This is a genomic window from Sphingobacterium sp. JUb20 (assembly GCF_004342035.1).
Taxonomy (GTDB): domain Bacteria; phylum Bacteroidota; class Bacteroidia; order Sphingobacteriales; family Sphingobacteriaceae; genus Sphingobacterium; species Sphingobacterium anhuiense.
This window is the reverse complement of the sequence record NZ_SLYV01000003.1, coordinates 403,701-447,094: the sequence shown is the minus strand read 5'-3', so window position 1 is coordinate 447,094 and position 43,394 is coordinate 403,701. Positions and strand designations below refer to the sequence as shown.

General features: G+C 32.5%; 46 protein-coding genes and 1 pseudogene (1 of these 47 only partly in view). 28 read left to right on the top strand and 19 right to left on the bottom strand.

From position 1 onward, the window contains the following. Window positions 1–320, bottom strand: a pseudogene (locus EDF66_RS26245) (IS21 family transposase); the annotation flags it as partial. Between the two features lie 224 nt (window positions 321–544). Here EDF66_RS26245 and EDF66_RS07905 point away from each other — a divergent pair. Continuing rightward, on the top strand, window positions 545–1,195 hold the full coding sequence (locus EDF66_RS07905) for a hypothetical protein (protein ID WP_132841791.1): 651 nt from the start codon (window positions 545–547) through the stop codon (window positions 1,193–1,195). A gap of 27 nt (window positions 1,196–1,222) precedes the next feature. Beyond that, a complete protein-coding gene (locus EDF66_RS07900; protein ID WP_243656008.1) occupies window positions 1,223–1,555 on the top strand; it encodes a hypothetical protein in 333 nt (110 codons plus the stop codon). Window positions 1,556–1,853: 298 nt separating this feature from the next. Here EDF66_RS07900 and EDF66_RS07895 read toward each other — a convergent pair whose 3' ends face one another. Next, window positions 1,854–2,366, bottom strand: coding sequence for a GNAT family N-acetyltransferase (locus EDF66_RS07895; protein ID WP_132841790.1), 513 nt, complete (start codon window positions 2,364–2,366; stop codon window positions 1,854–1,856). 50 nt (window positions 2,367–2,416) lie between these two features. Further along, complete coding sequence (locus EDF66_RS07890) at window positions 2,417–2,752, bottom strand: hypothetical protein (RefSeq protein WP_132841788.1); 336 nt, start codon at window positions 2,750–2,752, stop codon at window positions 2,417–2,419. A gap of 69 nt (window positions 2,753–2,821) precedes the next feature. Here EDF66_RS07890 and EDF66_RS07885 point away from each other — a divergent pair, with 69 nt between their 5' ends. The 5 genes from EDF66_RS07885 (at window position 2,822) to EDF66_RS07865 (ending at window position 5,996) form a co-directional block, all read left to right on the top strand. Next, on the top strand, window positions 2,822–3,181 hold the full coding sequence (locus tag EDF66_RS07885) for a hypothetical protein (protein WP_132841786.1): 360 nt from the start codon (window positions 2,822–2,824) through the stop codon (window positions 3,179–3,181). A 67-nt stretch (window positions 3,182–3,248) separates the two neighbouring features. Then, window positions 3,249–4,061 carry a hypothetical protein gene (locus EDF66_RS07880; protein WP_132841785.1) on the top strand — a complete coding sequence of 271 codons (813 nt, stop codon included), beginning with the start codon at window positions 3,249–3,251 and terminating at the stop codon, window positions 4,059–4,061. A gap of 255 nt (window positions 4,062–4,316) precedes the next feature. Continuing rightward, window positions 4,317–4,853: a hypothetical protein gene (locus EDF66_RS07875; RefSeq protein ID WP_132841783.1), complete on the top strand. Its 537-nt coding sequence runs from the start codon at window positions 4,317–4,319 to the stop codon at window positions 4,851–4,853. Window positions 4,854–4,972: 119 nt separating this feature from the next. Then, window positions 4,973–5,500, top strand: coding sequence for a hypothetical protein (locus tag EDF66_RS07870; protein WP_132841781.1), 528 nt, complete (start codon window positions 4,973–4,975; stop codon window positions 5,498–5,500). 10 nt (window positions 5,501–5,510) lie between these two features. After that, the gene (locus EDF66_RS07865) at window positions 5,511–5,996 is read left to right on the top strand and encodes a hypothetical protein (RefSeq protein WP_132841779.1); all 486 of its coding nucleotides are present in this window, start codon (window positions 5,511–5,513) and stop codon (window positions 5,994–5,996) included. 533 nt (window positions 5,997–6,529) lie between these two features. Here EDF66_RS07865 and EDF66_RS07860 read toward each other — a convergent pair. Then, a complete protein-coding gene (locus EDF66_RS07860) occupies window positions 6,530–6,850 on the bottom strand; it encodes a hypothetical protein (RefSeq protein WP_165902401.1) in 321 nt (106 codons plus the stop codon). A 165-nt stretch (window positions 6,851–7,015) separates the two neighbouring features. On the opposite strand from EDF66_RS07860, the gene EDF66_RS07855 reads away from it, so the two are divergent. Beyond that, window positions 7,016–7,576 carry a suppressor of fused domain protein gene (locus tag EDF66_RS07855; protein ID WP_132841777.1) on the top strand — a complete coding sequence of 187 codons (561 nt, stop codon included), beginning with the start codon at window positions 7,016–7,018 and terminating at the stop codon, window positions 7,574–7,576. A 45-nt stretch (window positions 7,577–7,621) separates the two neighbouring features. On the opposite strand, the gene EDF66_RS07850 is transcribed toward EDF66_RS07855, so the two are convergent. Both EDF66_RS07850 and EDF66_RS07845 read right to left on the bottom strand, forming a co-directional pair. Then, window positions 7,622–8,374 (bottom strand): hypothetical protein, encoded by a 753-nt coding sequence (locus EDF66_RS07850; protein WP_132841775.1) that lies wholly within the window; start codon window positions 8,372–8,374, stop codon window positions 7,622–7,624. 308 nt (window positions 8,375–8,682) lie between these two features. Then, complete coding sequence (locus tag EDF66_RS07845; RefSeq protein ID WP_132841774.1) at window positions 8,683–9,048, bottom strand: hypothetical protein; 366 nt, start codon at window positions 9,046–9,048, stop codon at window positions 8,683–8,685. A gap of 601 nt (window positions 9,049–9,649) precedes the next feature. Here EDF66_RS07845 and EDF66_RS07840 point away from each other — a divergent pair. Both EDF66_RS07840 and EDF66_RS07835 read left to right on the top strand, forming a co-directional pair. Next, on the top strand, window positions 9,650–10,087 hold the full coding sequence (locus tag EDF66_RS07840; protein ID WP_132841773.1) for a hypothetical protein: 438 nt from the start codon (window positions 9,650–9,652) through the stop codon (window positions 10,085–10,087). Between the two features lie 406 nt (window positions 10,088–10,493). Then, complete coding sequence (locus tag EDF66_RS07835; RefSeq protein ID WP_132841771.1) at window positions 10,494–10,952, top strand: hypothetical protein; 459 nt, start codon at window positions 10,494–10,496, stop codon at window positions 10,950–10,952. 93 nt (window positions 10,953–11,045) lie between these two features. Here the strand turns inward: EDF66_RS07835 and EDF66_RS07830 are convergent, their stop codons facing one another. Then, window positions 11,046–11,405, bottom strand: coding sequence for a hypothetical protein (locus tag EDF66_RS07830; protein WP_132841770.1), 360 nt, complete (start codon window positions 11,403–11,405; stop codon window positions 11,046–11,048). Window positions 11,406–12,397: 992 nt separating this feature from the next. Here EDF66_RS07830 and EDF66_RS07825 point away from each other — a divergent pair. From EDF66_RS07825 to EDF66_RS07780, 10 genes are all read left to right on the top strand, one after another. Further along, window positions 12,398–15,118, top strand: coding sequence for a DEAD/DEAH box helicase family protein (locus EDF66_RS07825; protein WP_132841769.1), 2,721 nt, complete (start codon window positions 12,398–12,400; stop codon window positions 15,116–15,118). A 424-nt stretch (window positions 15,119–15,542) separates the two neighbouring features. Beyond that, the gene (locus EDF66_RS07820) at window positions 15,543–16,397 is read left to right on the top strand and encodes a hypothetical protein (protein ID WP_132841767.1); all 855 of its coding nucleotides are present in this window, start codon (window positions 15,543–15,545) and stop codon (window positions 16,395–16,397) included. A gap of 1,626 nt (window positions 16,398–18,023) precedes the next feature. After that, window positions 18,024–18,449, top strand: coding sequence for a hypothetical protein (locus EDF66_RS07815; protein WP_132841766.1), 426 nt, complete (start codon window positions 18,024–18,026; stop codon window positions 18,447–18,449). A gap of 159 nt (window positions 18,450–18,608) precedes the next feature. Further along, window positions 18,609–18,878, top strand: a complete 270-nt coding sequence (locus tag EDF66_RS07810) for a hypothetical protein (RefSeq protein ID WP_132841765.1) — start codon at window positions 18,609–18,611, stop codon at window positions 18,876–18,878. A 308-nt stretch (window positions 18,879–19,186) separates the two neighbouring features. Further along, entirely contained in the window at window positions 19,187–20,098 is a 912-nt protein-coding gene (locus EDF66_RS07805; protein WP_132841763.1) for a hypothetical protein, read from the top strand. Between the two features lie 286 nt (window positions 20,099–20,384). After that, the gene (locus EDF66_RS07800; protein WP_132841762.1) at window positions 20,385–21,218 is read left to right on the top strand and encodes a hypothetical protein; all 834 of its coding nucleotides are present in this window, start codon (window positions 20,385–20,387) and stop codon (window positions 21,216–21,218) included. Window positions 21,219–21,619: 401 nt separating this feature from the next. Next, a complete protein-coding gene (locus tag EDF66_RS07795) occupies window positions 21,620–22,351 on the top strand; it encodes a hypothetical protein (RefSeq protein WP_132841761.1) in 732 nt (243 codons plus the stop codon). 277 nt (window positions 22,352–22,628) lie between these two features. Further along, window positions 22,629–23,396, top strand: coding sequence for a DUF4262 domain-containing protein (locus EDF66_RS07790; protein WP_132841759.1), 768 nt, complete (start codon window positions 22,629–22,631; stop codon window positions 23,394–23,396). 130 nt (window positions 23,397–23,526) lie between these two features. Beyond that, window positions 23,527–24,207: a YiiX family permuted papain-like enzyme gene (locus tag EDF66_RS07785; RefSeq protein ID WP_132841758.1), complete on the top strand. Its 681-nt coding sequence runs from the start codon at window positions 23,527–23,529 to the stop codon at window positions 24,205–24,207. Window positions 24,208–24,648: 441 nt separating this feature from the next. Further along, entirely contained in the window at window positions 24,649–25,425 is a 777-nt protein-coding gene (locus EDF66_RS07780) for an esterase/lipase family protein (protein WP_132841756.1), read from the top strand. Window positions 25,426–25,650: 225 nt separating this feature from the next. Here EDF66_RS07780 and EDF66_RS07775 read toward each other — a convergent pair whose 3' ends face one another. From EDF66_RS07775 to EDF66_RS07765, 3 genes are all read right to left on the bottom strand, one after another. Further along, window positions 25,651–26,175, bottom strand: a complete 525-nt coding sequence (locus EDF66_RS07775; RefSeq protein ID WP_132841755.1) for an NADPH-dependent FMN reductase — start codon at window positions 26,173–26,175, stop codon at window positions 25,651–25,653. Window positions 26,176–26,204: 29 nt separating this feature from the next. Next, complete coding sequence (locus tag EDF66_RS07770; RefSeq protein ID WP_132841753.1) at window positions 26,205–26,693, bottom strand: GNAT family N-acetyltransferase; 489 nt, start codon at window positions 26,691–26,693, stop codon at window positions 26,205–26,207. Between the two features lie 524 nt (window positions 26,694–27,217). After that, complete coding sequence (locus tag EDF66_RS07765) at window positions 27,218–27,655, bottom strand: nuclear transport factor 2 family protein (protein WP_132841752.1); 438 nt, start codon at window positions 27,653–27,655, stop codon at window positions 27,218–27,220. 249 nt (window positions 27,656–27,904) lie between these two features. On the opposite strand from EDF66_RS07765, the gene EDF66_RS26585 reads away from it, so the two are divergent. The 4 genes from EDF66_RS26585 (at window position 27,905) to EDF66_RS07745 (ending at window position 30,214) form a co-directional block, all read left to right on the top strand. Further along, the gene (locus tag EDF66_RS26585) at window positions 27,905–27,982 is read left to right on the top strand and encodes a DUF1963 domain-containing protein (protein ID WP_132841812.1); all 78 of its coding nucleotides are present in this window, start codon (window positions 27,905–27,907) and stop codon (window positions 27,980–27,982) included. Between the two features lie 12 nt (window positions 27,983–27,994). Next, window positions 27,995–28,573 carry a hypothetical protein gene (locus tag EDF66_RS07755; protein ID WP_132841751.1) on the top strand — a complete coding sequence of 193 codons (579 nt, stop codon included), beginning with the start codon at window positions 27,995–27,997 and terminating at the stop codon, window positions 28,571–28,573. A 285-nt stretch (window positions 28,574–28,858) separates the two neighbouring features. After that, entirely contained in the window at window positions 28,859–29,779 is a 921-nt protein-coding gene (locus tag EDF66_RS07750) for a hypothetical protein (RefSeq protein WP_243656007.1), read from the top strand. 3 nt (window positions 29,780–29,782) lie between these two features. Beyond that, window positions 29,783–30,214, top strand: coding sequence for a luciferase family protein (locus EDF66_RS07745; RefSeq protein ID WP_132841749.1), 432 nt, complete (start codon window positions 29,783–29,785; stop codon window positions 30,212–30,214). A 340-nt stretch (window positions 30,215–30,554) separates the two neighbouring features. Here EDF66_RS07745 and EDF66_RS07740 read toward each other — a convergent pair whose 3' ends face one another. Then, window positions 30,555–31,004: a nuclear transport factor 2 family protein gene (locus EDF66_RS07740; RefSeq protein WP_132841748.1), complete on the bottom strand. Its 450-nt coding sequence runs from the start codon at window positions 31,002–31,004 to the stop codon at window positions 30,555–30,557. Between the two features lie 1,035 nt (window positions 31,005–32,039). On the opposite strand from EDF66_RS07740, the gene EDF66_RS07735 reads away from it, so the two are divergent. Then, window positions 32,040–33,653 carry a right-handed parallel beta-helix repeat-containing protein gene (locus EDF66_RS07735; protein ID WP_165902399.1) on the top strand — a complete coding sequence of 538 codons (1,614 nt, stop codon included), beginning with the start codon at window positions 32,040–32,042 and terminating at the stop codon, window positions 33,651–33,653. Between the two features lie 223 nt (window positions 33,654–33,876). Here the strand turns inward: EDF66_RS07735 and EDF66_RS26455 are convergent, their stop codons facing one another. Together EDF66_RS26455 and EDF66_RS26580 are read right to left on the bottom strand one after the other, a co-directional pair. After that, complete coding sequence (locus tag EDF66_RS26455) at window positions 33,877–34,311, bottom strand: PD-(D/E)XK nuclease family transposase (RefSeq protein ID WP_165902398.1); 435 nt, start codon at window positions 34,309–34,311, stop codon at window positions 33,877–33,879. A gap of 67 nt (window positions 34,312–34,378) precedes the next feature. Next, window positions 34,379–34,678 carry a PD-(D/E)XK nuclease family transposase gene (locus EDF66_RS26580; protein WP_132841809.1) on the bottom strand — a complete coding sequence of 100 codons (300 nt, stop codon included), beginning with the start codon at window positions 34,676–34,678 and terminating at the stop codon, window positions 34,379–34,381. A gap of 196 nt (window positions 34,679–34,874) precedes the next feature. On the opposite strand from EDF66_RS26580, the gene EDF66_RS07720 reads away from it, so the two are divergent. The 3 genes from EDF66_RS07720 to EDF66_RS07710 all read left to right on the top strand — a co-directional run bounded on the left by EDF66_RS07720 (window position 34,875) and on the right by EDF66_RS07710 (window position 37,415). Beyond that, window positions 34,875–35,588 (top strand): CPBP family intramembrane glutamic endopeptidase, encoded by a 714-nt coding sequence (locus EDF66_RS07720; protein WP_132841744.1) that lies wholly within the window; start codon window positions 34,875–34,877, stop codon window positions 35,586–35,588. A gap of 287 nt (window positions 35,589–35,875) precedes the next feature. Next, on the top strand, window positions 35,876–36,592 hold the full coding sequence (locus EDF66_RS07715; RefSeq protein WP_132841743.1) for a hypothetical protein: 717 nt from the start codon (window positions 35,876–35,878) through the stop codon (window positions 36,590–36,592). A gap of 196 nt (window positions 36,593–36,788) precedes the next feature. Then, window positions 36,789–37,415, top strand: coding sequence for a hypothetical protein (locus EDF66_RS07710; RefSeq protein WP_132841742.1), 627 nt, complete (start codon window positions 36,789–36,791; stop codon window positions 37,413–37,415). 38 nt (window positions 37,416–37,453) lie between these two features. On the opposite strand, the gene EDF66_RS07705 is transcribed toward EDF66_RS07710, so the two are convergent. From EDF66_RS07705 to EDF66_RS07680, 6 genes are all read right to left on the bottom strand, one after another. Continuing rightward, on the bottom strand, window positions 37,454–38,368 hold the full coding sequence (locus tag EDF66_RS07705) for an NAD(P)H-binding protein (RefSeq protein WP_132841740.1): 915 nt from the start codon (window positions 38,366–38,368) through the stop codon (window positions 37,454–37,456). Then, the gene (locus EDF66_RS07700; protein ID WP_132841738.1) at window positions 38,355–38,762 is read right to left on the bottom strand and encodes a hypothetical protein; all 408 of its coding nucleotides are present in this window, start codon (window positions 38,760–38,762) and stop codon (window positions 38,355–38,357) included. Before EDF66_RS07700 ends, EDF66_RS07705 begins: the two co-directional genes overlap by 14 nt. Window positions 38,763–38,811: 49 nt before the next feature. Then, complete coding sequence (locus tag EDF66_RS07695; RefSeq protein WP_132841736.1) at window positions 38,812–39,810, bottom strand: DUF6268 family outer membrane beta-barrel protein; 999 nt, start codon at window positions 39,808–39,810, stop codon at window positions 38,812–38,814. A 66-nt stretch (window positions 39,811–39,876) separates the two neighbouring features. Next, the gene (locus tag EDF66_RS07690; RefSeq protein WP_132841734.1) at window positions 39,877–40,767 is read right to left on the bottom strand and encodes a helix-turn-helix domain-containing protein; all 891 of its coding nucleotides are present in this window, start codon (window positions 40,765–40,767) and stop codon (window positions 39,877–39,879) included. 482 nt (window positions 40,768–41,249) lie between these two features. Next, window positions 41,250–42,470, bottom strand: coding sequence for a TCR/Tet family MFS transporter (locus EDF66_RS07685; protein ID WP_132841732.1), 1,221 nt, complete (start codon window positions 42,468–42,470; stop codon window positions 41,250–41,252). Between the two features lie 117 nt (window positions 42,471–42,587). Beyond that, a protein-coding gene (locus tag EDF66_RS07680; RefSeq protein ID WP_132841730.1) for a helix-turn-helix domain-containing protein crosses the window boundary here: on the bottom strand, window positions 42,588–43,394 show its 3' portion. 66 nt of this gene lie beyond the right edge of the window; only the last 807 of its 873 coding nucleotides appear in the window; its start codon lies beyond the right edge, outside the window; the stop codon is at window positions 42,588–42,590.

Here is a 43,394-nt window from a genome sequence, read left to right as displayed (position 1 = left end):
CCATGTTCAAGACGGATGTTCCTGACAAAATTATAGATGGTTTTGCTATGTACCGTAGGGAGGTCGGAATATCGCTCCATAAGGCGATCCTCAACCTGTGCGGCGGATAGATAGGGCTGAAGCTCCAGGGTTTCTTTCACATAACTGTAATAGACCGAAAGTTTCTTGGGGAGATTTCTGGGCCGTGAGATCCAGTCATGGAACCCTTTTTCTGAAAGTGACAGATACTTGCGTACTGTAGCCCGGTCTAAACCGGTTTCAACATGAATCTGACTTATGTTTAGTCCCGATCCAATTAATTCTTTAACTTTGTACCACATAAAAACTCTGTTTTTATTAAGAGGCCGACATTGATTTTGTTTCACACCAAAAGATGCGGCCTTTTTTTAATTTTAGCTAATGTAATGGTGAATTACTTTTGCTAAAATCTGTTGATACAAAGTTGCTACTTACAATCATTTTATACGTAACTTAATACGATTGAATTTATTGGATATGGTGTTCAATATTGACTTTTTTAAATCTAAAATAGCACAAAATTACAATGAATATATTTTTTATAGTTATAACTGCATTATGGATATGTCCGTTTTTAAGTTATATTATTTACCAGTTGACAAAGGGAAAACCAGTATTATTAAAAAGAGTATTATGGTCATTAATTGTCTTGGATTTATTGGCTATTGTGGGAATGAGAGTTGGTGTATCTACCTTATCTACTGAAATAAACTGGGTTATTATAACGACTATTTATCTTACAATTAGTTTATTGTTTTGGATATTACAAGATCATAAAAATAAATTGATCAAAGTGACAACCATCATTCTTATGTTATTTACCTTTTTTTTTGGCATGTCAGCTGGGTCCATTGGTGCACTTGGAACTGCATTTATACTAGGTGAATATGAGGCTAAAATGTCAAAAAAGATAACAGCTAGCCTAACTTATACTGAATTTACATTGGGTAATGCACTAAATGATTACAAAGGTAAACGTATTGAAATTGCTAAAAAAATCGCTTTCTTTCCCGTTTTACAATATCTGATCGTAAAAAAAGAATACTACGATATTAACGCCTATGCGCATGAATTAAATGTAAACTATAGTCAGGATAAAAATATATTAATTTTATCTACATGGAATAATAAAGATCCTGAAAACAAGCTGTTCCCAGATACAATCGTCGTAAAATAATCATACCAAGTCTTAAAAAATAAAGCAATGAACTGGACACCGATAACTTTTGAAGAACTAAAAATTGTGATCTCAAATGGTGAACATAATATGGATCAGAATCTTTTAGATTTTTGGAATAAAATAAAAACTGTACCAAAAAAATGGTCTGAAGCTGAATATGGAGATGAAGGAAATGGATTTTGGGTAGTAGCAAGATTTAAAAACTTAGTAGTATATTATAATGATATAGAAGAAGGGTTTAATATTTCTGAATTCAAATATGAAGGTGAAATACAAGAATATGGTGCAGAACAAGATGAATTAAACTTTGCAATTTATAAACTTGTAGAATTAAAAAATTACTTGTTTTTATCGTAATAACTGCAGAAAAACCTAAAGGATTCATGTATCATAACAATCTAGCTCGCTCCCGATCGCACTCAAAGCATTGGCTTCAATGAAGGCTGTTGCTATAATGGAATTGTTATGTTGATCGGTTTGATTAGAAAATACGGGAAGCCGTAAGGAGTGCAGATAAAGCCATTCTTGACAGAATGGCTTTATTTGTTTTTATATAATCTATATATTTTATTTCAGCTTTTCGATCTCGTCAATGGTAAGGCCTGTAACCTCAGCAATTTGATCAATAGACAAACATAGACTCTTCCTGCAAAATTTAATTTCTGACCAAACTCCAGCCTATCATATTTTCTTCTGTATTTTTTCTTTCAAAATTAAGAGAACTTAATAAATTGATGGATCCAATATTTCCAATGTCACATTTAGCTGTTATTTCAATAACTTGTACATCGTTAAATGCCCAATTTATCAAGCCTAAAGCAGCTTCCCTTGCGTAGCCTTTCTTCCGAGCGCTTTCAACAATTCCATATCCCAGATCTATCCTTCCCAGAGAATCTGGCGGACCTTTGAATCCGATGTCACCGATAATTTCATTCCTTTCTTTTATGATAATCATCCATGACTCAAATCCTGTTGGAGATAATACCTTTTCTAAATTAATCAATATCCGTGGCAATGTATCTAAAACATCTTCATCCGGCCAACCTTCAGCTGGAATTATCCCCATATCATTAAACATCGAATAATCTGCTACTTGTATCTTATTTATCAGAATTTTATCGTAAGGAATTAGAAGAATTCTTTCTGTCTCAATTTGTTGAACTGCCATTAGAGATCAAATTATTATCATTGTAAAACTTAGAAAATTAAACTCCGAATTTATTGAATTAAAATTGAATAAATGGCAGATGCCATAATCAACTTTTGCTGATAGATGATCTTAGTAAAGTTCTCGATTACACTTTTGATTTCAGACTTCTTATAATAAAACATGCGTTTCTTTAGGTTAGAATGACTGCTGGTCTGTATCTCGATAATGATCTCTTCGGTTGCACCGATACGCTCGATACCCCGATACGTCAGATCAACGATAGTCTTTCTACCACGAAAGATGATGTTAAGAAAGTTGATCAGGTTGACCTTGTATCCGAATAACCGTTTAAAGCCCTCATCGGTGATCGGATCAATAAAAAAGGGCTGAACGTGATTTTTCATAATTTTAGGATCTGCTTAAATAATTATTAACTTTATATAAGGATAAGTAGTCCAATTACAATTATGATTATGATACAGCAAATACTTTTTATTATGGCTATGGCACTACTATCAATCACTTTAATAGACACCTTAGGATCAATTATTTCACGTAAATTCAATTTCAACTATAGCTTTTTTAGTATCTTCTCTCTTGCTACATATGTATTGACTGGATTTTACCTTTCATTCGTCACTTCTTCTCTTTGGGCTTTATTGCTATGTGGAGTAATTGGTCTTTACGATGGAACAGTAGGATTAAAAATATCATCAAAATTAAAAGCGAATGTAGAAAATGTGAATTTTGATAAAATGAAAACTAACAACCTGAGTCCTATTGCTAGTTTTACAATCGGTTTGGTATTTGGTGCAATCGGATTATTCTTCTAATTAGTGTTAGCATCAGAAGGAATATTTTCTGTAATTTAAGTTTTTTTATACCTAAAATTAAACTATCATGATTCGAACAAAAATCACATCTTTTTCAACATCCGAAATTTTTAGAAGACTTTTAAATAATAAGTCTAAAACTAATTATTGGAGGTATATCATGGAGCTCCGTAAACGAAAATCCTTAGAGATTTATAACAGCGCTATAGAATTGACAAAATCTAGTGATAAAAAAGAAAAGATAATCGGGATAAATATATTAGCACAATTCGGAAACCCTAGAATACACAAAAATCAAACTTTAAGAATCTATTTCAATTTACTAAAAGAGGAAAATGATATTTATGTAGTAAGTTCAATCTTGTATGCTATCGGGCATAACAACGAAAAACTTACAGAAAACCAAATTGACTTCATATGTCATTATGATTTTAGTAAAAGTTCAACAGTGAGACATAGTTTAACTTTTGCAGTTTCAGGAATAGAAAATAAAAATGCAATTCATACACTGATAAAACTTTCAAAGGACAAAGATTCTGAGGTGCGCGACTGGGCTACTTTCGCAATAGCTGCACTAATTAGCAACGACAATGATGCTATCAGAGAAGCTTTATGGGAAAGAGTTACGGATTCAGATAAGGAAATACAAAATGAAGCAATTTTTGGTTTAGCAACACGAAAAGATGCACGTATAAAAGAAGTATTGAAGAAAGAACTGGAAACAGTTAACTTTAACAGTTCTTACACTTTAGAAGCAATTGAAGTATTTAATGACAAAGAATTTATTACATTGCTAGAAGATAAAATAATTAAAAACAAAATAGAACGGGTTATACCTGAAGATTGGTTAATATCAACACTCGATCATCTCAAAAAATAATTCAATTTTACTATAAATACTAAAATGAGGTTATTCAAAATTTATTCACTTCGCCACATAAAACTGTAATATATAAAGCGTACTTAATGCGATCCAATGGGTTTCAATATCAACTATTTAAAAAACAGGAGAAGGATAAGTGAAGTTGTGAGATAATTTATTGATTTTTGAGCATTGGAGCACAAAATTTTCAAAAAATTTTATTATTCTTACCTATTCAAAATTATTGCGTAATAATAAATAATTAACATTTAAATGGGATTTGGTTTTAATCTGTTTTTCACTTTCATTCTTCTCCCAGTTCTAGGAATTCTTCTTGTAATTTTCTTATTGTACAAAAAAACAATCATAATTAACATTATAGGATTTATTGGTATTGGAATACTTTCTCTTATTATTTTTTCAATTTCTATTCAATGGTTAACTTCGAAAACTGAGTTAGAAAAAGAGGATTACTATGGACAATATATTGTCAATCGCAATTATTTCTCAGGAAAACAAGCCGATTGGCAATACAGTAATTTTAGATTTGAAATAAAAGAAAATGATTCTATTTATTTTTACGTAACTAATCAAGAGAAAATACTTAAAACATATCGCGGAAAGATCACAACAGTAAAACCCTATAATTCAGAACGTCTAAAAATAATAATGGATCTCCCTACTCATCACATAATAGTTAGTAATCCTATAATCTATCGAAGTGCTTGGAGCTTCAACCTGGTATTTCATTCTCCTATCTTTAATAATGTTTATTTTAAAAAAGGAAATTGGAAAACACTAGAAAAATAGAAAGCGAATAAGAGTAGGAAATGATAATTTGAAATGAATATATAAAAATAGGTATATTGTATTTTATTCAGACAATCCATAGTATGAATTTTTTAAAAATAGTCCAAATTATTATCCTTATGATCCTTTCTATTAGCTGTGAAGATCCATATCGAACAAAGAAAATGGATTTTGGTCTTTTTACACTTGAAACCCCTTATAAATGGCAACAGGTTAAAAAAAATGGAATAGATAGTTATGTAGGTGCTATTGCTGTAGATAAATCAGATACACTGTATTTTGATCTGGGTATGTACTCCAATAATTTGACTGAGCCTAACATAGAAATAATCACGAGACAGATGATGGAGGAAAGTGCTACCGACTCCATGAAAGATATTATTGTAAAGGACATACTGTTGGATTTTGATCTTGATGCCGATCGGTTTAGAAAACAAAATGTATCTTGGGATACTATTGATAATAGACGTGCTAAAATAGTATTTCCTAGAATATCCGGAAATGGATTGACAGGAATTTACATCGACAGTCTATGGCAGAGAGGTTCTTCAAAAACCCGATTTAACCTTACTGGAGCAAATTTAAAAGTACAGAACGAAAAGGATCTTCTAAATGCGGTAAGAACATTGCGATTTTATAAGAAGTAACATTGGTAAAATGAAAAAAATGAACGCTCCACTATTTGTTCATCTCTGTTTTATGATCATGACTTTTTATGCGTTATTCACAGATCGGGATTGGCTACTTTATTTTACTGAGAATTTAAATTTTAATCTTGTTATTTTTGGGATCCAAGCAGCAGGGCTTATTTATGCTGGATATGTACAGGGGCAAAATAATAAAAGGATCATATCCATATTCTTGCCCGGATTGATTGGACTTGTAATACTTGTATCGTGTATTCTGATCACTGGAGGTTATCAGTTTAATAAGAACATAGATATCTCGTTCTTGTGGGTGACAATTGAGGCTTATTATATATTCTATGATATATTAATATATAAAATTTTAGATAAAGTTCCAAATGTAACTCATATTAGCTCAAGTTTTCAAGTGCAATGCATTTACATTATTCTTTCATCCACATTTCCGCTTATTGGCTATATTATCTTTCAATTGAAAAGGAATTCAGCTAGTAAATAATATAGCTAGAAAAGTAATAGTGGTTAGCTCTGGATTCCTGACTTCCATCCAATTTATCCAACAGTAGATCGATAATCGGGATAAACGTATTTAATATTTTTCCAAACTCCAGCATGCCTATCGCCAATAGGACGTCGCCCTGTATAATTGTTGTAAAATTAGAACCTATCGGCGTAGGATGGTCTCAATTCAAATGACTGCTCGCATACAGTAATGATCGTTTCTATCAACATACCTTTCTCTGTTAAGTTGAAACCTTGTCCTCCCCTGTTTCATTCGTCGCTTTAAGTTTGTTTTCATAATTGCGGGAACGCCCACCGAAAAATTCCGAAGGGATCTGCGAAGCAAACGCTACGAAGCTGGCTCCGGATCACACTCAAAGCATTGGCTCCAATAACAGCTGTTGTTGATATGGGATTGTTGTGGTAATTGGTTTGATTAACAAATACGGGAAGCCGTAAGGATGGTAGATAAACAAATAAAGCCATTCTTGGCAGAATGGCTTTATTTGTTATTTTTATGATCTATTTAATTTATTTCAGTTTTTCAATCTCTTCGATGGTAAGTCCGGTACCCTCAGCAATTTGCTCTACTGATAATCCCATCTTTTTAAATTTCAAAGCTGTTTCAATAGCTTTTTGGTATTGGCCTTGGGCAATACCTTCTTTTAAACCTCGATCATGTCCAATACGCTGAGCAGTAGAATAGGTATTCTCTGCATCACGCTTATGTTTTAAACTTGCTTCGTATGCTATCTTATCCTCCGGTGTTAATTTTGCGACTTCGCCTATGTCAAAGATAAGACCAAATACCCGCTTATCAAAAAAATCCGGTATTTTATCAAGTTTACTCATGTTTTTCAATAGATATAACCACATATCCATATCAGTAATTCGTCCCTACTCTATAGCAATTAGATTAAACCAACTAAAAACTCGGTAAATGAAGGAAATGAATAGGTGAAGTTGTGAAGATCGATTCAAAATGCTAAATTCAGCACATAAATTGTTTTATAAAATATGATCAATGTTTATATAGATAAGTTGAAAAGGCATTATGAACAATACTTTGGTATTTCAGGAATTGTGCATAAAATCGATAAGGGACCAATAAATAAACTCGATCCTGAATTTTTCATATTAGAGTTTCCTCCCAATCAGATTCATAATATGTACACCTATTGTACAGTAGGAATGTCATTAAATAGATGGGATGAAAACTTGATTGAGTTATTCATTTATGCCGCTGAAAAGAATTCATTACTTGTAGACCTTCTCTGCTACTGTGCAAGCTACCATCGTAACGATGCGCCATTGAACTTACATCACACAGTTAATTTAGGACAACCTTGGTTGGGGGAATCCTTATGCGACCATGGCTTTATATCTTTTCCTTATCTGGAAAAACCTGACTTTGAGCAAATAGATATAGATCATAAAACCATCAAATGCTTTTGGTACATCCCAATAACAAAAGCTGAACGGGATTTTAAAATTGAATTTGGATATGATGCTCTAGAGACAATTTTTGAAGAAAAAGAATTAAATTATCTGAGTCCTGAAAGAGCCAGTTTAATTTAAAAATTAACATGTTTTGATTCAAGATTATTGTTTAAAATCTTATTACTATTCTTTCTTTTTGATCACTTCTCCACTTGAGGATATTATATTGGTGAATGAATAATCATATACGCGATGCAGTATTCCCATTTTCTTTAATATTTCTTCAGCATCAGTTCTTATGTTTATCCAGCTCGGGTGTTCTTCCAAATATTCCCAATCCCATAGCTCACTTGGCAATTGATCGACCTTAGTTTTGAACGTCAGTAGTTCTTGCTTGTATATGATTGGTATTAGGTTTTTCCTAAATACCGTTTCGAAGCACACCGGTGTATACGCATATTCCAATTCCTCATAAAGCTCTGTCATTGGGTTGAAAAAGGGTGATGCCATTAACGCTAGTTCTCTAGATTTATAAGTGAACAGAATAAGCGAATTGACGATATTGGTATAGTAAAACCTGACGTGCTTGTCATACTCTTCCAATTCAGACTTAGTAGATCCTAATTCATCAATCTCGTCTATTTCATAAATTTCAGATGCTATCAGGTCAATTTGTTTTCGGCAATAATTTGCGTATTCATCTAGCCCTATTTCGTTAGCCAGCTGATATAGTTGAACCCACACTTCTTTAGTGAACTGTACGGTTCCATTAATACCCAATTCTATCAGACTTTCAACTGCAAGCCCCCATTCATCCGCACGATTGTACTCTACACTTTGCTGAAAGCATTGCTTATCAGCAAATGATTCATAAAGGGAATTAAGCAGCTTTCTTAATCTTTTCTTTATCGAAGGTTTGCTATTCCATCGTTTCAAAAAATCGAATTTACCCAATTTAAAAAGAGGCTTTATTATTCCCGATCAAATATGTTGATTAATGATGAATATTTCAACATTTAATTTATTTTAAAAATACTGGATGAATTCGTAAATAAATAAGATTAAGAAAGTATTGATTCTTCACAAAGATATCCTTGCACATAAGCATAAGCCAGATGTAACAAACTAAATTAATACTTTTAAGTTGTTTGAAAAACAGGGAAGTTGACCGATGTTCTATATCAACTACTAAATACATACTATCAAAATAAGATTGAAATTGATAGTTTATTCATGAATTTAAACTATCGAGTGATATAGTCTTTATACTCTTCTTGAATCGTTCCAGCTGTAATATATTTAAAACTTGATGCGCTATATTTTAGTGTTGCAAATTGCATTGCTTCATCAGTTGACGCAAAAGTGTTGATTACTCCGAAAGGCTCATCAGGATCTACCAATGAAAACTCATAAATATCTAAAAAGTTTTCATTTCCTTCGTCAAAGGATTCAAAATATGTTACTGAATAAACTTGATTTTTCTCCTTATCAATCCTTAACCACCGAAGTATCGTATAATCATCTTGTTCAAAAAAACCAATCCACTGCTCTAAAGATTTTCCAAGTCTTAAGTTGGTTTTAATCTGCTCTTCCGTTAAATACTGTTTCATAAATTCAATATAAATAATTAATTTTCCATCTACAAGCCTCTAAAACACAAGTGTGCTGAGCATCTTCCTTTCTCAGTAAAGGCGTCACGCCTTGTTTGGAATTGCTACCTTAGAATGGAGACAACCTGTTGTCTTAAGTGCACTGTGGATAGCTATATCGCAACAAAATTCGCCTATAGAGATGAATTAGCGATAGGTTTTGTACATTAGTTTTGTTAAATCGAATTTAACAAAACAAGCTCCGTGACAACAAAAAAACAGGTTGCACTGAACCCGAAAAATCCTACTTTAATTCTTGCTCCGACAATTTTGATGAAATTAATCAAGAAAGAAGAAATTTTAAATCACATAAACATACTGCATACAACAAGGGTTTGGCGCATTGGCGGGTTAAGGCTTAACTTAAAGTTTTGGCTTTCTATTCCGCAAAAAGCCAATTGCATTGATTTTTTTTCTTAAATTTATTCAATTATTTGGCTTTTGCTTACTTTGTCGTTAAATTGAAACTTTTCGCTTCAATTTGTGCCACTGACGACAAGCCCCGAAACGTTAGCGGTAATGCTACAAGAAGAGTCCAACTATATCATCCCAAGTTTAAACAATGAATATTACACCCAATTATACAGATTTAGGTCTTTCTTCCCCAATGAGTATCGAATTACGAAAGGTTGTTGAAAGTCAACTTTTAGACGATTTGAAAAACTATAGCATTAACTGTGAAAATTTAAAATTCGATTGGTCTGAAAGTTGTATTGAAGGTCATCTAAGTGAACATTTAGATAGTTTACTTGAAAATTATTCAGGAATTAAACTATTTGACGAAAATGACAATCTGATTTTTGAAGGGTGGATGGAATTTATAAATGACTACGACGAAATCAATAATTGTAAATATTTCATCGCATATTGGGATTACTTAGACGTATACGAAAATGGATCATTTGTAAATATTAAAACTGAGCCAGGTTTACCAACACATATTTTGAAGCTTTTACCGAAGAATTTAAAACTAAAATTCAACAATGAACAATTTAATTAGGACTACCGCTAACAAGGTATTGCTAAATATCACCTTTGTATAAACTTATCTAGCTTAACGGTCGGTTTTAATACATTATTGCAAAAAATGAAATTTAAAATTATTAACGTTTACGCTGCTGTAATTACAAGTATAACTTCTAAAAAGTTTAGACCTATTTTTTTTTATAAAATCAGTAGTGTCATAAACGATAATTAAAAAGGATAAAAATAACGGTGTTTAGCTATTTAAAAAATGGCTAACTTGAAGTTACAAAAAAACACACTGAAGTTATAAGCTAAAATCATACACCTAATCCATGAAATTTGCTTCGAATCAAAATAACAAAAGGTATGAAAGCTTCTAACAAGAAGGCTAAATTAGTAAGTAAAACAAATAATATTTCTGATGAAAATCTATATATAATATGAAAAAAGTACAAGTAGGTAATATTTATAAAATAGATACTCAGAAAGGTTTTGCATTAATGCAATTGGTTAAAATTCCTGAGGATACTCGAAATGACATTGAATTGGTTAAAATTGGATATCACTTGTTCGATTCTCTTCCTGAAATGAATGATGCAATTTTTCAAAATGGATATTTTTTTGTAAAATTTCCGGTAAAAGTAGCCTTGCGTAGAAAAATAATTGAATTAGTCGATGGACTTAATGATCCCGAAACAATTGAAGTTCCAAATTATTTCAGAAAACCCCATATTTTTAAAAAGGACTTTTGGATGATTGTTGATAGAAAAAATGATAGCTTCATTGAAGTTCAGAATCTAAGCGACGAACAATTAAAACTATCTCCTTCCGGAATGTGGACAGACCTTTTAATAATTGAAAGACTAGAAAACGGCTGGAGATTAGAAAATTGGATATAATATTTTTCTATTTTTTTGTATATAAAAGTCAGTAGATTACCAAATAAAATTTAGATTCAAAATAACCACCTTCGTTTTAATGCTCTTTAGAAACTATATTCTTATTACAAGATTTTTCATTTCTTTAGATGGAATATATTTATTACAGCGACGAAGGATTATGTTTTTTATTTCATGCTGTTTATTTGCTTCTATAGTCTTTAACTTTTTACAATATGATAAATTAGCTTCAATTAATCTTAAAAGATGGTTAAGATCTAAATCTTCAATATTACTATTTGTGAGAGATAGTGTCTTAATATTATAAAAGACTTTGAGAACTTCAGTCAAACGATCTTTATCATCCCATATAGTCAATTTTTCTACCGACGGAATACTAGAAGAAAAATAACCTTTAAATGTCTTTAAGGATAATAAGGTAACTTTATTAGTAATAATATTCCATGAAGTCATATCTATGTTGACATTCTCGCCAATATATAGATGATCTAACGTTAAGCAACAATCAAACTTGAGATCTATATGGCAATTATGAAATCCCAAATCTTTTATAAATCTATTCTTGGTTATTTTAATGAAAATAACTTGGAAATCTTCTGAATTTACAAAATCAAAGCCTAAGCCGATAGTTTGTTCCAGGTCAATATAATCGTCTATATTAACAATTTCCCTTTCCTAGTGGCGGTGAAATTTCTAATCTTACTTTTTCCAACCAGTATTCTGATCTACCGGTTACAAATACAGTTGATATACCACTATCATCCGTATTTAAATAATATTTTATACACATATAAATGAATTTTGTCCAATAAGCGTAATTATATCGTTTTTCACATCACTTCCATCAAATTTGGCACTTTATCTTATCCTATAGTAGATATTCCGGAGAAAGCCCTCAAATTCCGAACTAAAGTTCACCAGTTTAAAGACCACGAATATAGCTGTACGCCAATGGATTTTTATTATCTATCAAATATATTTATCTTTTTCTTTCTTAAGGATTTAGCTTTTAACAGTAGCATGTAAATGCTACTGTTAAAAGCTAAATATAAGATTTTTGCAAAATGAAATTTTATAAAAATACTGGATGAATTCGTAAATTAATAAGATTAAGAAAGTATTGATTCTTTACGAAGATATCCTTGCAAATAAGCATAAGCCAGAAGTAATCAAATTTCTATTCACAATTTTAATCAAGACAAGGAATAACCAACAAAATTCGCCTATGGAGGTGAATTAGAGATAGTTTTTGTACATTAGTTTTGTCAAATCGAATTTAACAAAATAAGCTATCATTAGTAATAAAACGATACGACATATTACTTGACAACAAAAAAATAGGTTGCACTGAACCCGAAAAAGCAGATACCAATGGGCGTATATTTAGTTAGATAACATTGGATAATAATGTTTCATGATATGACTTTTTAAAACTTACAGATAAATTGACAGAATATCCTAAAGAAATAAAATTTAAATACAGCTGGAGAAAATACCAACAACGTGTGCTTGACGATTTAGAGAACCATTTAACTGATGGACATCTACACGTTATTGCTCCTCCAGGTTCAGGTAAAACAGTTTTGGGACTCGAAGTTGCCATTCGACTGAACAAGCCTACTTTAATTCTTGCTCCGACAATAGCGATCCGTAATCAATGGATACAGCGTTTCTGCGAACTCTTCTTGCAAACTGCACAAACACCCGATTGGATTTCAAGAGACATTCGAAATCCAAAATTCATGACCGTGGTAACCTATCAGGGATTACACGCTGCTTGTAATAATTGGACAGCTGACGAAGAAGACTTTGAAAACGAAGAAATGGAAGAAAATCGGAATAGAAAGTCAATAAATTTAAACTTTGACAATATTATAAGTGGACTAAAAGCCCAAAATATCAAAACAATTGTAGTGGACGAAGCACACCATTTAAAAAACGAATGGTGGCAAACACTTACAAAAGTAAAAGAACAATTAAAACCAATGATCGTTGGCTTGACAGCGACTCCACCCTATGACGTTACTGCTACGGAATGGCAACGATACATTGACTTAAACGGACCTGTTGATACAGAAATTTCTGTTCCTGAATTGGTAATTGAAGGCGATCTGTGTCCACATCAAGATTATGTTTATTTCACTTTGCCAACAGAACAGGAAAACCAAAGCATTGTTGATTTTAGACAGAATATTGAAAAGATTTTCCAAGAAATAAAAAGTGATGGAACGATCATCGAGGCAATCGAACAACATCCCATTTGGCAAAACCCAACGGACCAATTGGATTGGATTTATAACAATCTCTCTTATTACTCGGCTTGCTTAATATTTCTACAATCAAACGAAAAGGAAATTCCTGAAATACACCTTGAGGTTATTGGAAATAAAAATTTTAAAATTCCAGAACTTGATTATGAATGGATTGAAACGCTTTTAGATTTCTATCTCTACAAAGAAAAGGAACATTTCAAAACATTTGAAGAACACAAAAAAACTCTTGAAAATAGATTAAGAAGATACGGTGCGATTGAAAGACGGCAGATCAGCTTTTCGCACAACAAACGTGTAAGCGGATTTTTGACTTCGAGTATTAGCAAACTAAATGGCATTAAAGAGATTGTTGATTTTGAATACAAGAAATTAGGTAAAGACTTACGATTGGTTATTCTTTCCGACTATATCCGCAAAGAATTTTACACCAACTCATCTGAAAATAATTTCGAAAATAACAAAATTGGTGTTATTCCAATTTTTGAAAAATTAAGACGAGAAAATACAGACAACAAGAAAATCGCAGTACTTACGGGGTCAATGATAATTATTCCTCATAGTGCTTATCCCGCATTTGAAGCAAAGGCTGCACACTTTGGAATTACGCAAATCAATTCAAGTCCGGTTCCTTTTGACAGCAATTATCTTTTAATAAGCCAAACTGAGCAACTCAAACACGATATCGTTCATTTAGTAACTCAAATCTTTCAACAGGGAGAAATAGAAATCTTAATTGGAACAAAATCATTACTTGGTGAAGGTTGGGACGCTCCTGCAATAAACTCCTTAATCTTGGCAAGTTTTGTAGGTTCATTTGTACTTTCCAATCAAATGCGCGGCAGAGCGATAAGATCGCAAAACGGAAATAGCGACAAAACTGGAAATATTTGGCATTTGGCCTGTATTGATCCTACATCGCCAACAGGAGGAGACGATTTTGATTTACTAAAAAGACGGTTTAGAAGTTTTGTAGGTGTTTCATTCAAGAATGAACCCGGAATTGAAAATGGAATCGGACGTTTAAACTTCTCAGAAAACATTCATCATAAAGAAGAAATGGAGAAAAATAATGCTGAAATGTTTTCTTATGCAGGTGATAGGGAAAGTTTAAAACAAAGATGGAAAACTGCACTTGAAACAGGTGTTACACTTATTGAGGAAATCAAAATCCCATTCCCCGAGAAAAAAGAATATAGGGCTGTGAAGTCAATGTATTTGAATAAGACTATTCGTAACCTCTTAGCGACTTTAGGTTCGGGATTAGTTACTTTTGGTTTAGAAAGTTTGCAAGGCCTGGGCAGAGCCGCAAAAAATATAAAAACGATACAAGATTTTTATATTTTCCTTGCAATTTTTGGAGCAATAGGAATGGCTATTTTTGGTAGACTGACATTCAAAACATTAAGACTATATTTCACATACAGAGACATCTCAAAGGATATTCAACAAATTGGAGATGCACTTTTAAACTCGTTGATTAAGGCAGGAGTAATTAAATCAGACTCTTCAAAATTAAAGGTTGAAACTTCTGTTGATTATTGGGGTGCGGTTTACTGTCATTTGGAAGGTGGAACAACTTTCGACAAATCAACTTTTATAAATGCACTTCAAGAAGTAATCGTACCAATTGACAATCCAAGGTATGTGATTATCAGAAAAAATAGATTTTTAGTTTTTGCTAAGCAAAAAGATTATCATTCTATTCCTGAAATACTCGGACGAAACAAAAACTTAGCAGAGTATTTTCAAAACCAATGGGAAAGACTTGTTGGAGCTTGTGACTTGATTTTTACAAGGACAATTGACGGAAGAAAATTACTTTTGAAATCAAGAGTAAAATCATTAGCAGCACAATTTGACGAAAAAATAGAACATGTAAACAAATGGCGATAACATAAAAACCTACGCAAAAGGTACTGTAATAATTAATTATGCCAGAAATCCCGCGTACAGGCCATACAGAACCAATGTGGATTTATAAGGGTAATGAGCATTGAGAAAATGTTAAGATTGTAAAGTTGGTGGATGTTACTAGTTAAAGGTTTAAATTTCTAACAATGTGATAGTGCATAAATATTTATTATAAAACAATGTTCGATAAATACGATCTAGATTGCCACAATTGTTTCCTATTTTGACAATGATGACAATTTAACTCATTAAGTAAGAAGAGATCCTAATACTGGTGAAGTACGGAGTAAAAGTGAGATTGAAGAGGTTTAGAAATATGATAATTTGCAAGATTTTTACAGTAATAATAATGAAGGCAAGTATGCTAATAAAACTAAAAAATATTATAAACTTTAATCAATAAATCATGAAAATATCAGTTTTAATATTTAAAAACTTGCTATTAATATTGCTAATGAGCAATATTAATAGCCTTCTGGCTCAAGGAAAAATAAACCATGATACGAATTTAAAAAAAACTATTGAAGTATTGTTTGCCACATACAATAGGCTTGATTCAATAAGTATTCAATTTGAAAAGAATAAAGCTCAGCATCTGTACCTTTATAGAAAACCTACATCAGAAAATGTTCCAAAATATAACTACGATCATATAGGTTATTTCTCGTTAGAATTTGAAGGTGATTTGTATTTATTAAAAAAACAATATCCGATGATTCTTGAATTTTTAAACGATAAAAAGTTATTACTTAAAAATGGATTACCAGATAAAAGTGTACCTGTCAGACTGACCATAGAAAGTAACAATTCATTTTTAAGAAAGCCCATTTACGCATCCAGTGTATTTGCAAGAGTTAATAAGAACAGAATGATTGAATTTATGAAATTATTACATGATAATTATAACGATTCAATTACTCCTCCAAAAGATTCTGTTTTGATTTTTCAAGCTGTAGTTGATAAAGCTGGAAATTTATGCCAAACAGAAGTGCTTCAGGGGAATAAAAACAACTTTTATGACTACTTAGTAAATAACTATAAATACTATACTAAAAATATGCTCCCAAAAACTAGTTCGTATATAGGTGAGAATCTGATATCCCCTTACTTAGCATCAGGTAGGCCTCTTAATAGCATAATTGATATTTATGTTCGTTTGAATTCCGACTCAACATTTACAGTAACAGGCAATGGTCGAGGAAGAAAATTGAAGCTCAAAAACTTCACCGAAGATCCGAATTCCCCTTTAGCACTTTACTAAAATGTTCTTTATTAATAAATTTTTCAAAAATATTATCCAATCAATAATTCAAAAACAGTAGATTACAGACCAAATGATATGAACAGTGTCGTTTACTACAAAAAAAGATAATAAAAATGAAAAAAGCAGTTATCATTATATGCCTTTCGAGATTTTTCTGCTTAATGGTAAGGGCTCAAACAATATCACAAAAGACAAAGTGAATAAAGTGCTAACTATTAAATAAATTCAAACAAAACAAACTCCTGAAGACTCTATAATTACCTAAAAAACTTTCCCCAATTTTGAAGATACGGTTTCCTATAAATATTTCTTTCAATTTTCTAATAGGCATTATAGGGTTTTACGCATATGGTTGTGGTCTTGTGCTAAGTAAAGTGAATCGAATCCGCATCTATCATGGAGTATTGTTCATTTTCATTGTGCTTTTTATTGGTACATTAGCTGACTCTACAGTCGGCTTCGTACAAAAAGGGCTACCATCGAATTTAAGGAACCGATTTTGGAGGCTGTCATTCATTATTACGCTAAACTATTCTTCTGGATATTATTCTATGGCTTTATTCCAACTTTAATATCAGGTGTCATCATTGGAAAATTATTAAGAAAATGATCATCACAGCACCTACTGCAATTACCATTATATTAACCTACGTAATATGAAACGTGAATCGAGTTTAGTAACTTTTTTAAAAGTGTATTTAACACTCCTTATTGGAGGAATAATTATTTCAATAATTACTGGTAAAATTCCTTGGAATGACTTACATGGTTTCATCAACTTCACGTTAGGCTTTAGTTTAGCTTTATTTGCATCTGTTTTGATATTTTATTTAGTTTACTGGATTGTTAAAATTATTAAAAGACAATAGCTGCGTATGCCATTTAAATGGTGTATTTTAATATAAACTTTAGGTCTCCGAAACTCGCCATTACGCCAAAGAAAGAGCAACTGTAAAAAGTTGCTCTTTCGCTTTTAAAGGCACATTTCTCTTTTTCATATCTTATATATTTTAGTTAAATCTACGGTTGTTGGCAGAGTTATTAATCTAATAAATTACATTTTAATATTTGGTGACAAATACTAAAATGTAATTTATCCATGGTTTTAGTTAGATAAAACCTAGCTTTAATTGGCTAATTAAGTACGGATCAATTACAATTTGTCCAAAGGACTTTATATGTGTTCATCTTGAGGTTGGATACATGCGCATATATTTCTGTTGTAGTAATATTACTGTTTTAATAATATTTGAATAAGAGTACTTCAAATTTTTAATAGTTAACTTAAGTGTAATCATACATAATATTAAAAATACGCAACATTACCAAAAAAAATGACAACTACCTGGTTAACAGTGATAATCATTAAATTTCTAATTGTAAAATAAATCATATAACTTGCGTATATCATAATGTTATAGGGCATTTTAAATGACGACACTACCGCCAGACATAAAAGAAAGATTTTACAAGACAATCAAAGGCAAAATTTCACTTGACGACTTTGAACAGTGGTTGTATGTCAATAAAGAACTTGAAAAGTATTTGAACTCTGACGACTATTTTGAATTAATCTCTTTAAGTTTCAAACAAAGCGGAGCAAAATATGAACTTTGAAATTTATTGACAAAGCATATTGACCTCGGAGAATTTGAAACATACAAAATGCTTGGACTTCTAAATGAAGCAAAACAAAAGACAGAGCGACTTCCATATATTTTGATGGAGTTTTACGACTTATATTGTAAAGGCTATAACTTTTTTCACGACCTTGGAATTGGAATTGGACTTGCTGTTGAAGTGCCAAGAGTAAATAACACCACTGCTGACACTTGGGACGAACTAACTTACAAGCAACAAAAAGAACTCTTAGACAGTTTTTCACCTGAACTTGAAGAGTGTATTGAACAAATCATTTATTGGCTTGAAAAAAAGAAAATTATTTTTACAGGTGAGCATGACGAAATCGGTCATTACGAATACGAAGATTTACGAACCGAAGAAGAAAAGAAATTAAAACTTTGGGTAACAGTTTCGGAAGACAAATAAACAGGATTTTCAGCAAGTAAAAACACACTTTGGGACAATCAAACCGAGAAAAAATGGTGAGAATTTTCATAATAAAAACAATAGGAGGACAAAAAAAAACATTGTACAGCCATACTCAACAACATATTCTTGAACTTTTAAACTTTATGAAACAAAAAAATGATTAAGACAAAAATTCATTTCGTTGACATTATTTATTGGCTTGCAATTATTGGGGCGGATATTTTTGTTTATATTATTTTGGGCTTTTTACAAATGGACTATGACGACACTTATGACAGCTCAAAAGGTGAATATTGGAGTTTAGCAAGTATGAATACAACACAATTAATGTTTTACTGTGCATTGCAGCTTTGGAACATTATAAACGTAATTGGACTTATATTTATTGGAAGAAAAATTTATAAGCGAATAAAATACGGCACATAACAGCAATTTGGCAAAATGGCGGTTTAGATGTTGAAATTAAACATTTGTGCCACCTTTTTCAAATTCAAAGCTGTTTCAATAGCTTTTTGGTGTTGGCCTTCGGTTTTAGCAATTACAAGTGCTTTCTTGGCTTCTTTTCAAACAAAAATTTTATATTATGTGAATATTATTTTAGTTTTTAGACAGATTGATCATTTTTTTATATATTAGTTTTACCAATACATAAAAACGTGCAAAGGGTATTGCAAAATTCTGTTTCACCAACATACTTCTTGGTATTATTTTAAAAATGATCGCAACATAACACAATGTTTAATATTTTTAAAAAGAGAACCATTCTTCCTGAAGATTACTCAAACCTTATAGACGAAAAATCTTATGAAATCTTTCTGCAGAAATGTCTGTTAACACTTAAGGATCTAGGTTATAAAGTTGTAAGTTTTAACAATGGTGACATTGTATATGAAACAGAAAACAGCCTAGAAGCACATTTTTATTTAGACAATCTTGTAAGGAAATACATACAAGTCAATATTGGGGAACAAGATATTGTAATACAAGAGCACTTCAATAAATTAAAAGACCAATCAAAAGCATACACGTACTTTTACAAAGATTTTGATTATGCAAAACAATTTCTTAAAATATTGCTGAAAGCAGACGATATTTTACCCAACAATGAAGATTTCGTTTATCAAAAAAACTATCCCAATTTATTGACATTTTTGGTACTGGACTTTGAAGATCAATTTCATTATGTAGAAAAAAGCAAAGTCCATCTTTGGAAAATAGATGAAATCGAATTATTTGAGATTGCAAAAAACAACTTAAGAAAAGAAGAAATAGAAATTAAACAGTATACATTTGAAGATAAATACGATGTCTTTGTATTACTTAATGGTGACTTTTCAAGTTCTTATACATTGTTAATTGAACAAGATTTAGACTTCACTATTGGACAATTTGGAACTTTGATTGCTTTACCAACGAAAGGAACTGCATTTCTTTATCCCATTTCAGATGCTGATATCTTAGATGTTATCGTAACAATCTATCCAGCAGTTGAACAATGTTTTGATGAAGACCCGGGTAATATAACTCTTGATTTCTTTTGGTATTTTAATGGCCAGTATGAATGTTTCAAAAAAGAAACAAATGATGACGGAACAATGAATATTAGTAAGCCAAAAAACCTAGCGGGTTTATTGAATAATAATTAAGATAAAATGCATTTACCAAAAAATTGATAAAGTAAATGAATCATTTAAATGATGATAAAAAACTGATCATTGAACTTTAGATATAGATGTAAATCTACAGAGGAGCGATTTATAGCACATTCAGCAATAGTAAATGGTATGGGTAATTATACCCAAAAAATGGATTATGCTAATGTTCAAGACAAAGTCTCATTCCCTGCTTTTACAAAAAATCATATTCCAACTGTTGATGATATAAATCTTTATTTCTACAAAATTGTTTATTACAAATAATAATTTTCAATGTATGACTAATCAAAAATACTATATAGAACAAAAATTTGTAAAAATATTTTTGTTTTTACTACTTACCATTACATTTCTAAGTAGTAACTTTTGTATTGCTCAATCTTACAGACTAAAAGAATTGACTATTAACGGATTAAATAGCTGTCATTCCGATTATTTTGAAAAAAATCAAGATTTAGATAGCTTAATTATTAAATACGATAAAAATGAACCTGTGGAACTTTTTTTTAAATATGAAAATAAGGAAGCCAAGCAAAATAGAAAGTCCTACTTCTATTTAAAATTTCCAGGTGATTTATTTCTTTTAAAAAGAGACTATCCCAATTTAAAAATACCAGATTATCCAATATATGACTTAAAAATAATCGATGAAAAATATGATAAAAAAAATGAACTTATAAGTTACACAATAACTGCAATACTGACAAAAGATAGTCTAAAATACATGCTAACAGAATGGTTGCATAAAGGAACAAAAGTTCAACGTGAACTTTCCAGTATCCCTTATGAAGGATTCAATGCTAGTTACAAAAAGGGTAACGCTGTCTTAGAAGAAAATTTAAATAAGGATATTCCTGGCATTAGAAATATAAATAAAGAAACTCATTATCTTTTTAAAGGTATAGTTGATCAGAAAGGATATATAAACAATATGCAAATGTTAATGGGTAATGACAAAGTAGGCAACCAAATACTTCGTTCACTACAGCAGTCTGGCCCTGTATGGCAACCAAGGATGCTAGGAGGTCGAATTGTGAAAAGCTATATTGAAATTTTTGCACAAGTCCAAAATGGCGCTTTAAAAGTATTTACCTGTGGTTATAATCGATAATCTCAACATAGATAGTTGTTAAGATCAAATAATATAATCTGGCTTCCAGCTAATATATCGTGGACCTATAGAATCAAAAATTAGGAAATATGTACTACTTGAATAGTAAGCTTAGGTTGGTGCTTTATAATTGCTTCATTATTGCTATGTAGCTATAGTGCTAAAAGTCAAGAAGAAGAAACAATTCAATCTTACCCACGCGAGAGTTTTATACCGACTCCTCGAATTGCTATATAATTTACATAAAAAACTTTTGAAAGCTTTTCTAAAACTTATGAAAGAATCATCATAGAATTTAGGGCAATGAAAGTCAGCAATTTATATTCTATAAATTCTGCAGATAAAATTTATAGAATATACTCTTTGAAACAAAAATTTGAAAATAAAACAAAGAAATTAATATGAAACTGATCTTCCTTTTTTTCTTTTCAATAGGGCTTGCTTATGGTCAGTCAGGCCAAGAGCTGGCTGTAGGCTATGCCGATCGCTATGACAGCCTTCCAGCAATACATATCGAGATTGCAGAGAAACAACTTTATGAAAGGGCTACTCCCATGCCGAAAATGATATTTTCCCATGTTGCCATAAAGAAGAACACACTGATAGTACCTACAGGAAAAGGCCTCATTACACTCAAAAAATATGACGATTCGCCCGGTCAAGACGACGGTTTTCGCGGCTGGCAGTATATGGGATATTTCCCGCGCTTGCAGATGCATGCTTTAGTAAGCCATAGTGTTTCTGAACATCTCGGATTCAGCGACATGGTATTGCTGGACAGCGCTACTTCCGACCAGTATGGGATTGTCTCTATCGGAGATGCTGCCGTATCGCTCCCCATCCATTCTCCCGACGGACGCTTTCTTGCCTACTACTACAACCATGTATATGAACGCAATAGTTGCTTTATAGGACTTCTAGAAATACGCGATGGCATGATCAGCTCTCATGACCGAATTTCAGAGATGGCAAGCTTTCAAACCAAGAATTGGGCAGTGGAAGATATCAGATGGGTCGACAATAAGTCCTTTATCGTGAAAACTTATGTCCTAAAGGGACGAGGAGTACTGGAGGAAAGGCAGTATACGTATTACTTGGCTAGGCTGGATAGTGCGATTAAGAAAACTGAATAATTTGAAAATTAAAAATAAGGATGTGAAACCATCAAATATCTTGGCTATCACATCAGATTTATTTCTGATGCAGGAGTAATAGCCTAACTGCCTGGTTATTTTGGCGATCATGCAGTCACCTGACTCCTGTACAATTTTGGGCTAGTTTGATAGTTTAGAATAAACCAGCAAAAAACTTGGTGAACGGTCGAAATGACGAAGTGAAGTTGTGAGGACCGATTCAAAATGTTAAATTCACCATACAATATATTTAACAAAGCTAATGTAACTCCAAATAATGACCGAAAAAAGCGAACATAACTGTATTAATACTGATGATTTACTCGAAAAGACTAAAATAAACATAGACAAATTTGGTCTTCAGGTTATTACAGTCGCTGCGACAAACTATCTGCCATCTTTTACTTATAGCATTGGTCTAACGCAGAGATACCATCATCCTGAAATAATCTGCTTTGGTCTACCGACCGATTTGGCACACGAAATCACCAATGTTGTTGCGGACCTAATCAAAGATGGTGAGGTATTTACACCCGGAGAAATTTACTGCAATATCTTCTATGAAAGTAAGGCTATGTTTATAACGGTAGATAAAAGAAACATCGATGATTATTTTGGTACCGGGATAAACTATTATCAAGACAAACAATTTGATGCGCTTCAATTAATCTGGACGGACAGTAATGACAGATTTCCATGGGAGGAAAATTTTGAAGAAAAATATGTTTACATACAGCCTTTGCTTGATAGGAATGCTGAATTTAAGTTTTATGAACCTAAGAATTTAACAACTTTTACGACGCGACAATGGCTTGAAGAAAAAGAACCTATATTGCATGTCGTGCATGATCATGATGGTGACTGGCAATTTCTGACAGGAGATCAAATGCCAGAAGATATTAAGATAGTTGCACTTGAAGAATTAACTAAGAAAGACATTACATTGAACGAAATATTTGATCTAGAATATGGCGAAAAAGCAGAACGCGATACCATAGGTGGAAAATGGACACGAAATAGAATTGAAGATGATGAAGAAGAGTAATCAATACATTATCTGTCCTTAAGTCATTATGTGTATCAAATGAATTAAAAAAGAAGGAATATTGATCAATCTAGGTGATGTTAAAAGCATTTGTAAAGTTTTCAGAGACCAAAACAACAATAGGACAAGTATGAAAAAAGGGATAATTTTACTAGGGTTTTGTGGACTGATTGTCGTTGGTGGTCTCCACGCCAAAAGAAAATTTCATGACCCAAACCATCGGCTGGATCAGGTAAAAACAGAGGTAAAAAAACTTGCGAACAAAAGCGAAATTAAAAATGGCGACTTAATTTTTCAAACTTCACTTTCAGGACAAAGTAAAGCAATCGAACTTGCAACAAAATCTAAATATTCGCATTGCGGTATCATTTACAGCGACAATGGACAACATTACGTTTTTGAAGCAGTACAGCCCATTAAGTTAACACCACTTGACAAATGGATCGCTCGGGGCAAAGACGGACATTATATAATTAAGCGGTTAAAAAACGCGGATAAAATTTTGACAACTGAAACGATTCAAAAAATGAAACAAGAAGGCGACAAGTTTAAAGGTAAAAATTATGATCTAACTTTTGAATGGAGTGATGACAAAATTTATTGTTCTGAACTGATCTGGAAAATCTACAAACGTGCGACAGGGCTTGAAATTGGCAAACTTGAAAAACTAAGCGACTTTGACTTATCAGACGAAGTTGTTAAACAAAAAATGAAAGAGCGTTATGGTCACAAAATACCGCTTAACGAAGTTGTAATTTCACCAAAGGCAGTTTTTAACAGCGAACTATTAGAAACAATAAATGTAAATTAATAAATAGCAATTATACATGTCTGGCATTATATCATCAAGATTGCCTTGACTTTATTATTTTTACGTAACTAATCAAGAGAAATACCTAAAACGTATCGCGGAAAGATCACAACAGTAAAACCCTATAATTCAGAACGCTAAAAATAATAATGGACATCCCTACTCATCACATAATAGTTAGTAATCCTATAATCTACCGAAATACTTGGAGCTTCAACCTGGTATTTCATTCTCCTATCTTTAATAATGTTTATTTTAAAAAAGGAAATTGGAAAACACTAGAAAAATAAAAAGCTAATAAGCATAGAAATGATAATTTGAAATGAATATATAATAATAGGTAAATTGTTTATATTAAAATTCACTTAAACAAAAGTGTCATATCAGAAATAATTCAGACAATCCTATTATGCTTTGTATCTACAAAAAAATAGAAACTAAATGTTAAAATATCCACTTATACTGATACACGGAACTGGAGCGAAAGACAACACTTTGTTCTGGGGAAGAATTCCAAAATTGTTAAAGGAGTTAGGAATTAATGTATTTTATGGGTATACAGATGCTTGGGGCTCAATTGAAGATAATGCAAAGTTACTTCAATTAAGAATCGAAGATATAATCCATAATACAGGTGCAGAAAAAATTAATTTAATAGCGCATTCAAAAGGTGGCATTGACGCGCGCTTCCTGATTTCGACGTTGCAATATGGTCAAAAAATAGCTTCCTTAACAACAATATCAACGCCTCATCATGGTACTTTAATTGCAGATTATTTTTTAAATAACAGAACCTTCCAAAGTTCACTTGCGAAACGTATACTCCCTGTTTTGGTCAAAATATTCGGTGACAATAATCCAAATATTTATAATGTAATAAATGAGCTAAGCATAAATTATATGGAAAGTTTTAATCAAAATAACTTAAATGATCCATTGGTATATTACAATAGTTATGCATCTGCTATGGCTTCTAAAAAAGATGACTTCCTATACTCTTGGGCATATCAGTATTTAATAAAGAACGCCGGAGAAAATGATGGACTTGTACCTGTGAAATCGGCAGTTTGGGGTGATAAATTTCAATTATTCACGGATAGTAGTCGTGGTATTTCACATGGTGAAATAACTGACATAAAACGGAGGAAAATTGGAGCATTTGACATTCCCGAGATTTACCGTAAAATAACCCATGATCTTTCTAAAAATGGTTTTTAATGGTATACTTCTGAAAAACATCTGGTTTCTTAACTAGATAGTGAAATCAAAATTATTTAGTAAAATACCTAATGATGGTGAATAAACATGGTTTGTTACTTTTTCAATATCTTCAAATAAAAGATTAATAAAAAGTTGTTTTTTCAAAAAGGAAAGAACTTCAGAACGACTGCAGGTTTTAATTCTACGACCAATCTCGCAACAAATCTGATTCCCAATCTCAAGCTATGGCATCAGATTTTCAAAGGCATCTAAAAAATTTAATAGTGCAATATTTGTTTTAGAATCAGTTAATTGCCCTTTTTCATTTATTTTCCCTTTGATTCCAGAAATTAAAAGTGTAGTCTCTGTCGTGAAATTTGCCATTAAAGTTTCCATAATTAGCTGTAATTCTACATGTCCTTTTTCTCCATGAGCTGATGCTGTTATTATCCCCAACGGTTTGCCAGAAAATACAGTTGTTGACACACACCATTCGATCACATTTTTGAGTCCGCTGGGAATACTGAAAACATATTCGGGTGTACAGATTAAAACCCCTTCAGCAATTTCAATTTCTTTTCTAAACTTTAAGATTTCTTCTGGTGTATTTTCGATAGAAAGTTCAGGATCAAAATGTGGAAGAGTTTTAAGATCATTAAAAACTTTGATATTTAGAGTATCCTGTGTAAGGTCAACGATTAAAGTTATAAGCTTTTGATTTGAGGAATAGCTACTCGCACTACCATTTATTACAAAAATATTTTTCATAAGTTATTTTAATCCTAAATTATTAAGAGCTAAATCGCCTTTTCATAACAATTGAAAACTCCTTTTCGAAAATTAACAGTGCCCACCAGATGATATCCTTTTTTTAAATAAACGGCATTGGCTGTTTCATTTAATGAAAAAGCATCAAAACGGATGGATTGGTATTTGTGTTCAACAGCATATTGTTCTGCATATTTGATCATTTTACTAGAAATTCCTTTTCCTTGAGCAGCTGGTTTTACATATAGACGATGAATCACAAGAAAGGGAATACTGGTATTCCAATTTAAGTCATTATATTCTTCATCACATTTTTCATTTAGAGCCATATACGCGACTAGCTCTCCCTGCTCTTCATAAATAAATGCCTGCTCCTTATCAATATCCTGTGTAAGTACCACCTCATTAGGATATTCTTGATCCCACTGGTCAACACCTTCACACAACATATCCATCTTTACCTCCTCCAGCACCTTTGACGCTTGAATAATATCGCTTTGAATTGCTTTTCTAATCATTTCGTTAACTATTGTTCTATTTTGAAATTTATGTTTGCAGAGCTTAAACTAATAATCATTTTAAAATATGGTTATTTAGCCTAAAATTCCTACAGTTGTGTGTCGGATTAAATAGCATTAACCTTAATTTTTCCTATTCTAGTTGAAAGATATTATCAAATCTAACCAAGTCAAAACTACAATCTTTTTCTCATTTAACAATTGCTAAAAGAAGTAATATAAATGCTTGCTCATGGTTTAGTTTTACGCTATGCAACAGCTTTAGACATGACAAATTAAGCCTATGTAACTTTATTCTGTAGAATTGACATAAAGCAACAAATCAAAATAAATTATGAGGTCGACATTATTGCGAGTTATTCCAGCTCTATATTTCTTTGTATCAAAGTCACTTAATATTGTTTATTATCGGGAAGCAATAAAAGATATTCAATACTTTGTGAACGTGGTCTTACTATCCAAAACAAAAACAAAAGCCACATCGTGAGATATGGCCTTAACTAAACATATGATTAAACAGTAAATTACTTGTACGAGTTGATCGATTGTGATACTTTCCAGTTACCGCCGTCATTGACTAATGTCACGAGATAGGTTTTGGTAAAGTTTTCAAACTGCAGGATTACTTTAGCAATCATATAGTCAACTGATTCCTGTACGATGGTGGTACTGGTTTTACAGTTTAACTGCTCTCCTTTTTGCTTTTTCAAGAAGGACACAATTTCCGAACGGCTATTAGTTTTATATTCTGATGCCTGTACTTTTTGACTAAAATCTGCTGTAAACAACTGCTCTACTCCTGCCGATTGTCCTGCTGTCATAACCGCAACGTAATGATCAATGGCTAAATCTGCTGTAGATAAATTGACTACTACTTTTTTAGGGTTTGATACCTCTGGTTTGCCTGCTGCCATAGTTAAAGTAGAGACTGCGATCAAGGCTGCCGCTGCGAATGTTTTCATAATGTCTTTATGTTATATTGTTATTAAGTTGCATCAGCCCCACACCCACCAACTCAAACCCTGATGCCTGCTTTGCAGTTCTATTTGTTTGTTGATTCAAAAGTAGGTTGTAAATCATCTGTACCTTATGGCAATTAGACTAAACCAACTAACAACTCGGAAAATGGTCGAAATAGATAGGTGAAGTTGTAACCTATCATTTCTTTTATTAAATTGGAAAGGATTACCAAACTAATAACGAGTTAAAATATGCAGCTAGTAATTCAACCTAAAGATTTGATAAATAAGCGATTTGACAAAGCTTGGTTCAACTGGGATTGTTATTAATCATTTAATTTTATGGATGATTTTCTTTTTCCATTGATTTTATTTGTCATCTTCATAGGTATACCAATTGTCGTGGGATTATTGATATATACAATTCCTAAAAAACTGGGATACCCAAGGTTTGCAAGATATCTGCTATTTACCTATGGTTTTATTTGCCTCTTATTTACATGTTATCTATTTTTTAGTGATTATTTTTTCACAAAACCTGATGCGCTCAAACTAGTTGAAGAACAAGGGATAACATTAGTAGATGAATTTAACATCACTAATTATAACTCATCGTTTGCGATTGGTGAGAGTTATGAAACATTTACGCTTAACATCTCTAATTTGGATAAACAAAAAGCTATTTCGAAAATTATAAATTCCAAAAACTTCCATTCGACCGAAGATTCTAATCACATTGAATCTTATAATTCATTAAATCAGTATTGGGGCTCCAAAATTATACAGAATTATGAAACCGAAGATGCTTATGTTAGGGAGTATTTTAAACCCAGTGGACAAAAGAATTATGCCCCTACTTTTAGAAAAATTACGATAAGAAAACTAAAAAATGAATTAATATATGAGGATATAGACGAATAAAATAATTCTGTAAAAACATCTAATACTATTTAATTTATTTGAGTATTTTTTTATTCAATCAAGTTTGACACCTTTGTTTATAAGCGGAAATACATTATGTCACGATCATGACGGACAAAATAGAATGAAATTGTGTTTAAAATACAGCAAGACAAGAGACATAAGTTAACTTTAAAATTTATGATGACTCTCTAGGTATATTGAAAATTTATGTAAATTTAAGCATTCAGTGTTTTAAACTGATAAGATCTAAAGAATAAAGCTTATTTTAACTATAAAAACTCAGTGACAAATATCATTTCAAAATTAATTCAGTCAAGAATAGCTTCAGGTATTTTGTTAGCAAATTTATTTGCCATGACAGTTATCGGACTACAAAGCGCTTTTGGTCATGAAGATGCAGGAATACTTATCTTTTCGGAATTTGTAATCATACCGATGCTCATGGGCATAATCTCAACCTGGTATTGGAAAAATCTGAATTTAAAGGGTAAACAGATAACAGGATATTCTATAATAAGTGGCATAATTGCTATCGCTTTAAGTTATTTTTTTTTAAATGAAGGAGTAATCTGCTTACTGATAGTATCTCCACTGATCTTTGGGTTTATCATTTCAGGGGCCTTCATAGGCAGAGCAATGTTTAAAAGAAACAATCAAAAACTGAATGTGAGTCTAATTAGTATCTTAATTCTCATTTTTATTGTAGATTCTATTTCTGACCATGATCATGAAAATATGGTTTCAGATAAAATAGTAATCAATGCGACCCCGGAAGAAATTTGGCAACACGTAGTTGCATTTGATAAGATTGAAAACAAAGAAAATTATTGGCTTTTTAAAATTGGTATGCCTAGTCCTATGGCGACTACAGTAAGTGACAGGAAGCTTGGTGCAAATCGTAAATGTATTTTTAGCAACGGCTACATCTTTGACGAAACTATTGTTGAATTTGATATTAATAAAAACTTGACATTTGACATTATTGATCAACCTAAAGATCCTGAGATTATGGGACATATTGATATCACAAAAGGTCAATTTTTATTACACGATAATGGTGACGGCACTACAACATTAACAGGAAACAGCTGGTATAAACTCCACGTGTTTCCTACTTGGTATTATGATTTATGGGCTGAAAGTATTACAAGAAATGTTCATTTTAGGGTAATGGAGCATGTTAAGGTTTTAAGTGAATCATAACTTATGTTTTCATTTGTCGTGAAATACCTTGGCTTCTTAAAGTCTATCCCTCTGATAGCAATTTTATATGATAGCCTCATTAGACTTTGGTTCTTTGCTACAAAACCACAATTATTGGACTGGCTTGATGATATCGAAGAAATGATTTCAAAATATCCGAACACCTGTATTACTGTTCATAAATATGGTGGAACTCAGTTTAATTACTTGGATAAAGAGTTTGGGCATTTGCATAGTAATGGACTATTAGACATCCGATTAAATAAAACTATTAAACAACAGCTGCTCAAGGATGGTAAAATACAAAATCATCATGTTTTTAAAAATTCAGGCTGGATCAGTTTTTACATTACAAATGAACAGGACTGTAAGTACGCAATGGGATTGCTATTATTGGCTTATGAAAAAAAAGCCTCAATATTTAAATCTACATAATATCAAAACCAAAAGAATATTTACTAAATTATTCGATTAACCAAAATGCTTAAAGCTTTTATAAATTATTGTTAAAATTCCAGATGCCACAAAAAATAACCAATATTTTCTCATTTCACTGTAGCCATCTTGAGATGAATACTTTAACATAAATCCAAGACCGATAGAAAGAAAGGATGCGATTAAACCTAACATAGAAATACTGTTTAAATTTACTGATCAGTAAAAATAGACTTATTTTTTATATCGAGAACATTTATCAACTCGAATCAATGGCGATAAAAAAGAAAAGCCACATCTCGCGACATGGCCTTAACTAAACATATGATTAAACAGTAAATTACTTATAAGAATTGATCGATTGGGATACTTTCCAGCTACCGCCGTCATTGATTAAAGTCACGAGATCGGTCTTGCTAAAGCCTTCAAACTGCATCGTTACTTTTGCTATCATATAATAAGCAGACTCCTGTATGATGGTGGTACTAGTTTTACAGTTTAGCTGCTCTCCTTTTTGCTTTTTCAAAAAGCTGATAACTTCTGAACGGCTATTAGTTCTATCTTCTGATGCTTGTACTTTCTGGCTGAAGTCTAATGTAAACAACTGCTCCACTCCTGCTGACTGTCCTTCTGTCATAACCGCAACGTAATGATCAATGGCGAGATCTGCTGTTGATAAGTTGACCACTGCTTTTTTAGGGTTTGCTACTTCTGGATTACCTGCTGCCATAGTGAATGTTGATACTGCGATCAAGGCTGCTGTTGCGAATGTTTTTGCTATAGTGTTCATAATGTCTTTATTTTATAGTTTGTTAGTTCTTATTTGTTGATTCAAAAGTAGGATGTAATTCGTCCCTACTCTATGGCAATTAGACTAAACCAACTAAAAACTCGGTGAACGGTCAAAATGAATAGGTGAAATTATTTTAAACTTTTTTGAACTATTCTCTTCGACAGGTGTTCTTATTATATAAAGCGATAACAAACATACTTTCAGCATGAAAGTGTATAACGATAAATGACGTAGTACAGTAAATAAATCCAATTGCTTGAAAACAATTTGGATGATGAAACAAAAAAGAGGAAACGATAAGAAACATAAAAATTACTGTGCAGTTAAACGCCAAGATAAAGGGTCTAATGAAAATTAGGCCCTTTTGATGTATATGGATTCTCATTCATTCGCAACTATTATCCTTGATGTATATATGGTATTTATTCATAACTTAATACGATTAATCTATAATACTCAACTAACCAATTTATATTTAATTATACCAATTCCACCGCCTGAAGCTCAGCAGCTCGTCGATGTAGACCATCCTCAATTTTTTTAATTGTGATTGACGAGGCTTTTTTAATCCAGATGAGTAATGTTGATCGTACTGCAACTGTTCTAATTGTATTTGAATTCCAACAGTCTAATTGATTTATTCATCTCTCAAAGATGTCACAGGGTTGGTTAAGGTCGCTTTGATAGCCTGAGTGCTTACTGTTGCAATTGCTAATAACAAAACACCTGCTCCTGAAAGTACAAAGACACTCTAACCAATAACTACATGGTACGTATATGTTTGGAGAAAAAAGCGATCTGCGAACCAATATGATAAAGGAAAAGCGAAAAACAAATAATGTACTAATCCGAAAAAGAAACGAGATATCATCTGTAGTTTCTTTAATTTTTTTGCGCTGTATGGTTCTCCATACTTTTATTCATTTTTTAATGATGATATATTCCGTTTTCTTTCTTAATTTACGGCTTTATGTCATCAGCACATTAGCTACATGTGCAACAAACGATAAGCATTATAACACTAAATTAGATATGCGAAAATTTATTATGTTGATTTCAGTTGCAATGGCTGGATTATTAAGCTCTCATAAACCTATTAGGTTGCATAGTTTGATCGCACAGAAAACAAAAATAGATGTGAAAAGTATGGGTAAAACCTATTATATAGACCCTTCTGGAGATGATGACAGCACGGGTACGAGTATAATAGGGGCATGGAAAACACTCGCTAAAATCAATGCTTCGGTGTTTGGTCCTGGTGACCGTATCTTGTTTAAAAGCGGAGGGGTATGGAATGATACTTTACATATGAAAAACTCGGGAACAGCGAAAGCGCCTATTATCATAGATAAATATGGTGGCGATGTTCTGCCAATTATAAATGGAGGAGGACAAAGAAATGGATCTAATGCTATTATTCTCAATAAAGTGTCTTATTTCGAGGTGAATAATTTAGAAGTGACCAATACAGTATCAACTGGTATAAATTATGCGTCTACCGGCATCCGTGTGGCAGGAGGTAGTCCATCAGAGCCAGCAATAAATAATATTGTGATTAAGAATTGTTATGTCCATGATGTGAATGGCGCTATTGATGGAAATAAGAATTATAACAAAGGTTCTGGTGGAATTATTCTTGATGGCAAAATATATGGTGCATTGATACAAAGTTGTCATGTTGCGAATTGTTCCGTGGAAGGGATAAGAACAACTGGGGATAGAGCAATGGTTGCAAGATCTAAAGATATTAAAATCGATAATAACTTGATTGAATATATCTATGGTGATGGTATTGTCATGTCTGGTGTAACTGGTGGAAGCAAGATCACGCACAATACGGTTTATAAAGCTTGTATAAACACTGGATCAGACAATTATGCTGGTATATGGACAATCGGTAGCTTGAACACACTTGTGGCTTACAATGAAGTATATGGTTTGACAGGTGGTGGAGTTAACGATGGTGTAGCCTTTGATGCGGATGGATATGATAATGATTCTGAGACCGAAGGTGATATCTTTGAATACAATTATTCGCACGATAATAATGGTGGTTTTATGCTTTTTATGAATCAATCCAAGAATATTAAGGTACGCTATAATGTTTCTGTCAATGATATCGGTACGACTCGGTTAAAGAAACTATTTTTGTTCGAAAAAACGATATATGACTCCCGTGAGATCTACAATAATGTTTTCTATATCAAAAATCCAGTGGAGAGCCTGTTTCATGTCATTAATGGGGAGAGTTCAGGAAAACCTTATGCAACTTTTTCAAATAATATTTTTTATACAACCTCAACAATAAACAGTCTTTCTACTCAGCCAGATACCGGCCTCCGGTTTAACAATAATTGTCTATATCCGGCGAGTACATTTACTGCTTTGAATTGGGGGACGACTGTTCTTAGTAATAATTTTTATAAAGACCCTTTATTTGTTAATCATGTTGGCGGAAACGGACTTGATGCAGCGAAAGGTTATCAAGTCAGGAAGGGATCACCGGTTATTAATGCAGGTATTTTTATTAGAAATAATGGTGGAAAGGATTTTTCTGGAAATGCACTATCTTCTGGTAATCCCGATGTAGGGGCATTTCAGCATGTTGTTATTGCAAATGCAGGAAGTTCTCTTACCAAGAATTAAACAGTAATATAAAATCATCGATAATTGGCTTTTTATTTATATCTGTAGGTGTAAACTACAATAAGCACTTAAAGTACTGTCTCCAATGACGGCTGTTGCTACAATGGGATTGTTGTGTTGATCGGTTTGATTAAAAAATAAGGGAAGCCTTAAGGAAGGTATTGAACAACTAAAGCCATTCTTCACAGAATGGCTTTAGTTGTTTTTATATGACCTATATATTTTATTTCAGTCTTTCGATCTCGTCGATCGTAAGCCCGGTACCCCCAGCAATTTGCTCTATAGGTAAACCCATATTTTCAAATTTCAAAGCTGTCTCAATGGCTTTTTTGTGTGCACCTTTAGCAATACCTTCCTTTAAGCCCTCTTTTAAACCTCGATCATGCCCAATAAGCTGAGCAGTAGAATAGGTATTCTCTGCATCACGCTTATGTTTTAAACTTGCTTCGTATGCAATCTTATCCTCTGGTGCTAATTTTGCGACTTCGCCTATGTAAAATATAAGACCAAATACCCGCTTATCCAAAAAATCCGATATTTTATCAAGTTTACTCATGTTTTTCAATAGATATAACCAAATATCCATATCTGTCTTTATATCAGTTTCATTCTTAGTGAAATTTGGTAATACTAAAAAACTTATAACCAAGCTTTTCATAAGAAACACGATTATTCTGCTTATCGCAGAGAGCAACATCATAAAAATACTTACCCCGTTCAGTTTCTCATAATTCAAACTCTAAGATACCGATAAAATATACTTCGGGAAGTTCATATGTATTTCCCTTATAGCCCTTAGGTATAAGTTTATTGATAAGCCTGGATGTATAAAAAACGGTTCGGTCTTTAAAAAAATCTTGATATAGCTGTTGCATCTCAATAATGAAATGCTCACCATCAATGCCGGTACAATACAGATCGAAAATAACCTTACGCTCATTTTCAACATAGCCATCCTGCTCCACTGGCCGATAATGAAGATCTTGAATAACTTTCTCTCCTTCAAAGAGTCCAGAAAATAAAATCTAAATGATAAGCATATATATCTGTAATCAAGATGCCGTATGAGCAATAAAATTCGGCGATAGTGATGTAGTTTGAATATTTCTTTTATATTAGTTAAGTTAAATCGTAAATAAATAAGCAAACTACCAATTAGAATAAAACTATAAAAATCAAATCACTAAGGCGGGATCTCCCCCATATTTTAAAATAAATTAAATGAATTATATCAAAAATATTTTTTGGTTTTATTTAAAAGCTAGTAAAGAATATATCAAGCAGTTATCCGTTAAACAAAAACTAATAGGTTGCATCTTTCTATTGGTTATGAATTTCGTTGCATTATTTATTTTTGAATTGCTCGTACCTATTCTATTAATCTCATCGGGCTTAATAGATGATTGGCCTCGAATAAAAAACTCTTCAGCTAATCAAAATTTAATCAGTGCCCTTTACCTTGCTTTTCTTATTCCAATTATGGAAGAATTAGTTGGGAGGTTATGGATTGTTTATAATCCAAAATATGTGTCCTGGTCTCTAGCTACTACCTCTGGGATTATTATTTACAAATTATTTGGAAGTAACCCTAATTTGCTTTGGTATGAGAATTATCGCTGGCTTTCTATTTCAATAATAATATCTATTTCTACATTTTACTTTATTAAATCTAAAAATCAAGATTTACTAGAAAAATTATGGAATAATAATCAACGTAAGATTATTATTCTGTCAGCACTTATTTTTTCAATTCTCCATTATAAGCACTATGAAATAAGTTTTGGAATTATATTTTTACTTCCGCTTGTCTTCGCGTTCTATTTCATCAGTGGACTTATCTTGGGATATGCAAGGGTCAGATACGGATTTATATACTGTTGTATCCTTCATATTTTATATAATTCACTTCTTCTATCAATCAAATATATCTCATGAAACATTTAGTATACCAATCATTAGTGAAATAAACTGGTTAAATAAATGGAGAAAGCTTAAAAAACACTGACTGTGTCATTTCCTTAAAAAGCTTTGAAAATTTACCCATTGATCTTAAATGAGTTAAATCTGAGCCTACATATTCCATATTTAAGAATCTTTGGTTTATTATACCATATTTTTATATTTATTCGCTGTTCGCAATATACGATGGCTTCAACAGAGTCATTAACGATCCGACACATATAGTAAATAAGTATAAGTAACTTTCAGTTGATTAAAATCATATGCCACTTTACACTTCAGGGCCAACCTATGACAGAAATGTTTCAAAACAACGTAAATTACAAAAAATATGTAAACGGTTAAGTGTGCTAAGTGTTATTACAGCAATATGGGTTGCAATGGTACCTGCACCATATGAATTGGCAATATATACCAATATCATAATACCCCTAATGGCTTTGTTAATTGCTAGACTATATAATAAATATTGTAGAATAGATACACAATTATCGCTTAATAAGCCTACTGTTTACTACATTATTCTTCTTCCATCTTTGGGCTTGACTATTAGAAGTATAAAAGAATACGACCTACTTAACTACTTCATGACACTACCCTATATTTTTGGTTTTACAATATTGCTGTTATGCATTCTCCTTATTGGAAACAGGGAATACAAATTTCAGCCCTCAAAAGTTTACCTGAATGTGATACTTTCATATCTATTTCTATTGGGGTACAGTTATGGAACGATAACCTCCTTAAATATTCTGCTGGATAATTCAATTCCCCAGGTATTTCATCCCACTATCTTATCAAAAGATTTTGGTAGTGCAAAAACTTCACCTAAGTTAATGCTATCAGCTTGGGGACCTAAAACGGAGGAGAATAGTATCACGATTTCACGTAAACAATTTAGAGATAGCGAAGAACAGGAAAAGGTAATACTTTATTATTTCACTGGAAGATTTAAGATCCCATGGTATATACTCGAGTGACCAGAGATATTGCGGTGATAGACTCTCATATCCTTCAATATTTCTTCCGAATATTATCGTTTCATTAATTTAACACTTTGATTAATAAATATTTACTCGCTAGAAAGCATATAAGTAAATTAAAATTGAGAAGAAAAGGCGTAAATTAATAAAAAAATAAGTATTAGATGTCTAATTACAATAATTAAAGCTGATTATGGAAAATATAAATCCTTGGAATTATATTCCATTAAATGACTACGAACAACATATGGAACATAAAGATGTCGCGCAAGCGCAGTTACTGAATTCTTTAACATACAAATACTTAAAAAAACATAAGCCTGAGAACATCTTATTTTTAGGTATAAGTGGCGGTAATGGACTAGAACATGTTGATACAGATCGAGTAAAAAAAATCTTTGGAATCGATATAAACCAGTCTTATCTCAATGAAAGTCATAAAAGGTTTGGAAATAAAATCAGGCAATTAGAGCTTGCAACGGCTGACATTGGTACTTCAACTAAATCATTCATAAAAGCAGATTTTATTTGGGCAGCTTTAATTTTTGAATACGTCAATATTGAAGGTGCTTTTCAATTTATCGCAAATAATTGCAATAAATATATCAACCTGATCATAACAATACAATCCAATAACGGAACTAATTCTGTTAGTTCTACGGGAATTGAAAGTGTCAAGTCTGTAAAAGATATTTTTAAAAATGTAGATCGAAATGAATTACAAAATACGGCATCAAAATTTGGATTTAGGTTGACTAATTCGGAAGAGAACATACTGCCTAACGGCAAGTCTTTTCTGACCTATGAATTTAACATTTAGATAGGATTGTTGGCCAAATTCATCATGAAATATGTGCTCTAAAACAATAGCGTCCAGAGAGGCTTTCTTTTAAAAAGATGCCGATATTCTTGCAGGTATTCATCCATAATACGTGGTTTTCTTAGAATTAAGTCAGTAATGGTATCGGTTTCCGGCTCTGGAACCTTAATTGCCAGATCATCAAGTTCAACAATATGCGTAGCCAGCCATCTCGGTAATTTTGATTTTTTTGTTAATTGACTAAATAATTCGTCAGGCGTAATATCTACATATTCGATTTTACAACATGTTATGCGAGATAATTTTGCGGCCATTTCTAGGTTCGAAATAGCCTGAGGCCCCGCAAGAACAATTGACCGTTGCTTTAATTCATCCTTTGCCAATAAACAATTTACTGCGACCGTTGCTACATCACGGCTATCAACGTAATTTCGCTTAGCATGACCTAAAGCGCCATAAATTTTACCAAAATATTGAATTGTTAGCGCATTTCGTTCCCAATTTTGCATAAATGAATGTGGTCTTAAGCAACAGAAATCATCCATATTTTGTGAAAGATAGTCCTCTACTTTACTATGCCATTGGCTTACCTCCACTTTGGCAGGAGACTGAACTACAGGTGCAGACAATTTAACGATTCGTTTTATACCACTTTGTTTGGCAGCATCAATTATGTTAATCTCCTGTTCAACCTGATCTGGAGATGTTGCAGTTAAAAGAAACAATGCATCTGCCCCAATACAAGCTTCTTTAAGTTGACCCCTTGAATTTAAGTCAGCACTTACATAAGTTATATTCGATGGTTGGGTATCTATCAGTACAGGATAAGATCGTTCAGGACTTCTGAGAACCCCTCTTGCTATACAATCAGAATCTTTTAGTTGACGCATTACTTCTCTTCCAACTGTACCTGTACATCCAAAAACAACTATGGTCGGCTTAATTTTTTTCATTTTTATAATTTTTTATATGTTGACGGATTGTTATTATTGTTGCACCTAGAAATGCTGAGGTTATTATATTAAAGCGTTCTGATTGAAGTTTAAATAACGATGTGCACAACATCCCCAGACCAATCATTAACAGAATGATCAAAAGGGATCCTACCCACTTTTTTCGCACGAATATCTGTCTCAGCTCGAATTGCCAAAGTATAATAAAGCTCAGTATCGTTGACAGTAGCGAGGATAATCCTATAGTCGTGTAGCTTGCCATCATAAGATCAGTTTTTTGAAGCACAAAAGCTGATATAAAAGACATTAAGGCAGGAAATACATAAGCGGGAATAGCTGCAACCATCAATAAGCGCAGGCTGAAATCTGAAGGGGGACAATCTCTATTTTTCATATGATAGTAAGAATAGTTATTTTCATCTGTGTATTTAATGGATAATTATTTATCTCCTACCAATACGATAGCTCAGTGCAGCTTTTCCGTAGGCCATGTTAGAAATAGCGAAATCATTCACTGTCTTTTGTGTGCTGTCGAATAGCTCATAACGATTCAACAGTCCCATTCCACCTTGTACCTGAAGCCAGACCCCTCCCATCAAGTGTTGATGTACCTGTAGGCCGCCATGTATAGTAGAAAACTGCGCGTAATCGACTTCCTTGCCACTATAACGGCGATAATTTTTCAAGTTAAATCGCGTCCAGTCTATTGATCCCGCCAAACCTACCTGTGTGTTTGGACTCACATTATAAAGTACGTTTAATCTAGGCCAATAAAACTGGGCCAACCATTTGTTATTTGTGCTTCGATAATCAATTGATATTCCTGGAGTAATTAAAGTCTCGCCGAAAGAATGTAAGGCATGAACACCAAATCCTATTTCGAGATTCGATGCAGTTCCAAATTTTTTCGATACACCAAGTATTCCGTCCAGAATCAGATCATCAAAGGAAAGAGATTTTTTAAAATCCGTAGCTAGGGTTGGCATTGCGATTCCTAAAATAGACCATTTTCTCGAAATCGGGTGCCGAATAATAATTACCGATTTTATCTCATGAATTCTTTCAATCCGGTTGGGATCATCAATCGTTTCGTTGTCATAATTGAAATCCATTAAACGATAATTCAAATTACTAAAGATGCTTGTCCTGCCTATTTTTACAGGGGGAATTGGCAGCCATACATCATAGGTATTCAGTTGAAATTTATTTCCTGAACGGGAACTTTCTGGTGGCAGATCTTTGAAGTTAGCTTTACTATGAACAGTAGCGGCAATCCCTCCAACGTCCTGAATGATCTGACTATAGCTTTTATTTGGAAAGAAGAGCGCTAAGATAAGAATACAAAAATATGGCCATTTGGCTATGACTTTGTATTTACAATAAAAGGTAATTTGGAGGACAGTCCTGATACCGAAGTTTCTAATAGAAATTAATGTTTTCATTTTCTTTGGATTTAATAATACAAAGGTGGACTGAAAACAAGAATTGCTTTAAAACTAAACCACTCTTTACTCGGACAAATCCTGCATAAAGATAATTCTATATTCCGAGGGTGTTACTCCAGTTATTTTTTTAAATAAGCGTCCAAAGTAGCTAGGATCGCCATAATTAAGCTCAAAAGCAATTTCAGAAATACTCTTGGTCAGGTCCTGTAAAAGAAGCTGGCTCTGCAAGATACTGACTTTATTGATCCATTCCTTTGGACTTTCACCAATGGTTTCCTTTACACATCTGTGGAGATAATTTTCGGAAACAGATAGCTCACCGGCATAAAATAAAATCGACTTATGTTGCAGATAATACCTATAAACCAACTCCTTAAAGTTAAAAGTAATTTCTGCACTCCGATTGATACTTTTATTCAGTTCTTTACTGGAAGTAAAAATCTTCTGGAGTCCTGCCTGCAAAAGAGAATAACAAATGCCAAGATTCGGATTTGGATAATATATCTCAATACTCAATAGTTCAAACAGAGATGTTAACCATGTGCTACTCTCCTCCGATAAATGAATAACTGTATTAGCAGAAAAGAGTTTAATGAGTTCCTGCTTTGAAAGCAATTGATTGAGTGTCTGATCTTCAAATAAAATCATGTATCCCGCGGCATCCGGGCTGACTTCCTTCAATGAAGTTACGTTCCCTTGTTTGACAAATAAGATTTCATCTTGTTTTATTGACACCAAATTAGCATCGACCTGTTGTTTTGCACTTCCTCTTGTAATATGAACAATAAAATTGAATTCGGGTCTATGTAATGGCGTGGGGACTTTAATGAAACCAGATGTTTTTCCAATATCATGTATCTGAACAGGTGTTCTTAAAATTGCAAAGTCAGTTGACATCTCTGACATAAACTGCCCCCTGAAATCTGTTGGAGTTATTCTCTTTATTTTAGACACAGCACAAAACTATAGGATAAATGATATCATGTATAAACTTTCATTAGCAAATGAACGGAATTTAGATTTACCATCGTTGCTTTTATTGAAAAAAAATATTTTCCCTTTCTTTATATTTTTGAACTGCAAATAAAATCATAAAAAATGCTTAGTTGGATACTGTGGACTTTATTTGCTAATCCAATGATATACCCATCGTATTTTAATAGTGGATTCATAATGAAATTTATTTTGACAATGATTTTTCTTCATTGAAGATCATTTATATTGTTATTCCAAACATATTAACAATTTTAGTTTTTGTTTCTAAAAGCATCAGCCCCACATCCCCCAACTCAAACCTTGATGCTTTGCATAAGCAATTGTTGATTTAAAAGTAGTGTTTAAATCATACCTACCCTATGGCAATTAGACTAAACAAAAAAACTCGGTTAATGAAGGAAATGGATAGGTGAAATTAATTTGTTTTTTTTAATCTTGGCTTATTGTTTGTTTTTTCGTCGAAAAGCAAAATAAATAATAATTGCACTAACTGACATTAATATGGAAGCTAAAAAAAATGGTGCTCCAGAAAATTTAAATAGTGCTTTATCATGTGTAAAATAATAGAATAGGTTTGTCATAATCGGAGGACCTACTATAGAAGTCGCACTCATTAGACTGGTTAGTGCCCCTTGAAGTTCACCCTGTTCATTTGAAGAAACATTTTTACTGATTAGGGATTGCAGTGCTGGTCCGCATATCCCCCCTAAAGCATAGGGTAAGAGGAAAATAAACATCATCCACCCTTCATTAGTAAATGCAAATAACATTAAACCCAATGCATATAATAACAACCCAAAATAGATACTTTTATATTCCCCCAACTTGGGTGTGGTCCATCTTATTAAGAGTCCTTGTACTAATCCGGTCAATAAACCCAGTAAACCTAGCGATAGACCTACAACTCGCTCTGTCCAGTTAAATTTATACATGGTAAAAAAATGCCAATTACTCTGTACTGCATGAAGAGCTATGTAGACCAGAATTAAAGCAAAAATAAGATTTGATATTTTTGACTGTTTTCTCAAAAAATTAAATGTACCGATGGGATTTGCTCGTTTCCAGTCAAATGAACGACGTTTATCTTTATCTAAACTTTCTGGTAGTACAAATAACCCATAAAGAAAATTCACCATACATAGCAAAGCTGCTGCATAAAAGGGAACTCGAGTTCCATAATACCCAAGTAAACCGCCAGTTACTGGGCCTATAATAAATCCTAATCCAAAAGCAGCTCCGATTAGGCCGAAATTTTTCGTTCTATCTTCATCGGTGGATATATCTGCAATGTACGCACTTGCTGTGGAAATACTTGCCCCTGTAAGCCCAGCAATGATTCTTCCAAAAAATAACCAACCCATGGATGGTGCAAATGCTAACAGCATATAGTCAACTGCAAATCCAAAAAGAGAAATTAAAAGGATTGGGCGCCTTCCATATTGATCACTAAGATTTCCCACTATAGGCGCAAATATAAATTGGGTGATAGCATACGCAAATCCGAGCCATCCACCATATTTGGCGGCTTCACTAAGGTCACTATGAATAAATTCTCCGATGAGTTTTGGAACTACTGGAAGTATAATTCCCCAACCTGTAATATCAATCAACAATGTGATAAATATAAATCCTATGGCCGCTTTTTTATCTGTTTTTCTCATGCAGTAAAAGTAAAAAGAGACAAAAGGAAGGTATTGACAATTTAATGGTATTTACATACAATCTGAAAGTTGATCTTATTTACCCATCAATAACGGTTAAAAAACAACTATCATTAATTATTCATTTCTGTAAGTTTTAGGCGATATTCCAACTGCTCTTTTAAAATATCTGCAAAAAACACTTGTTTCTTCGAAATGAAGTTCATTGCTTATTTCTTTAATGGATAGACTAGAGGATTTTAGTAATGTTTTAGCATGTAGAATGGTGAGATGATCAATCCATTGTAAGGCAGATTTTCCAGTTTTCTGTTTTAGAAAACTGGAAAGATACTGCGGTGTTAAATGAAGTTTTTCAGCATAAAATGCAACGCTTCTATGTTGGTTAGCATACTTAGCAATAAGGAGATAAAAATCATCTATGATCTCATGTTTGCGGCTCTTTACTACACTTTTGCAATGAGGTAAATTAGAATATATTTCAGAAATCATACTTATTAAAACTAGAACAAGATGCCGTAGCATTTGTGTTTTATTTGGACTCGCTTTCTTATGATAGAAATTTTGTATAAGTGTGAGTAAATCATGTTGAAGCTTTATTTCGTCGGGCTGAAGCCTTACAATTGGTTCCCATCTAATTTGATCATTCATGACAAACTCACGTAGAATGGGAAATTCTGTAATAAAATCTAATGAAAGACCAATTGTTATTATTTCTGCATGTTCACTCAATGACTTTGTTTCGATCATCAATTGCGGTTGTAAAACAGCAATATCACCTGCGTTTATTTCATATTCAAGAAAATGGATTTGCGATTTCATGGATCCTTTTATCATAAATCCCAATAATAAACCATCAAACAGACGACTATGACTTGTAAATTTCTTATTTGGGTCGTTTTGCTGACTAAGAATTACTATCCCTTC

Bases quoted from the DNA above. Each gene is read 5' to 3' on its own strand.
- EDF66_RS07905 (WP_132841791.1), top strand. From the start codon at position 545: ATGAATATATTTTTTATAGTTATAACTGCATTATGGATATGTCCGTTT.
- EDF66_RS07900 (WP_243656008.1), top strand. From the start codon at position 1,223: ATGAACTGGACACCGATAACTTTTGAAGAACTAAAAATTGTGATCTCA.
- EDF66_RS07895 (WP_132841790.1), bottom strand. From the start codon at position 2,366: ATGGCAGTTCAACAAATTGAGACAGAAAGAATTCTTCTAATTCCTTAC.
- EDF66_RS07890 (WP_132841788.1), bottom strand. From the start codon at position 2,752: ATGAAAAATCACGTTCAGCCCTTTTTTATTGATCCGATCACCGATGAG.
- EDF66_RS07885 (WP_132841786.1), top strand. From the start codon at position 2,822: ATGATACAGCAAATACTTTTTATTATGGCTATGGCACTACTATCAATC.
- EDF66_RS07880 (WP_132841785.1), top strand. From the start codon at position 3,249: ATGATTCGAACAAAAATCACATCTTTTTCAACATCCGAAATTTTTAGA.
- EDF66_RS07875 (WP_132841783.1), top strand. From the start codon at position 4,317: ATGGGATTTGGTTTTAATCTGTTTTTCACTTTCATTCTTCTCCCAGTT.
- EDF66_RS07870 (WP_132841781.1), top strand. From the start codon at position 4,973: ATGATCCTTTCTATTAGCTGTGAAGATCCATATCGAACAAAGAAAATG.
- EDF66_RS07865 (WP_132841779.1), top strand. From the start codon at position 5,511: ATGAAAAAAATGAACGCTCCACTATTTGTTCATCTCTGTTTTATGATC.
- EDF66_RS07860 (WP_165902401.1), bottom strand. From the start codon at position 6,850: ATGAGTAAACTTGATAAAATACCGGATTTTTTTGATAAGCGGGTATTT.
- EDF66_RS07855 (WP_132841777.1), top strand. From the start codon at position 7,016: ATGATCAATGTTTATATAGATAAGTTGAAAAGGCATTATGAACAATAC.
- EDF66_RS07845 (WP_132841774.1), bottom strand. From the start codon at position 9,048: ATGAAACAGTATTTAACGGAAGAGCAGATTAAAACCAACTTAAGACTT.
- EDF66_RS07840 (WP_132841773.1), top strand. From the start codon at position 9,650: ATGAATATTACACCCAATTATACAGATTTAGGTCTTTCTTCCCCAATG.
- EDF66_RS07835 (WP_132841771.1), top strand. From the start codon at position 10,494: ATGAAAAAAGTACAAGTAGGTAATATTTATAAAATAGATACTCAGAAA.
- EDF66_RS07830 (WP_132841770.1), bottom strand. From the start codon at position 11,405: ATGACTTCATGGAATATTATTACTAATAAAGTTACCTTATTATCCTTA.
- EDF66_RS07820 (WP_132841767.1), top strand. From the start codon at position 15,543: ATGAAAATATCAGTTTTAATATTTAAAAACTTGCTATTAATATTGCTA.
- EDF66_RS07810 (WP_132841765.1), top strand. From the start codon at position 18,609: ATGATTAAGACAAAAATTCATTTCGTTGACATTATTTATTGGCTTGCA.
- EDF66_RS07805 (WP_132841763.1), top strand. From the start codon at position 19,187: ATGTTTAATATTTTTAAAAAGAGAACCATTCTTCCTGAAGATTACTCA.
- EDF66_RS07800 (WP_132841762.1), top strand. From the start codon at position 20,385: ATGACTAATCAAAAATACTATATAGAACAAAAATTTGTAAAAATATTT.
- EDF66_RS07795 (WP_132841761.1), top strand. From the start codon at position 21,620: ATGAAACTGATCTTCCTTTTTTTCTTTTCAATAGGGCTTGCTTATGGT.
- EDF66_RS07790 (WP_132841759.1), top strand. From the start codon at position 22,629: ATGACCGAAAAAAGCGAACATAACTGTATTAATACTGATGATTTACTC.
- EDF66_RS07785 (WP_132841758.1), top strand. From the start codon at position 23,527: ATGAAAAAAGGGATAATTTTACTAGGGTTTTGTGGACTGATTGTCGTT.
- EDF66_RS07780 (WP_132841756.1), top strand. From the start codon at position 24,649: ATGTTAAAATATCCACTTATACTGATACACGGAACTGGAGCGAAAGAC.
- EDF66_RS07775 (WP_132841755.1), bottom strand. From the start codon at position 26,175: ATGAAAAATATTTTTGTAATAAATGGTAGTGCGAGTAGCTATTCCTCA.
- EDF66_RS07770 (WP_132841753.1), bottom strand. From the start codon at position 26,693: ATGATTAGAAAAGCAATTCAAAGCGATATTATTCAAGCGTCAAAGGTG.
- EDF66_RS07765 (WP_132841752.1), bottom strand. From the start codon at position 27,655: ATGAAAACATTCGCAGCGGCAGCCTTGATCGCAGTCTCTACTTTAACT.
- EDF66_RS26585 (WP_132841812.1), top strand. From the start codon at position 27,905: ATGCAGCTAGTAATTCAACCTAAAGATTTGATAAATAAGCGATTTGAC.
- EDF66_RS07755 (WP_132841751.1), top strand. From the start codon at position 27,995: ATGGATGATTTTCTTTTTCCATTGATTTTATTTGTCATCTTCATAGGT.
- EDF66_RS07745 (WP_132841749.1), top strand. From the start codon at position 29,783: ATGTTTTCATTTGTCGTGAAATACCTTGGCTTCTTAAAGTCTATCCCT.
- EDF66_RS07740 (WP_132841748.1), bottom strand. From the start codon at position 31,004: ATGAACACTATAGCAAAAACATTCGCAACAGCAGCCTTGATCGCAGTA.
- EDF66_RS07735 (WP_165902399.1), top strand. From the start codon at position 32,040: ATGCGAAAATTTATTATGTTGATTTCAGTTGCAATGGCTGGATTATTA.
- EDF66_RS26455 (WP_165902398.1), bottom strand. From the start codon at position 34,311: ATGAAAAGCTTGGTTATAAGTTTTTTAGTATTACCAAATTTCACTAAG.
- EDF66_RS07720 (WP_132841744.1), top strand. From the start codon at position 34,875: ATGAATTATATCAAAAATATTTTTTGGTTTTATTTAAAAGCTAGTAAA.
- EDF66_RS07715 (WP_132841743.1), top strand. From the start codon at position 35,876: ATGCCACTTTACACTTCAGGGCCAACCTATGACAGAAATGTTTCAAAA.
- EDF66_RS07710 (WP_132841742.1), top strand. From the start codon at position 36,789: ATGGAAAATATAAATCCTTGGAATTATATTCCATTAAATGACTACGAA.
- EDF66_RS07705 (WP_132841740.1), bottom strand. From the start codon at position 38,368: ATGAAAAAAATTAAGCCGACCATAGTTGTTTTTGGATGTACAGGTACA.
- EDF66_RS07700 (WP_132841738.1), bottom strand. From the start codon at position 38,762: ATGAAAAATAGAGATTGTCCCCCTTCAGATTTCAGCCTGCGCTTATTG.
- EDF66_RS07695 (WP_132841736.1), bottom strand. From the start codon at position 39,810: ATGAAAACATTAATTTCTATTAGAAACTTCGGTATCAGGACTGTCCTC.
- EDF66_RS07685 (WP_132841732.1), bottom strand. From the start codon at position 42,470: ATGAGAAAAACAGATAAAAAAGCGGCCATAGGATTTATATTTATCACA.